This is a genomic window from Dactylosporangium sp. NPDC005572, assembly GCF_040605515.1.
Taxonomy (GTDB): domain Bacteria; phylum Actinomycetota; class Actinomycetes; order Mycobacteriales; family Micromonosporaceae; genus Dactylosporangium.
In genome coordinates this window covers 43,049-100,125 of the sequence record NZ_JBEXCY010000004.1, presented here as the reverse complement: position 1 = coordinate 100,125, position 57,077 = coordinate 43,049, and the positions used below count along the sequence as shown (strand labels likewise).

At 72.1% G+C, this 57,077-nt stretch carries 48 protein-coding genes (1 of these 48 cut by a window edge); 29 read left to right on the top strand and 19 right to left on the bottom strand.

Features of this window, described 5'->3' with window-relative positions; all coding sequences use genetic code 11:
• Window positions 1-435: the start of an ABC transporter permease subunit gene (locus ABZS66_RS03580; RefSeq protein ID WP_354754738.1), read on the bottom strand. It extends 564 nt beyond the left edge of the window; only the first 435 of its 999 coding nucleotides appear in the window; its start codon is at window positions 433-435; its stop codon lies beyond the left edge, outside the window.
• Window positions 436-514: 79 nt separating this feature from the next.
• Complete coding sequence (locus ABZS66_RS03575) at window positions 515-1,522, bottom strand: ABC transporter ATP-binding protein (protein WP_354754736.1); 1,008 nt, start codon at window positions 1,520-1,522, stop codon at window positions 515-517.
• Between the two features lie 79 nt (window positions 1,523-1,601).
• Between ABZS66_RS03575 and ABZS66_RS03570 the strand changes: the two genes are divergently transcribed.
• Window positions 1,602-2,384, top strand: coding sequence for an ABC transporter ATP-binding protein (locus ABZS66_RS03570; protein ID WP_354754734.1), 783 nt, complete (start codon window positions 1,602-1,604; stop codon window positions 2,382-2,384).
• Window positions 2,385-2,501: 117 nt separating this feature from the next.
• Here ABZS66_RS03570 and ABZS66_RS03565 read toward each other — a convergent pair whose 3' ends face one another.
• A complete protein-coding gene (locus tag ABZS66_RS03565) occupies window positions 2,502-3,287 on the bottom strand; it encodes an enoyl-CoA hydratase-related protein (RefSeq protein WP_354754732.1) in 786 nt (261 codons plus the stop codon).
• 64 nt (window positions 3,288-3,351) lie between these two features.
• On the opposite strand from ABZS66_RS03565, the gene ABZS66_RS03560 reads away from it, so the two are divergent.
• Genes ABZS66_RS03560 through ABZS66_RS03545 form a run of 4 tightly spaced genes read left to right on the top strand, consistent with a single transcriptional unit; the run spans window position 3,352 to window position 9,689 of the window.
• Entirely contained in the window at window positions 3,352-3,822 is a 471-nt protein-coding gene (locus ABZS66_RS03560; protein ID WP_354754730.1) for a DUF6232 family protein, read from the top strand.
• Between the two features lie 16 nt (window positions 3,823-3,838).
• Window positions 3,839-5,935, top strand: a complete 2,097-nt coding sequence (locus ABZS66_RS03555) for an Hsp70 family protein (RefSeq protein WP_354754728.1) — start codon at window positions 3,839-3,841, stop codon at window positions 5,933-5,935.
• 24 nt (window positions 5,936-5,959) lie between these two features.
• Entirely contained in the window at window positions 5,960-8,047 is a 2,088-nt protein-coding gene (locus ABZS66_RS03550) for an Hsp70 family protein (RefSeq protein WP_354754726.1), read from the top strand.
• Window positions 8,048-8,066: 19 nt separating this feature from the next.
• Window positions 8,067-9,689, top strand: coding sequence for an acetolactate synthase (locus ABZS66_RS03545; RefSeq protein WP_354754724.1), 1,623 nt, complete (start codon window positions 8,067-8,069; stop codon window positions 9,687-9,689).
• A gap of 3 nt (window positions 9,690-9,692) precedes the next feature.
• Here the strand turns inward: ABZS66_RS03545 and ABZS66_RS03540 are convergent, their stop codons facing one another.
• Both ABZS66_RS03540 and ABZS66_RS03535 read right to left on the bottom strand, forming a co-directional pair.
• On the bottom strand, window positions 9,693-10,373 hold the full coding sequence (locus tag ABZS66_RS03540) for a phosphonatase-like hydrolase (protein ID WP_354754722.1): 681 nt from the start codon (window positions 10,371-10,373) through the stop codon (window positions 9,693-9,695).
• A 114-nt stretch (window positions 10,374-10,487) separates the two neighbouring features.
• Window positions 10,488-11,906, bottom strand: coding sequence for a phosphatase PAP2 family protein (locus ABZS66_RS03535; RefSeq protein ID WP_354754720.1), 1,419 nt, complete (start codon window positions 11,904-11,906; stop codon window positions 10,488-10,490).
• A gap of 45 nt (window positions 11,907-11,951) precedes the next feature.
• Between ABZS66_RS03535 and ABZS66_RS03530 the strand changes: the two genes are divergently transcribed.
• Both ABZS66_RS03530 and ABZS66_RS03525 read left to right on the top strand, forming a co-directional pair.
• Window positions 11,952-12,737 carry a DUF1206 domain-containing protein gene (locus ABZS66_RS03530; protein WP_354754718.1) on the top strand — a complete coding sequence of 262 codons (786 nt, stop codon included), beginning with the start codon at window positions 11,952-11,954 and terminating at the stop codon, window positions 12,735-12,737.
• On the top strand, window positions 12,734-13,633 hold the full coding sequence (locus tag ABZS66_RS03525; protein ID WP_354754716.1) for a diacylglycerol kinase family protein: 900 nt from the start codon (window positions 12,734-12,736) through the stop codon (window positions 13,631-13,633). Before ABZS66_RS03530 ends, ABZS66_RS03525 begins: the two co-directional genes overlap by 4 nt.
• Here ABZS66_RS03525 and ABZS66_RS03520 read toward each other — a convergent pair.
• The 3 genes from ABZS66_RS03520 to ABZS66_RS03510 are packed head-to-tail and all read right to left on the bottom strand — an operon-like array spanning window position 13,608 to window position 14,665.
• A complete protein-coding gene (locus tag ABZS66_RS03520) occupies window positions 13,608-13,952 on the bottom strand; it encodes a PLDc N-terminal domain-containing protein (RefSeq protein ID WP_354754714.1) in 345 nt (114 codons plus the stop codon). The genes ABZS66_RS03525 and ABZS66_RS03520 overlap by 26 nt on opposite strands.
• A gap of 27 nt (window positions 13,953-13,979) precedes the next feature.
• Window positions 13,980-14,303 carry a DUF202 domain-containing protein gene (locus ABZS66_RS03515; protein ID WP_354754712.1) on the bottom strand — a complete coding sequence of 108 codons (324 nt, stop codon included), beginning with the start codon at window positions 14,301-14,303 and terminating at the stop codon, window positions 13,980-13,982.
• Window positions 14,300-14,665 (bottom strand): DUF202 domain-containing protein, encoded by a 366-nt coding sequence (locus ABZS66_RS03510; protein WP_354754711.1) that lies wholly within the window; start codon window positions 14,663-14,665, stop codon window positions 14,300-14,302. The genes ABZS66_RS03515 and ABZS66_RS03510 overlap by 4 nt, the downstream gene beginning before the upstream one ends.
• A 39-nt stretch (window positions 14,666-14,704) precedes the next feature.
• Between ABZS66_RS03510 and ABZS66_RS03505 the strand changes: the two genes are divergently transcribed.
• From ABZS66_RS03505 to ABZS66_RS03495, 3 genes are all read left to right on the top strand, one after another.
• A complete protein-coding gene (locus ABZS66_RS03505; protein ID WP_354754709.1) occupies window positions 14,705-17,239 on the top strand; it encodes an FtsX-like permease family protein in 2,535 nt (844 codons plus the stop codon).
• A 493-nt stretch (window positions 17,240-17,732) separates the two neighbouring features.
• The gene (locus ABZS66_RS03500; protein WP_354754708.1) at window positions 17,733-18,512 is read left to right on the top strand and encodes an electron transfer flavoprotein subunit beta/FixA family protein; all 780 of its coding nucleotides are present in this window, start codon (window positions 17,733-17,735) and stop codon (window positions 18,510-18,512) included.
• Between the two features lie 14 nt (window positions 18,513-18,526).
• Window positions 18,527-19,489: an electron transfer flavoprotein subunit alpha/FixB family protein gene (locus tag ABZS66_RS03495; protein WP_354754706.1), complete on the top strand. Its 963-nt coding sequence runs from the start codon at window positions 18,527-18,529 to the stop codon at window positions 19,487-19,489.
• A 48-nt stretch (window positions 19,490-19,537) separates the two neighbouring features.
• On the opposite strand, the gene ABZS66_RS03490 is transcribed toward ABZS66_RS03495, so the two are convergent.
• A complete protein-coding gene (locus tag ABZS66_RS03490; protein WP_354754704.1) occupies window positions 19,538-20,509 on the bottom strand; it encodes an anti-sigma factor in 972 nt (323 codons plus the stop codon).
• Complete coding sequence (locus tag ABZS66_RS03485; protein ID WP_354754702.1) at window positions 20,463-21,053, bottom strand: sigma-70 family RNA polymerase sigma factor; 591 nt, start codon at window positions 21,051-21,053, stop codon at window positions 20,463-20,465. Before ABZS66_RS03485 ends, ABZS66_RS03490 begins: the two co-directional genes overlap by 47 nt.
• Before the next feature lie 142 nt (window positions 21,054-21,195).
• On the opposite strand from ABZS66_RS03485, the gene ABZS66_RS03480 reads away from it, so the two are divergent.
• From ABZS66_RS03480 to gatA, 7 genes are all read left to right on the top strand, one after another.
• Window positions 21,196-22,362 (top strand): cysteine desulfurase family protein, encoded by a 1,167-nt coding sequence (locus tag ABZS66_RS03480; RefSeq protein WP_354754701.1) that lies wholly within the window; start codon window positions 21,196-21,198, stop codon window positions 22,360-22,362.
• Between the two features lie 24 nt (window positions 22,363-22,386).
• Window positions 22,387-23,457, top strand: a complete 1,071-nt coding sequence (gene mnmA / locus ABZS66_RS03475) for a tRNA 2-thiouridine(34) synthase MnmA (RefSeq protein WP_354754699.1) — start codon at window positions 22,387-22,389, stop codon at window positions 23,455-23,457.
• Window positions 23,458-23,498: 41 nt separating this feature from the next.
• Window positions 23,499-24,401: a methionine synthase gene (locus tag ABZS66_RS03470; RefSeq protein ID WP_354754847.1), complete on the top strand. Its 903-nt coding sequence runs from the start codon at window positions 23,499-23,501 to the stop codon at window positions 24,399-24,401.
• A gap of 34 nt (window positions 24,402-24,435) precedes the next feature.
• Window positions 24,436-26,520 (top strand): NAD-dependent DNA ligase LigA, encoded by a 2,085-nt coding sequence (gene ligA / locus ABZS66_RS03465; RefSeq protein WP_354754697.1) that lies wholly within the window; start codon window positions 24,436-24,438, stop codon window positions 26,518-26,520.
• A gap of 742 nt (window positions 26,521-27,262) precedes the next feature.
• The gene (locus tag ABZS66_RS03460) at window positions 27,263-29,329 is read left to right on the top strand and encodes a bifunctional diguanylate cyclase/phosphodiesterase (protein WP_354754695.1); all 2,067 of its coding nucleotides are present in this window, start codon (window positions 27,263-27,265) and stop codon (window positions 29,327-29,329) included.
• A gap of 79 nt (window positions 29,330-29,408) precedes the next feature.
• Window positions 29,409-29,708, top strand: coding sequence for an Asp-tRNA(Asn)/Glu-tRNA(Gln) amidotransferase subunit GatC (gene gatC / locus ABZS66_RS03455; RefSeq protein WP_354754693.1), 300 nt, complete (start codon window positions 29,409-29,411; stop codon window positions 29,706-29,708).
• Window positions 29,709-29,713: 5 nt separating this feature from the next.
• A complete protein-coding gene (gene gatA, locus ABZS66_RS03450; protein WP_354754692.1) occupies window positions 29,714-31,189 on the top strand; it encodes an Asp-tRNA(Asn)/Glu-tRNA(Gln) amidotransferase subunit GatA in 1,476 nt (491 codons plus the stop codon).
• A 41-nt stretch (window positions 31,190-31,230) separates the two neighbouring features.
• Here the strand turns inward: gatA and ABZS66_RS03445 are convergent, their stop codons facing one another.
• On the bottom strand, window positions 31,231-31,407 hold the full coding sequence (locus ABZS66_RS03445) for a DUF4236 domain-containing protein (RefSeq protein ID WP_354754690.1): 177 nt from the start codon (window positions 31,405-31,407) through the stop codon (window positions 31,231-31,233).
• Between the two features lie 78 nt (window positions 31,408-31,485).
• Between ABZS66_RS03445 and gatB the strand changes: the two genes are divergently transcribed.
• The gene (gatB, locus tag ABZS66_RS03440) at window positions 31,486-32,982 is read left to right on the top strand and encodes an Asp-tRNA(Asn)/Glu-tRNA(Gln) amidotransferase subunit GatB (RefSeq protein WP_354754688.1); all 1,497 of its coding nucleotides are present in this window, start codon (window positions 31,486-31,488) and stop codon (window positions 32,980-32,982) included.
• Between the two features lie 815 nt (window positions 32,983-33,797).
• Here gatB and ABZS66_RS03435 read toward each other — a convergent pair.
• Window positions 33,798-35,516, bottom strand: coding sequence for a metallophosphoesterase (locus ABZS66_RS03435; RefSeq protein ID WP_354754686.1), 1,719 nt, complete (start codon window positions 35,514-35,516; stop codon window positions 33,798-33,800).
• A complete protein-coding gene (locus ABZS66_RS03430) occupies window positions 35,513-36,691 on the bottom strand; it encodes a PQQ-dependent sugar dehydrogenase (protein ID WP_354754685.1) in 1,179 nt (392 codons plus the stop codon). The genes ABZS66_RS03435 and ABZS66_RS03430 overlap by 4 nt, the downstream gene beginning before the upstream one ends.
• 76 nt (window positions 36,692-36,767) lie before the next feature.
• On the opposite strand from ABZS66_RS03430, the gene ABZS66_RS03425 reads away from it, so the two are divergent.
• Window positions 36,768-37,679, top strand: coding sequence for a 2-hydroxyacid dehydrogenase (locus tag ABZS66_RS03425; RefSeq protein ID WP_354754683.1), 912 nt, complete (start codon window positions 36,768-36,770; stop codon window positions 37,677-37,679).
• Here the strand turns inward: ABZS66_RS03425 and ABZS66_RS03420 are convergent.
• A complete protein-coding gene (locus ABZS66_RS03420; protein ID WP_354754681.1) occupies window positions 37,673-38,044 on the bottom strand; it encodes a PH domain-containing protein in 372 nt (123 codons plus the stop codon). The genes ABZS66_RS03425 and ABZS66_RS03420 overlap by 7 nt on opposite strands.
• Window positions 38,045-38,107: 63 nt before the next feature.
• Between ABZS66_RS03420 and ABZS66_RS03415 the strand changes: the two genes are divergently transcribed.
• The 3 genes from ABZS66_RS03415 to ABZS66_RS03405 are packed head-to-tail and all read left to right on the top strand — an operon-like array spanning window position 38,108 to window position 43,618.
• Window positions 38,108-39,169, top strand: coding sequence for an exo-alpha-sialidase (locus ABZS66_RS03415; protein ID WP_354754679.1), 1,062 nt, complete (start codon window positions 38,108-38,110; stop codon window positions 39,167-39,169).
• A complete protein-coding gene (locus tag ABZS66_RS03410) occupies window positions 39,166-39,447 on the top strand; it encodes a ubiquitin-like small modifier protein 1 (RefSeq protein ID WP_354754677.1) in 282 nt (93 codons plus the stop codon). Before ABZS66_RS03415 ends, ABZS66_RS03410 begins: the two co-directional genes overlap by 4 nt.
• 4 nt (window positions 39,448-39,451) lie before the next feature.
• Window positions 39,452-43,618, top strand: a complete 4,167-nt coding sequence (locus ABZS66_RS03405; protein WP_354754675.1) for a hypothetical protein — start codon at window positions 39,452-39,454, stop codon at window positions 43,616-43,618.
• Window positions 43,619-43,706: 88 nt separating this feature from the next.
• On the opposite strand, the gene glyA is transcribed toward ABZS66_RS03405, so the two are convergent.
• Together glyA and ilvD are read right to left on the bottom strand one after the other, a co-directional pair.
• Window positions 43,707-44,969, bottom strand: coding sequence for a serine hydroxymethyltransferase (gene glyA, locus ABZS66_RS03400; protein WP_354754674.1), 1,263 nt, complete (start codon window positions 44,967-44,969; stop codon window positions 43,707-43,709).
• A 157-nt stretch (window positions 44,970-45,126) separates the two neighbouring features.
• Window positions 45,127-46,980 carry a dihydroxy-acid dehydratase gene (ilvD, locus tag ABZS66_RS03395; protein WP_354754672.1) on the bottom strand — a complete coding sequence of 618 codons (1,854 nt, stop codon included), beginning with the start codon at window positions 46,978-46,980 and terminating at the stop codon, window positions 45,127-45,129.
• Window positions 46,981-47,198: 218 nt separating this feature from the next.
• Here ilvD and ABZS66_RS03390 point away from each other — a divergent pair, with 218 nt between their 5' ends.
• From ABZS66_RS03390 to ABZS66_RS03375, 4 genes are all read left to right on the top strand, one after another.
• Window positions 47,199-49,073 carry an acetolactate synthase large subunit gene (locus tag ABZS66_RS03390; RefSeq protein ID WP_354754670.1) on the top strand — a complete coding sequence of 625 codons (1,875 nt, stop codon included), beginning with the start codon at window positions 47,199-47,201 and terminating at the stop codon, window positions 49,071-49,073.
• The gene (ilvN, locus tag ABZS66_RS03385) at window positions 49,073-49,591 is read left to right on the top strand and encodes an acetolactate synthase small subunit (protein WP_354754669.1); all 519 of its coding nucleotides are present in this window, start codon (window positions 49,073-49,075) and stop codon (window positions 49,589-49,591) included. Before ABZS66_RS03390 ends, ilvN begins: the two co-directional genes overlap by 1 nt.
• 31 nt (window positions 49,592-49,622) lie before the next feature.
• A complete protein-coding gene (ilvC, locus tag ABZS66_RS03380) occupies window positions 49,623-50,636 on the top strand; it encodes a ketol-acid reductoisomerase (protein ID WP_354754668.1) in 1,014 nt (337 codons plus the stop codon).
• Window positions 50,637-50,718: 82 nt separating this feature from the next.
• Window positions 50,719-51,150, top strand: a complete 432-nt coding sequence (locus ABZS66_RS03375) for a TipAS antibiotic-recognition domain-containing protein (protein WP_354754667.1) — start codon at window positions 50,719-50,721, stop codon at window positions 51,148-51,150.
• A 60-nt stretch (window positions 51,151-51,210) separates the two neighbouring features.
• Here the strand turns inward: ABZS66_RS03375 and ABZS66_RS03370 are convergent, their stop codons facing one another.
• Window positions 51,211-51,519: a hypothetical protein gene (locus tag ABZS66_RS03370; RefSeq protein ID WP_354754666.1), complete on the bottom strand. Its 309-nt coding sequence runs from the start codon at window positions 51,517-51,519 to the stop codon at window positions 51,211-51,213.
• A 287-nt stretch (window positions 51,520-51,806) separates the two neighbouring features.
• Here ABZS66_RS03370 and serA point away from each other — a divergent pair, with 287 nt between their 5' ends.
• The 3 genes from serA (at window position 51,807) to ABZS66_RS03355 (ending at window position 55,768) form a co-directional block, all read left to right on the top strand.
• Window positions 51,807-53,417 carry a phosphoglycerate dehydrogenase gene (gene serA / locus ABZS66_RS03365; RefSeq protein WP_354754664.1) on the top strand — a complete coding sequence of 537 codons (1,611 nt, stop codon included), beginning with the start codon at window positions 51,807-51,809 and terminating at the stop codon, window positions 53,415-53,417.
• 121 nt (window positions 53,418-53,538) lie between these two features.
• Window positions 53,539-54,567, top strand: coding sequence for a 3-isopropylmalate dehydrogenase (locus ABZS66_RS03360; RefSeq protein WP_354754662.1), 1,029 nt, complete (start codon window positions 53,539-53,541; stop codon window positions 54,565-54,567).
• Between the two features lie 103 nt (window positions 54,568-54,670).
• Window positions 54,671-55,768, top strand: a complete 1,098-nt coding sequence (locus ABZS66_RS03355; protein WP_354754660.1) for a branched-chain amino acid aminotransferase — start codon at window positions 54,671-54,673, stop codon at window positions 55,766-55,768.
• Window positions 55,769-55,916: 148 nt separating this feature from the next.
• On the opposite strand, the gene ABZS66_RS03350 is transcribed toward ABZS66_RS03355, so the two are convergent.
• The gene (locus ABZS66_RS03350) at window positions 55,917-56,174 is read right to left on the bottom strand and encodes a hypothetical protein (protein WP_354754658.1); all 258 of its coding nucleotides are present in this window, start codon (window positions 56,172-56,174) and stop codon (window positions 55,917-55,919) included.
• Window positions 56,175-56,339: 165 nt separating this feature from the next.
• Window positions 56,340-56,840, bottom strand: a complete 501-nt coding sequence (locus ABZS66_RS03345; protein ID WP_354754656.1) for a carboxymuconolactone decarboxylase family protein — start codon at window positions 56,838-56,840, stop codon at window positions 56,340-56,342.
• Window positions 56,841-57,077 lie beyond the last annotated feature (237 nt).

The following is a 57,077-nucleotide window of genomic DNA, read 5'->3' as shown; positions in this document are numbered from 1 at the left end:
GCTGAGCATGCCGCCCGAGCTCCACTCCACGCCCACGAACGACGCGCCGAGCACGAATCCGGCCACCGCCAGGACGATCGCGGCGGTGTAGTACAGCTCGGGCCACTGGCGGTGGAACGAGAAGCCGTAGTCGAGCATCGAGTCGCGGGTCGGCCGCGGACCGTAGTCGCAGCCGCGCGGGAAGGTCTGGCCGGACTGCGGGTTGTCGAGGCCGCTCTGCACCCGTTCGCACTGCTCGACGTTGCGGTCGTAGATCTCGGCCGCGCTCGCCGCCCGCTCATCCGCCAGGCGGATCTCATCGGGTGTGGGCGTACTGCGGGTCAGCGTGAACCCGAACGTGAGCACGGCGAGCAGCAGCCCGATGAGCACGAGCGTCACGACCGTGACCCGTCGGCTGAAGAGCCGCGTCCACTCCGCGGACAACAACGCGGTCATGCGTCCTCCGCTTCGCTCCGGCCGCATGCCTTTGACACTGCGCTCATGTGACCGGCCCCTCCGCTTCGCTCCGGACCGGTCATGATGCCTGCCCCTGTTCGATGACGTCGCCCTGCGGGACCGGCGGCGGGTCGGCCGGCCACTCGGAGTTGTCGACCGGGCGCAGCTGGCCGCGTCGCGGACCGCCGCCGGTCAGGCTCAGGAACGCGTCCTCCAGCTGCGCCACCGGCGACAGCTCGCGCACCCAGAAGTCGTTGACGCCCAGCGCGCGGGAGATCCACGCCGGATCCGCCAGGTCGTGCACGATGATGTGGTCCGCGCCGAGCGTGACCTGCGCGCCGGCCTCGCTGAGGAGGCGGGCGGCCTCGCGGTGGTTGTCGACGCGCACGCGGTACGTGCCCTGGTCGTTGGCGGCGAGCACCTGCGCGACCGGCCCGGCGCCGACCCGGCGCCCGCGGGAGATGATCGTCACCGAGTCGCAGACCTGCTGGATCTCGGCCAGGATGTGGCTGGAGATCACGATCGTCATGCCCCGGTCGGCCTGCTCGCGCAGCAGGTCGCGCATCTCGCGGATGCCGGCCGGGTCGAGGCCGTTGTTCGGCTCGTCGAGGATCAGCAGCTCGGGGTCCTTGAGCAGGGCCGAGGCGACGGCGAGCCGCTGGCGCATGCCCAGCGAGTACGTCTTGACCTCGTCCTCGGCCCGGCCGGCCAGCCCGACCTGGTCGAGGACGATGCCGATCCGGTCCTTCGGCACGCCGCCGGCCTTCGCCAGGATCGAGAGGGTTTTGTACCCCGAGAAGTTGCCGAAGAACGCCGGCGCCTCCACGATCGCGCCGACCCGGGGCGCCACTCTCGGTAACGCCCGCGGCACGGGCTCGCCGAGAATCCGCATGTGCCCGGCGTCGGGCCGCAGCAGCCCGAGCAGCGTCTTGAGCGCCGTGCTCTTGCCTGAGCCGTTCGGGCCGAGGAAGCCGTGGATCTCTCCCCGCTCGACCACCATGTCGAGTTTGTCGAGCGCCACCCGCGGCTTGCCGAACAGGCTCTGGTAGGTCTTCACGAGACCGGAGATTTCCAGTGCGGCAGTCATCAGCGGGCACTGTACGTGTTCTTCGTCGCTTGTGGTGCCCCGCCATCCATCTACGCCTGTCGCGTGGTTGGATTGGCACGTGTCAGATGACCTTGTCATCGCGGTGGAGCAAGCGACGGTCACCCGCAACCGCACCGACCTGATCCGGTCGGTGAGCTGGCAGGTGGAGCTGGACGAGCGCTGGGTGATCCTCGGCCCCAACGGCGCCGGCAAGACCACGCTGCTCAACCTGGCCGGCGCCCGCCTCTACCCGTCCCGGGGCACGGTCACCGTGCTCGGCGAGAAGCTCGGCCGCACGAACATCAACGAGCTCAAGACCCGCATGGGCTTCTCCTCGGCCGGCCTCGCCCTCCCGCCCGACGAGACCGTCCGTGACGTCGTGCTCACCGCGTCGTGGGCCGTGGTCGGCCGCTTCCGGGAGCACTACGACCGGGTCGACGTCGCCCGCGCCGAGGCGCTGCTCGGCCAGTTCGGCGTGGCCGGGCTGGCCGACCGCACATACGGCACGCTGTCCGAGGGCGAGCGCAAGCGGGTGCAGATCGCCAGGTCGCTCATGACCGACCCGGAGCTGCTGCTGCTCGACGAGCCGACCGCCGGCCTCGACCTGGGCGCCCGCGAGGACCTGGTCCGCCGCCTGGCCGACCTGGCCGCCGACCCGGACTCCCCGGCGCTCGTCCTGGTCACGCACCACGTCGAGGAGATCCCGCCGGGCTTCACCCACGCGCTGATCATGCGCGACGGCGGGGTGGTCGCACAGGGCCTGCTGCGCGAGACGGTCACGGCCGACAACCTGTCGAAGGCCTTCGGCCTGCCGCTGCGCCTGTCGAACATCGACGGCCGCTACCACGCGCAGGCCGCCTGACCGCCCACCCGCCGCCCCGCGCCCTCCAAGCGCGCGATCTCGGAGTTGTGGTCCCGGATATTTCCGACATCGGCCGACAAAGCGGGGACCACAAGTCCAAGATCGCCGCGTGACTGGCTAGCGGCCCGTGAACTTCGGCTTGCGCTTCTCCACGAAGGCGGTCATGCCCTCGGCCTTGTCCTCCGTGGCGAACAGGGCCGCGAACAGCTCGCTCTCCCAGCGCAGCGCCGAGGCCAGGTCCAGGTCCAGCCCGCCGTCCACGGCCAGCTTCGCGGCGCGCAGGGCCAGTGCGGGGCCGTCGACGTACCGGCGGACCATCTCGACCGCCGTGTCGTAGACCTCCGCGGCCGGCACCACCTTGTCGACCAGGCCGATCGCGAGCGCCTCGTCGGCCTTCACGAACCGGCCGGACATCACCAGGTCCTTGGCGCGGGCCGGGCCGATCAGGCGGGACAGGCGCTGGGTGCCACCCGCGCCGGGGATGATGCCGAGCGTGATCTCGGGCTGGCCGAGGGTCGCGTCCTCGGCGGCCACCCGCCAGTCGGCGGTGAGCGCGAGCTCGCAGCCGCCGCCCAGGGCGTACCCGTTGATCGCCGCCACCACGGGCTTGGGGATCCGGGCGACCGCGTCGAAGGCGCTGCTGAGTGACTGGGCCCGGGCGGCCATCGCGGAGTAGCCCATCAGGGCCATCTCCTTGATGTCGGCGCCGGCCGCGAACACCTTCGGGCCGCCGTAGATGACCACCGCCCGGACCGCCGGATCGTCGGAGAACTGCCGCGCGGCGTCCCGCAGCTCCTCCTGGACCTGCTTGTTCAGCGCGTTCATCGGCGGCCGGTCCAACCGGATCGTGCCGATGCCATCGGCGATCTCCAATTGGACGAGCGGCGCCTGCTTCTCGGTCATCCAGTGTCTCCTCAACGTCGTTGTCGTTGCCCGCAGCGTATTCCGGCGTACCGTCAATGGTGCGATGGCTACCACTTACTACCGCGACAACGTGGTGCACGTCAGCTCCGGCGGTGTGCAAGTTGACACTGCCTGGTATCCGCTGGACAGCCTCGACTACGTCTGGCACCGGCGGACCGGCCGCCTGCGGCACGGCCTCTACATGCTCTTCACCCGCGGCGGGGCGGTGGTCGTCGTCATCGGCCTGCTCGTCGGCGCCGGCCTGTTCGCCCGCCGGATCGACTTCACGGGCGAGGAGCGCACGATGTACATCGCCGGCGGCATCCTCGGCGTGATCGTCATCGGCGGCATCGTCGCGTTCAGCGTCGAGGGCCTGCTCGACCTGCTGGACCGCGCCCACGACCACGGCAAGGGCGTGCACGAGATCTGGGTCCGCATGGCCGGCGGCGAGTTCATGATCTACTCGACCACGGACGCCCCGAAGTTCGGACAGATCTACCGCGCCCTTCAGCGGGCGGTCGAACAAGCCGCGTAGGCCTACACTGCCGGGCATGGTGGCCTTGGGTGTCGACTTCGGCACGTCGCACACCGTGGCGGTCGCCCGCTGGCCGGACGGGCGCGTCCGGCCGCTGCTGTTCGACGGCTCGCCGCTGCTGCCCTCCGCCGTGTTCGGCCCGTCCGACGAGACGGCCCTCGTCGTCGGGCGTGACGCGGTCCACAGCGCGCGGCGGGAGCCGTCGCAGTTCGAGCCCAACCCGAAGCGCCGCATCGACGACGGCACCGTGCTGCTCGGCGAGCGGTCCGTCGCCGTGCAGGACCTGCTGGTCGCGGTCTTCGAGCGGGTCGTCGCCGAGTTCACCCGCACCGCCGGCGGGCCGCCGTCCGCGGTCACGGTGACCCACCCGGCCGGCTGGGCCGCGACCCGGCGCAAGGCGCTGGCGGACGCGGTGGTGGCGGCCGGCCTCCCCGACGCCGCGCTGGTCCCCGAGCCGGTGGCCGCCGCGACGTACTTCGTCAAGGTCCTCAAGCACATGGTGCCGGTCGGCTCCGCCGTCGTCGTCTACGACCTGGGCGCCGGGACCTTCGACGGCAGCGTCGTCGCCCGCACCGCCGAGGGCTTCGAGGTCCGCTCCGTCGGCGGCCGCGACGACCTCGGCGGTCTCGACTTCGACGAGGCCGTGCTCACCCTGATCGGGCGCTCGGTCCCGGCCGGCGACTGGCGGCGGCTGACCGCGCCCGAGACGATCGAGGAGGCCCGGGCCGCCCGGGTCCTGCGCGACGAGGCCCGCGAGGCGAAGGAGCGGCTGTCCCGGACGTCGGCGGTGACGGTGCTGGTGCCGCTCCTCGACCTCGACGTGCCGCTCACCCGCGAGGAGTTCGAGGCCGCGGCCCGCCCGCTCGTGGAGCGCTCGGTGCGGGTCCTCACCGAGACGGTCCGGCTGTCGAAGGTCACCGCGGACCAGCTGGCCGGCATCTTCCTGGTCGGCGGGGCGAGCCAGATCCCGCTCGTAGCCACCGAGCTGCACCGCGCCTTCGGCCGCGCGCCGGTGATGATCGAGCAGCCGGAGCTGGTCGTCGCCGAGGGCAGCGTGCTCGTCGGCCCCGCCGTCCAGCCCCGCCGCAAGGGCACCGGGGTGGTCCCCGCCGCCCGCCAGCCACAGCCACACCCCGGCCAATTCCTGAAGGCCCAGGCCGGTCACGGGCCGCCGACGCACTTCGGGCACGTGCCCCAGGTCCAGCCCGGTTACGCACCGCCGACCCAGTCCGGCCACATTCCCCAGGTCCAGCCGGGGCACTCGGCGCCGGGCCTTCCCGGCCAGGCGCCGCACGCCACCGGCAGCCCCGTGCCGCCCGCCGCCACCAGCCCCGCACCGCCGGTCTCCGCCAGTCCGGCGTCGCCGGCCGGCCCGGTATTGCCCGTCCCGATCAGCCCGAGCGGCCCGATCAGCCCGGTGAGCCCGCCCGCCCAGCGCTACCCCGTCTCGCCGCCGCCGATGCACGGCCGGCCGATGTCACCGGGGCAGATGCCACCGCGGCCGGTTCCGCCGATGCCGATGTACCCGCAGCCGGTCTATCCCCAGCCGATGTACCCGCCGCCGCAGGTCGTGTACGTGCAGCAGCCGGTGTACGTGCCCGTCATGCCGATGATGCCGCCGGTCCGGTGGCGGCCGCCGCCGTGGACGATCCGGTGGCCGGCCGGCTTCATGACCCTGTACGCGGTGCTGCTGTTCATCGTCCTGCCGTTCGCGACCATCCTCGCGTTCATCCCCAAGCCGAAAACCGACCCGATGACACCGGCCGAGTGGGACGCCATGCAGCAGGACTCGCTGACCACCGCCATCCTGTGCGTGATCTTCGCCTCGCTGCTGATCCACGCCGCCCGGCGGCTGCGGCGGGGCAGGAACGGACACCTGTGGTATCCGCTCGGGTTGTGCCTGCTGTTCGCCGTGGTGGCGGTGTTCAACTCGTACTCCCAGCTCGCCGTCCAGCTCATGGCGGTCGCGTTCCTGACCTCATCGCTGTTGCTGCTGCTGCCGAGCGCGCGGGCCTGGGTCCGGCCGCCGCCCAAGGCGCCGAAGCCGCCGAAGGCCCCGACGAACCCGCCCGCGCCGCCGGCGGGTGACGCGGCCGAGGGAGCGACCGGCTAGTGCCCGCGGCCTAGACTCCAGGGCATGCCTACGCCAGGGATCCGGCTCGGTGTCGACTTCGGCACCTCCAACACCGTCGCGGTGGTGCGGTGGCCGGACGGGCGCTCGCGGCCGCTGCTGTTCGACGGCTCGCCGCTGCTGCCCTCGGCCGTGTACGCCGAGCCGGACGGATCGATCATCGTCGGGCGCGACGCGGTGCACAGCGCGCGGCGGGAGCCGGCGCGGTTCGAGCCCAACCCGAAGCGGCGCATCGACGAGGGCACCGTGCTGCTCGGCGACCGCGAGCTGCCGGTCGGCGAGCTGGTCGCCGCGGTGCTGCGGCGGGTGTGCGACGAGTGGACCCGCACGGTCGGCGGCGCCCCGCCGGACGTCACCGTGACCTGCCCGGCGTCGTGGGGCGCGACCCGCCGGCTGGTGATCTCCGACGCGGCGGCCGCCGCCGGGCTCGGCAACGTGCGGATGGTGCCCGAGCCGGTCGCCGCGGCCGCGTACTTCACCCAGGTCCTCGGCCACGACGTGCCGGTCGGCTCGGTCGTGGTCGTGCACGACTTCGGCGCGGGCACGTTCGACGCCAGCGTCGTCGCCCGCACCGCGGGGGGCTTCGAGGTGCTCGCGGTCGACGGCCGCGACGACATCGGCGGCATCGACGTCGACAACGCGATCGTCGCCCACTTCGGCACCGTCTGCGCCCCCGAGGCGCCCGAGGCGTGGCAGCGCCTGATGCAGCCGGCGACCGTCGAGGACCGCCGCCACCGCCGCATGCTCTGGGACGACGCCCGCGTCGCCAAGGAGCGGCTGTCCCGCCAGCCGGCCGCCGACCTGAACATCCCGCTGCTCAACCGCGACGTTCACCTGACCCGCGAGGAGCTGGAGCGGCTCGCCCAGCCGCTCATCGTGCAGACCGTCCGGGTGACCCAGGGCGTCATCCGCTGGTCGCAGCTGGCCCGCGACCGCATCGCCGGCGTGTTCCTGGTCGGCGGCTCCAGCCGCATGCCCCTGGTGGCGACGCTGCTGCACCGCGAGCTCGGGTACGCACCGGAGGTCATCGAGCAGCCCGAGCTCGTCGTCGCCGAGGGCGGCACGCTCGCCGGCTTCACCGCCACCCCGGCGAACGCCGCGCCGCCGGTCCCGGGCCCGCTCACGGGCGTCTTCCCGCGGGTTCCGGGCTTCGAGGTCCAGGCGCCGGTGAGCCCTCCGGCGGCCCGGCCGGTGAGTCCCGTCGCCACGCCCGCCGGCCCGGTGTCGCCGTCGCCGTCGAGCGGCCCGCCGGTTGCCGAGCCGCTGTGGCCGACCGCCATCGAGGTCACGCCGGTCTCCGGAACCCCGGTGTCGAGCGGCCCCTCGCCGGCGCATCCCGTGTCGGCCCCGCCGCCGGACGGCGGCGGCTACTCGACCCCGCCGGCCGGCAACTTCGCCACCCCGCCGGTCTCGGCCCCACCCGGCGCCTACGCCCAGGGCGGCCCGGTGTCCGCCCCGCCGGTGAACTACGGCCAGCCGCCCACGAGTGCCCCGCCCGTGAACTACGGCCAGCCGCCGACCAGTGCCCCGCCCGTGAACTACGGCCAGCCGCCGACCAGTGCCCCGCCGGTCAACTACGGCCAGCCGCCCACGAGCGCCCCGCCCGTGAACTACGGCCAGCCGCCCACGAGCGCCCCGCCCGTCAACTACGGCCAGCCGCCCACGAGCGCCCCGCCCGTCAACACCGCGCAGCCGCCGCGCGGGCACACCTATCGGTCCGGGCAGCAGCACGCGCCGAAGGCCGGCCCCGTGTACCAGGCCGGCGTCGCCTCCGGCCGGCCTGTGTCGCCGGCCGTCCCGGCCGAGCCGGCCACCCGCTACGACGAGCTCGGCAACCCGCTGCGCCAGGCGCCGGAGCCGGCCCCGACCCGCGTCGCCCAGCCGGCGAAGCCCACCACCCGGCCGGCGCCGCAGGAGACGTACCAGCGTGAGCGGCGGCGCAAGCGCGGCCCCTTCGCGCGCTTCATGGTGACCCTGTTCGTCATCGTGCTGCTGGTGGTCACGCCGCTCACCGCTGGGTACGTGGCCTACTACCTCACCACCGACGAGTGGCCGCCGCCCGTCGACGGGTGGATCGACACCACCGGCCGGTAAATATGAGTAGCATTCGCGCATGACGCTGATCGACGGGCACGGCGGAGACCTGGCGCTGGCAGCGCTGCGAAGCTTCGGGGTCACCGAGATGTTCACACTCTCCGGTGGGCACGTCTTCCCGCTGTACGACGCGGCGAAGAAGGCCGGCGTGCGCATCGTCGACGTGCGGCACGAGCAGTCGGCCGTGTTCGCCGCCGAGGCCGTCGCCAAGCTGCAGCGCCGCCCCGGCCTCGCCGTCCTCACCGCCGGGCCCGGCGTCACCAACGGCGTCTCCGGGCTCACCAGCGCGATGTTCAACGGCGCACCGGTGGTCGTGCTCGGCGGCCGCGCCCCGCAGTTCCGCTGGGGCTCGGGGAGCCTCCAGGAGATGGACCACCTCCCGATCGTGCGCGCGGTGACCAAGCACGCCGAGACGGTCTTCGCCACCGACGAGGTGTACGCGCGCCTCCAGGCGGCCGCCCTCGCCGCGCTGACCCCGCACCGCGGGCCGGTCTTCGTCGACCTGCCGCTCGAGGTGGTCTTCTCCACCGCGGACGGCGTCGAGGCGACCGATGCTCCAGCGGTACCACTGAATGAGGCGAATCCCGACGAGGTCCAGAAGGCCGTGCAGCTCCTCGGGGCGGCGGAGCGGCCGGTGATCATCGCGGGATCGGACGTGTGGGCCGGTGACGCCACCGCCGCGCTGCGGGAGGCCGCGGAGGCGCTGCGCATCCCCGTGTTCGCCAACGGCATGGGCCGGGGCACGCTCCCGCCCGACCACCCGCTCGCGTTCGCCCGGGCCCGCAAGGCCGCGTTCGGCGGGGCCGACGTCATCGCGGTGATCGGCACCCCGCTCGACTTCCGGCTCAACTTCGGCGACTTCGGCAGCGCCCAGGTCGTGCACGTCACCGACGCCCCGTCGCAGCAGGCCACGCACGTCAGCCCGGCCGCCGCACCGGCGGGCGACCTGCGGCTGATCCTCTCGGCGTTCGCGTCGTACTCCGGGCTCGTCGCCGACCACGAACCGTGGATCGCCACCCTGCGCGACGCGGAGAACCTGGCGAAGGCCAAGGAGACGGCCGCGCTGGAGGCCGACTCCGACCCGATCAAGCCCAGCCGGATCTACGGCGAGCTGCGCAAGGTCCTCGCCGAGGACGCGGTGACCATCGGCGACGGCGGCGACTTCGTCTCCTACGCCGGCAAGTACCTCGAACCGGCCCGCCCCGGCACCTGGCTCGACCCGGGCCCGTACGGCTGCCTCGGCACCGGCATGGGCTACGCGATGGGGGCCCGGATCACGTACCCGTCCCGGCAGATCTGCGTGCTCATGGGCGACGGCGCCGCCGGCTTCTCGCTCATGGACGTCGAGTCGCTCGCCCGCCAGCAGCTGCCGGTCGTCATCGTCGTCGGCAACAACGGCATCTGGGGCCTGGAGAAGCACCCGATGCGCAACATGTACGGCTACGACGTGGCCGCCGACCTCCAGCCCGGCCTGCGCTACGACGACGTGGTCAAGGCCCTGGGCGGCGCCGGCGAGACGGTCGAGAAGCCGGGCGACCTGGCCGGCGCGCTGACCCGGGCGTTCGACGCGGGCGTGCCCTACCTGGTGAACGTCCTCACCGACCCGGAGGACGCCTACCCGCGCTCGTCGAACCTGGCGTGACCGCTACTCGAGCCCGAGCAGCCGGGGCAGCGAGCCGATCGAGCCGATGACCTCGTGGGCGCCCGCCGCCATCAGCGCCTGGCGGTCGCCCGCGCCGGTCAGCACACCGACCAGCAGGCCCGCGCCGGCCCGCTGGCCGGCGATCAGGTCGAGCGGGGTGTCGCCGACGACGACCATCCGGCGCACGTCCTCGACGCCCAGCTTCAGCGCCGACACGAGCATGAAGTCGGGGAACGGCCGCCCGCGGCCGGCGTCGGCCGGGGACAGCACCAGGTCGACCTGCCCCCACCAGCCGAGCGCGTCGATGATGGCCTCCTGCGTGGCCCGCGCGAACCCGGTCGTCAGCGCCACCTTGATCCCGCTGGCGCGCAGCGCCTTGATCGCCTCGATCGCGCCCGGGATCGGCAGCACCGCGCCCTCGTCGACGAGCAGCCCGTAGGCCTCCTCGAACGTCTCGTTGGCGGCCTGGGCCCGCTGCTCGTCGCCGTCGAGGAGCAGCCGGAACACCTCGATGCGGCTCTGGCCCATGGTCTTGCGGACGACAGCGAGCATCCGTTCGTGCTGCGGTGTCCCCGGCGCCACACCCTCGCCGGCAAAGGCCACCGTGAAGGCCTGTTCCACCAGGCCGTCGTCACGCACCGTCGTGCCTGCCATGTCGATGCAGGCGAGTTGCCACGCTGTCATCGCGCAATGGGAGCACGCTTAGGCGGCGAATCGGTGAACGGCACAAAACGCCTAGAAGCTACTGGTGCGTTGCATTTTCCGGGGGGCCGGCCGTCGGGGTGGGAACCCGCTCGGTCACCGTGCGTCTACCCTTTCCCGGGCATCCTCCTGCGCGGAGGCTAGGTCCTGGTTCGGGCGGATCAGCCACACCATCGCCGCCACCCACAGCCCGGCCAGCAGGCAGCTGCCGAGGATGTCGGTCGGGTGGTGCATGCCGCGGTACATCCGGGAGACCGCGACCCACAGGGGCATCACGACGGCGGCGGCGACGAACAGCCAGCGCCAGTGGGTGGTCGTGCGCGGCACCAGTAGTACCGCGGCCACCACCCAGATGCAGATGGTGGCCGCGACGTGGCCGGAGGGGAAGCTGGAGGTGGGCATCGGGCCGTCCAGGTTCTCGACGTCGGGGCGCGCCCGCCCGACGATCGCGGCGGCCGCGAGGAACAGCGTGAGCTCGCCGAACATCACCGCGAGCAGGAACACGACGGGCCGCCAGCGGCGGATCGCGGCCAGGGCGACCGCGCCGAGCGCGAGGCCGATCGCCAGGATCGCGTGCGTGTTGCCGACCTCGCTGCCGACCAGCGAGAGCTCGCCGAGCCAGCCCCGGCGGTGGCCGGCGAACCAGTGCGGGATCGTGCTGTCCCACAGGATGTTGCCGTTGCCGTCGCGGTGGCGGGCCAGCGGCAGGCCGAGCGCCACCAGGGCGCCGAACACGAACACCCAGGCGACGAGCGCGCCGGCGGCGGTGCGGACGGCGTGGCTTCCCGGGCGGTCGTGGGGCTCGACCGGGCGCAGGTCGTCGGCGGCCTCGGGCTCCAGGCCCTCGTCGAGCGGTTCGGTGACGCGTTCGCCCTCGTGGTACCGCAGGAGCTCGAACGCGGTGACGCAGAGCCCCAGCCAGGCGATGCCCAGCGACCAGGCCCCGATGACGTCGGACACGAAGTGCACGCCGAGGGCCAGGCGGCTGAACCCCACCAGCACCACGAGCGCGCCGACCGCGAGGACGACGGGCCGCCTGAACCGCGGGCGGAGCGCCGGCAGGAAGACGAGCAGCAGCGCGCCGTAGCAGATGAGCGAGTTGAGCGAGTGGCCGCTCGGGAAGCTGTTGCCGCCGCCGTACGCGATCGGCTGCTCGACGACCGGGCGGAGCCGCCCGACGGCCAGTTTGAGCGTCGGGTCGAGGACGAGGCCGCCGACCGCCGCCACGACCAGGAACCCGGCGAGCCGCCACTGCCGGCGGACGGCGAGCAGCGTGGTCCCGATCGCGATCAGCCAGCACAGCACGCCGAAGCTGCCCAGGCGGGAGATGCCGCCCATGAGCAGGACGAGCGGGTCGCTCGGTGCCACCACGGCGTTGAGCGACTCGGCGACGCCGCGGTCGACGGACTCCAGGGGTACCCACCGGACCCGGACCGCGATCACCAGCAGGCTGAACAGCAGTGCCGCGGCGCCGAGCCCGGCCATCCGGCGCAGCGCGGTCCGGTCGTTCGTCACGTTTGCACCCATGCCCAGTTTGGGGAACCAGCCAACATGACCGCCGTGAATACCACTTCCCCCGCGCTGCGGTACCTCAGCCGCGTGGGCTTCATCGGATACGGCCTGCTGCACCTGGCCCTGGCCTGGGTGGCGGCGCAGATCGCCCTGGGCCGCTCCGGCGAGGAGGGCGACCAGTCGGGTGCCTTCCGGACACTGGCCGGACAGCCGTTCGGCGAGGTGCTGCTGTGGTTCGTCATCGTCTGCCTGGTGGCGCTGGCGATCTGGCAGGCCGTGCTGGCGGTCCGGGGCCACCGGGACACGCGGGGCAAGGAGCGTGTCGCGGAGCGGGTGTTCTCGGCCGCGCGGGTCGTGATCTACCTGGTCCTGGCGTTCACCGCCGGCAGGGTGGTCACCGGCGCGCCGCAGTCCAGCGCCGAGCAGCAGCAACAGGCCACCGCGGGGCTGATGGCCAAGCCGGCGGGGGAGTGGCTGGTGGGGCTGATCGGCGTCGCGGTGCTCGCGTTCGGGATCGGGATGCTGTGGTACGGGCTGCAGCGCAAGTTCCTGCGAAAGCTGGAGTTCGGGGGCGGGCGGTCGCGCAGTGCGGCGATCCGGGCCGGTCAGGTCGGCTACGCCGCCAAGGGCGTGGCGTTCGGCATCGTGGGGTACCTGCTGATCGAGGCCGCCGTGAAGAACGACCCGGGCCGGTCGCGCGGGCTCGACGCGGCGCTGCACACGGTCGCCGGCCAGCCCTACGGCCGGTTCCTCCTGCTGGCGATCGCGCTGGGCCTGGCCGCGTTCGCGGTCTACTGCGTCTTCCAGGCCCGGTACCGCAAGGTCGGCTCGTGACGACCTCGGCGGTGATCGTCAATCCGGCGAAGATTGTCGACCTGGAAGCGCGCCGCGCGGAGATCCGCGCCGGGCTGGCCGCGGCCGGGTGGGCGGAGCCGCTCTGGCTGGAGACGACCCCCGACGACCCGGGCTGCGGGATGGCCGAGCAGGCCGTCGCGGCCGGGGCCGAGGTCGTGCTGGCCTGCGGCGGCGACGGGACGGTCATGGCGGTCGCCTCGGTGCTCGCCGGTACCGGGGTCGCCCTCGCCCTCATCCCCTCCGGCACGGGCAACCTGCTCGCCACCAACCTCGGGGTGACCCGGGACGTGACCGCGGCGCTGGCCGTGGCGACCGGCGGGGAGCGGCGCCGCATCGACGTCGGGGTCGTCGAGGGTGCGGGCCTGTTCACGGTGATGGCGGGGATGGGGTTCGACGCGGCGATGGTGGGTGAGACGCCGGACGACCGCAAGGCCCGCCTGGGCTGGGTCGCGTACCTGGTCACCGGCCTGCGCAACCTGCGCCGCCGCCGGATGTCGCTGCGGATCCGCCTCGACGGCGGCCCGTGGCTGCACCGCCGGGCCAGTACCGTGCTGGTGGCCAACGTCGGGCGGCTGCAGGGCGGCATCCCGCTCCTGCCCGAGGCCGTCGTCGACGACGGCTGGCTCGACGTGGCGGTGCTCACTCCGCGCCACGTCACCGACTGGCTACAGCTCGCGTGGGGCGTCCTGCTGCGCCGCGACCGGCCGTCGCGGTTGGAGACCTTCCGGGCCCGTCAGGTCGAGGTCCTCACCGACCGGGAGGAGCCGCGCGAACTGGACGGCGACGTCGTGGCCCCCGCACGCCGCCTCTCCGCCCGGGTCCGGCCGGGCGCGCTCCTGCTGTGCGTCCCTATTTCTCCTCGTCCCGGCGCTTGAGGTCCTCCTCCCAGCGGCGCAGGAGCTCAGCGTCATTGCGTGACTGCGTGGTGTCGATGCCACGCAGGAAATCGGGGTCGTCGTCCGGCGCGGTGGGCCGCCTGGGGGGCCGGCCGGTCGCCACTCCGGCACGCTCCAGCGCGACCGGCCGCCCGGCGAAGAACCAGGCGATCGGACCGATGATCGGCAACAGGAGGATGGCGAGGATCCACACGGGCCGGGGGAGCCCGCGGATCTCCGCGCGCTCCGAGGACAGGCAGTCGATGAGCGCGACCAGCGTCGCGACCAGCACGATCAGGAAGGGCAGTGCGCGTCCCATGCCGCCATGATGACTCAGCGAACGGGCTCATGACACCAGCAACAGGGTGCCCATCACGCTGTACAGCAGGACGAGTGCGACCATCGCCGGCAAGGTCCTCCCAATCGGGGTAGCCACCCGGGCGTTTCTCCGGTGGACCAGGGCGACCACGGCCGACCAGATGACGGCGATCGCCGCGAGGGCGGCGACCCTCCCCGTCGACATCTCGGTCGCGGCGAGGCGGCCGAGCAGCAGGGCGACGACGGTCACGCTGACCAGGGTCCGCCGCCAGGCGAGGACCGTGCGCTCGTGGGCGGCTCCCGGCTGGTTCGCTCCCGGGAGGTTCGCTGGGGTGGCTTCCGGTGGGTTCATACCAGCGTCCCTATTAGGAGGGCGGCGGCGCCGAGGGTGATCACCAGGGCGAGAACGGCGGGGAACCGCGACGGGGGGAGCGCCTCACCCAGCCGCATCGCCCGCTCGCTGCGGGACCAGTGGTCCACCGCGCGCAGCGCGACGAGCCCGCCCAGCGCGAACAACGACACCGCGATCACCAGCCGCAGCCGGTGCCCGGGCAGGAACTGGGCGACCGCGAGCCCGCCGCCGACCAGGGCCAGCGCCGTGCGCAGCCAGGCGAGGAACGTGCGCTCGTTCGCCAGCGAGAACCGGTAGTCCGGCGTGGTCCCCTCCGAGCGGACCTCGGCAGGGTCGAACCAACGTCGGATCATTGCCCACACCGACATGATTGTCAGACTCCCTCGGTACAGTCTCGCGCGATGCTGCGAACAACTTTCGCCGGACTCCGCGCGCACAAGCTGCGGCTGCTGCTGACCGCCATAGCCATCATGATCGGTGTCGGCTTCCTGGCCGGCACGCTGGTCTACGGCGACACCGCCAAGGCGGCCTTCTTCGACGACCTGGCCCGGGCCGCCAAGAACGTCGACGCCTCGGTCGGCACCTCCAACGCGGTCAGCTTCGCCGAGACCTCGCGGCGGCTCGACGACGGCATCCTCGACGACGTGCGCTCCGTGCCCGGCGTCGCGCACGCCGACGGCCGGATGGCCGAGCGGCTGCCGATGCTCGACCCCAAGGGCCGGCTCATCTCCAACCTGGGCCGCATCGGCTGGGCGCTGTCGACCCCGGGCGACGGGCACCTGTCGATGTACGACATCGGCGCCGGCCGGCTGCCCGCCCGCCCCGGCGAGGTCGCGATCGACGACACGACGGCCGAGATCTACGGCTTCACGGTCGGGCAGCGGGTCTCCGTCGTCGGGCCCGACCAGCAGCCGGTCGCCCTCGACCTGGTCGGGATCATGGACCTCGGGGCCAACAAGCGGTTCGCGGGCCTGACCGTCGCCGCGCTCACCCCGGCCGACATGCGCACGCTGACCGGCGCCGACGGCTACGCCGAGGTGGCCGTCTCCGCCGCGCCCGGCGTCACCCAGCGGGAGCTCGCCGACCGCCTCCAGGAGAAGCTCGGCAGCCGGGCCCGGGTGCTCACCGGCGAGGAGGTGCGGGCCGACTACGCGGTCGCCGCGGCGAAGTACGTCGACGGCTTCCTCGTCGTGATCTTCGGCTTCGGCCTGATCGCGCTCGCGGTCTCCGTCTTCGTCATCTACAACACGTTCGCCATCCTGGTCGCCCAGCGGGTCCGCGAGCTGGCCCTGCTGCGCTGCGTCGGCGCCTCGCGACCGCAGATCTTCGGCTCGGTCGTGCTCGAGGCGGTCGTCGTCGGCGTCGTCGCCTCCCTGGGCGGCCTGCTGGTGAGCACCGTCGTCGGCGAGGGCCTGCTCATCGGCCGCAACACCGTGGGCAGCGGCGTGCGCGTCGACCGGCTCATCGTCACCCCGACGACCATCCTGGTCGGCGTCTGCGCCGGCACGTTCTTCACGGTCGTCGCCTCGCTCCTGCCCGCCGTCACCGCCTCCCGCATCCCGCCGCTGGCCGCGCTGCGCGCCACGACCCTGGAGGCCGCCGTCCCCGGCCGCCGCCCGCTGCGCACCACCGTCGCTCTTGTTCTGGCCGCCGGGGGTGGTCTGCTCATGCTCGCGGGCACCCGGGTCCCCGGCTTCAACGGCGTGCCGATCGTGTTCACCGGCGCGATCGGGGTCTTCACCGGCATCGTCATCGCCTCGCCGCTGATCGTGTCGCGGCTGACCGCCTGGGCCGGCTGGCTGCCCGCCCGCCTGCTGGGCGCCCCGGCCCGCCTGGCCGTCACCAACGCCCTGCGCAACCCGAAGCGCGTCGCCGCCACCACCAGCGCGCTCATGATCGGCCTGGCCCTCATGAGCGTCTTCAGCGTGCTGCTGGCCACCGCCCGCGAGCAGGCCGAGCAGGAGCTGGACGAGAACTTCGCCGTCGACTACATCATCAGCGGCGTCTACACCCCCGGCGGCCAGGCCCGCCGCGTGCCGCTCGCGGTGACCGAGGTCCTGCGCTCACACAGCGAGCTGGCCGCGGTCGCCGCCGCCCGCAGCCGCGACGCCGACGTGGCCGGCCACCGGGCCGAGGTCTGGTCGATGGAGCCCGGCGCCCTGGACACCGTCCTGCGCCCGGAGATCACCGCCGGCTCCGCCGCCGCGCTCCAGCCCGGCACGGTCGCCCTCAACCGCTTCTTCGCCGACGCCATCGGCGCCCGCGTCGGCTCCTCGGTCGAGGTCCGCTCCCTCACGCTGCGCGTCGCCGCCCTCTACGACGACGCCCCCACCGACGGCCAGGCCCTGGTCGACTGGACCGACTACGCCGCCATCTTCGGCACCGGCGACCCCGACCAGGTCCTGGTGAAGGCCGCGGAGGGGGTGAGCCCGGAGGCCTCCCGGGCCGCCGTGGACGCGTCCCTGGCGGCGGCCCCGCTGACCCAGGTCTCCAGCCAGGCCGAGTGGCGCGCCCGCGTGACCGGCACGCTGGACGAGCAGCTCGGCGTGTTCTCCGCCCTGCTCGGCATGTCGATCGTGATCGGCCTGACCGGCATCGCCAACACGCTGGCCCTGTCGGTCCTGGAGCGCACCCGCGAGTCGGCGCTGCTCCGTGCGCTCGGCCTGTCCCGCGGCCAGCTCCGCGGCATGCTGGTCCTGGAGGCCATGCTGATGGCGGTGGTGGGCGCGGTGGTGGGCGTCGGCTTCGGCGTGCTCGTGGGGGTGTCGGCGTCGGTGGGCCTCATCCGCCAGTACGGCCACGGCCACCCCGTCCTCCCGTACGGCCAGCTCCTCCTCTACGTGGCCCTGGCCGCGGTGGCCGGCGCCGTGGCGGCGCTGCTCCCGGCCCGCCGAGCGGCAAAAACCGAGGTGGCCGCGGTGATGGCCGCCGACTGACCGGCTGCCTTTTCCGGATATGTCCGGCGTTTCGCACCTGACATATCCGACATTTCGGTTATGTCGCGGTGGGCGAATGCCGCACGCGCGAGGGGCTACCTCATGATCGAGGGAAGAATCTGGCTGCCATAACGACCAGGAGTTTCCCTTGATCATGGAGCGGCCGGCCGTGATCGGCGTTTGCGGCAGGCGCGCGGACCGGTGGTCGTCTGGCGCCTCCCGTCAGCGGTGTGTGACCTTTTCCGCAGCGTGTCGGGCCACCGCTGCGGACAGTGGTCGCGCCGGCTCCACTGCCTGGGATTTTTGTGACATTTCCCCCACCTCCCGCTCCGGGGCGCGCACGGTGGGTGACGCTTTTCACCGCCATTCCGAACCTACTCGTGAGTAGCATCTGGGTGGCGGCCCTGGTACTGCGCCGGGTGAGCCGTAACGTGGGGCGCAAGTCGCCCGCGAAGGCGCGAGTGACTGTCAAGCAGGAGGACCTCGGACCACGATGAAGATCGTCGTACTCGTCAAGCAGGTGCCGGACTCCGGCGCGGACCGCAACCTGCGCAGTGACGACAACACCGTCGACCGCGCGTCGGCGAACAATGTGATCAACGAGATGGACGAGTACGCCATCGAGGAGGCGCTGCGCCTCAAGGAGGCGCACGGCGGGGAGGTCGTCGTCCTGACCGTCGGCCCGGACCGCGCCACGGAGTCGATCCGCAAGGCGCTCTCGATGGGGCCCGACTCGGCCGTCCACGTCGTCGACGACGCGCTGCACGGCTCGTGCGCCGTCGCCACGTCGAAGGTGCTGGCCGCCGCCATCGCCCAGCAGAACGCCGACCTGGTCATCTGCGGTGCCGAGTCGACCGACGGCCGGGTGCAGGTGCTGCCGCACATGATCGCGGAGCGGCTCGGGATCGCGGCGCTGACCGGCGCCCGGAAGCTCACGGTGGACGGGTCCAGCCTGACCATCGAGCGGCAGACCGACGAGGGCTACGAGGTCGTCTCCGCGGCCACGCCGGCGCTGGTGAGCGTGTGGGACACGATCAACGACCCGCGGTACCCCTCGTTCAAGGGGATCATGGCGGCCAAGAAGAAGCCGCTGCAGACCCTCTCGCTCAGCGACCTGGGCGTCGCGGCGGCCGAGGTCGGCTTCGAAGGTGCGACCAGCGCCGTCGTCGAGCACAGCAAGCGCCCGCCCCGCCAGGCCGGCAACAAGGTCGACGCGGGTGACGACGGCGGCGTGAAGCTCGTCGAGTACCTCGCCTCCGAGAAGTTCGTGTAAGGGGAGTCGCAACCATGGCTGAAGTACTGGTCGTCGTCGAGGCCTCCCCGAACGGGGTCAAGAAGGTCACCCTCGAGATGCTCACGCTGGCCCGCTCGCTCGGGCTCGGCGACGTGGCCGCCGTCGTCCTCGGTGGCGAGGGCGCCGCGGCGGGCGTCGTGGACAAGCTGGGCGAGTACGGCGCCGCGAAGGTGTACGCCGCGGAGAGCGCCGACCTGACCGACTACCTGGTGGCGCCCAAGGCCACCGTGCTCGCGAACCTGATCAAGCAGGTGTCGCCGGCCGCCGTGCTCCTGCCGTCGTCGCAGGAGGGCAAGGAGATCGCCGGCCGCGTCGCCGTCAAGCTCGACAACGGCCTGCTCACCGACGTCGTCGCGGTGGAATCCGACGGTACCGCCACGCAGGTCGTCTTCGCCGGATCGACGATCGTCAAGTCGAAGGTCACCAAGGGCCTGCCCATCGTGACCGTGCGCCCCAACTCGCTGACCCCGGCCGCGTCGCCGGTCACCCCGGTCGTCGAGGCGGTCGCGGTCGCGGTCGAGAAGCGGGACCTGCTGGCCCAGGTCGTCGAGCGCAAGGTCGAGGCCAAGGGCGCCCGCCCGGAGCTGGCCGAGGCCTCGATCGTCGTCTCCGGCGGCCGCGGCGTCGGCAGCGCCGACAACTTCAAGCTGGTCGAGGAGCTGGCCGACCTGCTCGGCGGCGCCGTCGGCGCGTCCCGCGCGGCCGTCGACTCCGGCTTCTACCCGCACCAGTTCCAGGTCGGCCAGACCGGCAAGACCGTCTCCCCGCAGCTGTACGTCGCGCTGGGCATCTCCGGCGCGATCCAGCACCGGGCCGGCATGCAGACCTCGAAGACGATCGTCGCGGTCAACAAGGACGCGGAGGCCCCGATCTTCGAGCTCGCCGACTTCGGCGTGGTGGGCGACCTGTTCAAGGTGGTCCCGCAGGCCGCGGAGGAGATTCGCAAGCGCAAGTGATCATCTGGTACCGCTGGGAAGAGCGCCCCTCGGGGCGCTCTTTCTCGTTCACGGCAGCAGGCCGCGCAGCACGCTGTGGCCCGAGTGCGCGGCGTTGCCGTCGTGCGGCTCCGCCGAGATGTCCACCACGTTGTACCGCGCCAGGTCGAGCGTGTCCGGCACGGTGAGCTCCTGGTCGGCGCCGCTGCCCAGGACCCCGAGCGGCTGCACGCCGAGGCTCGCCGGGTCGAGCAGCCAGGCCTCGTAGTCCCCGTCGGCCCGCGCCGGCATGCCCTCGGCGTGGACGAGCAGCTTGCGGTCGCCGCCGGCGCCCACCAGGCACGCGTACCCGCTCAGCCCGGACGGCGCCCCCGGCAGCGCTTCGAGCTCGACCCGGGGGTCGCCGGCCCGGCAGGTGGCGGGCGCGGGCCGACCCTCGGGCCCCCGGTCGTACAGCACCCCGGCCGTCACCCCGGCCCCCGCGACGGCCGCCCCGGCCGCGATGACGACGGTGGCCACCCAGCCGGGCCCGCGCCGCCGCCCGCCGACGGGTTCGAGGAGCTCACCCGGCGTCGAGGGTGGCGAAGCAGGAGCCGCGGTCGGGGGAGACGAAGCCGCGGGTGGGTGAGCGGCGGCCGCAACGGGCGCGGGCGGAGGTGCGGGCCACTCCAGAGGCGCCCGGGAAGCGGCTGGTGAGGACCCGGCCGGCGGTGCGGCGGCGGGTGGGGAGGAGCAGGGCGGGGACGAGCGGGGCGGGGACAGGCGTCGTGGGGGAGGGTCGGAGTGCAGGCTCACGGCAGGCGGCGGGAAGGCGCGCTCCGAGGCCGCCAGCTCCGACCGGATCCGGTCCCACACGTGCGAGGGTGCGGGCGGCAGGTCGCGCAGCGGCTGCGTGCGGCGGCCCAGGCCGGCCACCCCCCGCAGCTCGGCCATGTCGGCGCGGCAGCGCTCGCACGAGTCCAGGTGGCCGGTCTCGTGCTGATCCAGCGTCCCCTCACCGAGCGCGAGAAGGACCAGCCGCTCGGGCTCCAGGTGTGACACCGTCCACCTCCCATCGGTCGCGCAGCCGCGCCATACCGCGCCGCAGGTGACTCTTCACCGTGCCGAGCGGCAGGCCGGTCACGGCGGCGATCTGCTGGTGCGTCAGGTCGTCGTAGAACGCCAGCTCCAGCACCCGCCGCTGGTCGCCCGGCAGTTGGGCCAGCTCGTCGGCCACCACCAGCCGGTCCACGACCGCCTCCGGCGGTGCCGCGGCCGGAACGAAGAAGGCGAGCCGACGGGCCGACTCGGCGATCCGGTCGTCGCGCGCCGCCGCGCGGAGGTGGTCGACGATCTTGCGCCGGGCGATCCCGAGCAGCCAGCCGAGCAGCGAGCCGCGGGCCGGGTCGAAGCCCGCCCGGCCCAGCCAGGCGGCCACGAACGTCGCCTGCGTGACGTCCTCGGCGTCGGCCGCGCTGGAGAGGGTGCGGGCCGCGAGGTGGTGCACGGCGGGTCCGAAGCGCTCGTAGGCGAGCCGGAGGGCGTGCTCGTCCCCGGCCTGGAACAACGCGGCGAACCGGTCGTCGGCCGAGGTCACAGCAGCCATCGCACGGGCACGTCCCTGACGGTAGCGGGTGTCGTCATCGGGTATTCGGCGCCCGGCACCCCCGCGGATGCACCCTCGCAGGTTTTCATACTGCGTGCACCGGTGAGGTGGTAAGGAGCGCCCGGCCGTTAGGCTGGGGCCGATGTCGTACCTCGACCATGCCGCCACCACGCCGATGCTCCCGGAGGCGCTCGACGCCTACGTCGCCACGGCGCGCGAAGTCGGCAACGCCTCGTCGCTGCACGCCCCCGGCCGCCACGCCCGCCGTCACGTGGAGGAGTCCCGGGAGCGCATCGCCGCCGCCCTCGCAGCCCGGCCGTCCGAGGTGATCTTCACCGGGGGTGGCACCGAAAGCGACAATCTGGCGGTGAAGGGCATCTACTGGGCACGCCGCGGCGCCGATGCCACCCGCACGAAGGTAGTCGCCAGCGCGGTCGAGCACCACGCCGTGCTCGACGCCGTCGCCTGGCTGGAGCAGCACGAGCACGCCGGCGTCACCTGGCTGCCGGTCGACGCGGCCGGCCGGGTGCGGCCCGAGTCGCTCGCCGAGGCGCTGGCCGGCGGTGACGTCGCGGTGGCCACCGTGATGTGGGCCAACAACGAGGTCGGCACCGTCCAGCCGGTGGCCGAGCTGGCCGCGCTCTCGCTCGCCGCGGGCGTCCCGTTCCACACCGACGCCGTCCAGGCGGTGGGGCAGGTGCCGGTCGACTTCGCGGCGAGCGGCGCGGCCGCGCTGACCGTGAGCGGCCACAAGCTGGGCGGCCCGATCGGGGTCGGCGCCCTGCTGCTCGGCCGGGAGGTCGAGTGCACGCCGCTGGCCCACGGCGGCGGCCAGGAGCGCGACGTGCGCTCCGGCACGCTGGACGTGCCGGGCATCGTCGCGTTCGCGGTTGCGGTGGAGCTCGCGGTGAAGACCCAGCGCGAGACGGCCGAGCGCATCGGGCGGCTGCGCGACACGCTCGTCGAGCGGGTACGCCAGGCCGTGCCGGACGCGATCCTCAACGGCGACGACACCGGCAACCGGCTCCCCGCCAACGCCCACTTCTCGTTCCCGGGTGCCGAGGGTGACGCCCTCCTGCTGCTGCTCGACGCCCAGGAGATCGCCTGCTCGACCGGCTCGGCCTGCTCGGCCGGGGTCGCGCAGCCATCGCACGTGCTGCTGGCGATGGGGGCCGACGACGCCCGGGCCCGCTCGTCGCTGCGGTTCACGCTCGGGCACACCTCGACGGTCGAGGACATCGATGCGCTGATCGCCGCGCTGCCCGGGGCGGTCGAGCGGGCCCGCCGCGCGACGGCCAAGTCACGCTGATCGGCGCCTGAGTAGGCTTGTGCTGTGAAAGTGCTAGCGGCGATGTCCGGCGGGGTCGACTCGGCGGTCGCGGCGGCCCGGGCGGCGGCGGCCGGGCACGACGTGACCGGCGTGCACCTGGCGCTGGCCCGCAACCCTCAGACGTACCGTACGGGCGCCCGCGGCTGCTGCACGCTGGAGGACGCCCGGGACGCGCGCCGAGCCGCGGACGTGATCGGGATCCCGTTCTACGTCTGGGACATGGCGGAGCAGTTCCACGAGGACGTCGTGGACGACTTCGTGGCCGAATACGCGGCCGGCCGCACGCCGAACCCGTGCCTGCGGTGCAACGAGAAGATCAAGTTTGCGGCCGTGCTCGATCGGGCGGTGGCGCTCGGTTTCGACGCCGTCGTGACCGGGCATCATGCCCGGCTCGGCCCCGACGGGCTGCTGCGGCGGAGCGTGGACCTGGGCAAGGACCAGTCGTACGTGCTGGCCGTGCTCTCCGCTGCGCAGCTCTCGCGGGCGGTGTTCCCGCTCGGCACGTCCACGAAGGCCGCTGTCCGCGGCGAGGCCGCTTCGCGCGGGCTGGCCGTCGCCGACAAACCGGATAGTCACGACATTTGCTTTATTTCGGACGGCGATACCCGGCGGTTCCTGTCTGACCGGCTGGGGTCCTCACCGGGTGACATCGTCGACGCCGTGAGCGGGGACGTCATCGGGCAGCACTCCGGCGCCTACGCCTACACCGTCGGGCAGCGCCGGGGGCTGGACCTGCGGGTGTCGGCGCCGGACCGCAACCCCAGGTACGTCCTGTCCATCACCCCGTTGACGAACACCGTCACGGTCGGGCCGGTCGCCATGCTCGACGTGTCCACAGTGGTGGGTGAGCGTCCGGTGTGGATGGTGCCGTCGACCACCGTGTCGTGCGAGGTGCAGATGCGGGCGCACGGCGAGACGATCCCGGCCACGGTGCGGGTGGAGGACGACCGGCTGGTCGCCACGCTGGCGCGACCGGCCCGCGGGATCGCCACCGGGCAGGCGATCGTGTGCTACGAGCCGTCGCCCGACGGCGACATCGTGCTCGGTTCGGCGACGATCGCGGAGACCTCGTGAGCTTTCCCTGGCCGGCCGGGTCCGCCACCGGCATCGGGTCCATGCCCGGCACCGACATCGCCGAGGCGCAGCGGATCGTCCTCGGGGAGCTGCCCGACCTGCCCCACCTGCCGGAGCTGCCCGAGCGCGGCCCGGGCGCGGACATGATCGGGCGCGGCGGGGCGTTCCTGGTCGAGCTGCCGATCGAGCTGTACGCGGCGCGCTGGCGCCTGGCGGCCCGGCCCGGCCACGACCTGCGGGTCGCCCTCGACTACCTCGACCGCGACCTGGACACGATGACCGAGCTCGCCGGGGAGTACACCGGCCTGTTCAAGGTGCAGGTCCCCGGCCCGTGGACGCTCGCCGCGTCGATCAGCCTGCCGATCGGGGGCGCGGTCCTGCGCGATCCCGGCGCCACCCGCGACCTCGCCGCGTCGCTGGCCGAGGGGGTGCGGCTCCACGTCGCGTCGGTGCGGGCGCGGCTGCCGCACGCTTCGGTGCTGGTGCAGGTCGACGAGCCGTCGCTGCCGTCTGTGCTGGCCGGTCGGGTGCCCACCGAGAGCGGGTTCGGGACGCTTCGCTCGGTGGACGTCTCCCTGGCCCGGTCGGTGCTGTCCGACCTTGTGTCCGCGGCCGGTGTGCCGGTGGTGGTGCATTGTTGTGCGCCTTCGGTACCGCTTCCGCTGCTCTCCTCGGCCGGCGTCGCTGGTGTGGCGCTGGACCTCTCGCTGGTCTCCGATCTGGATGAGCTGGGCGAGTTCCTGGATCTCGGGCTGGGCCTGTTCGCCGGCGTGACCGGCTCGTCGGCGGCCATGGCCTCCTCCGTGCGGGATCTCTGGCGCAAGCTGGGCTTCCCGGCCGCCTCGCTGGCCTCCCAGGTGGTGCTCACGCCGCCGTGCGGGATGGTCCGTCCCCCGGTGCTGAAGGCCCTGCGTGACGCCGGTCGCCGGCTGTCGGAGGAGTGAGTTTTTTGTCGTACCCGGGCGGTAGGTTGCTGGCATGAGCGAACTCGAGGCCGAGCCGACCCCCGAAGCGCGTCAGCGGCACGCGGAGCTGGCCCGGGAGCTGGACGAGCATCAGTATCGCTACTACATCCTCCAGTCGCCGAGCGTCGACGACTCGATCTATGACCGGCTCATGCGCGAGCTGGAGGCGATCGAGGCCGAGTTCCCGGCGCTGCTCACGCCCGACTCGCCGAGCCAGCGCGTCGGTGGCACGTTCTCGACCGACTTCGCCGCCGTCACGCACGCCGAGCGGATGCTCAGCCTGGACAACGCGCTCGACGACGACGAGCTCAACGCGTGGGTCGAGCGGGTCGAGCGCGACGCCGGCTCCCAGCCGAAGTATCTGTGCGAGCTGAAGATCGACGGCCTGGCGGTCAACCTCACCTATCGCGACGGCCGGCTGGTCCGGGCCGCGACCCGCGGCGACGGGCGCACCGGCGAGGACATCACGCTCAACGCGCGCACGATCCGCGACATCCCGGAGCGGCTCGCGGGCGACGACGTGCCCGCGCTGCTGGAGGTCCGCGGCGAGGTGTTCTTCACGCTCGCCGGCTTCGAGGAGGTCAACGCGGCCCAGGTCGCGGCGGGGGAGCGGCCGTTCGCCAACCCGCGCAACGCGGCCAGCGGCAGCCTCCGCCAGAAGGACCCGCGCATCACCGCGTCGCGGCCGATGCGCATGCTGGTGCACGGGTTCGGCGCCCGCGAGGGGTTCAACCCGGCGACCCAGTCCGAGGCCTACGAGCTGATGCACGCCTGGGGCCTGCCGACCTCGGAGCGCTGGAAGGTGTTCGACGACCTCAAGGGCGTCCGGTCCTACATCGCGGAGTATGGCGAGAAGCGCCACAAGATCGAGCACGAGATCGACGGCGTGGTCGTGAAGATCGACCAGATGTCGATCCAGCGTCGCCTCGGCTCCACCAGCAAGGCGCCCCGCTGGGCGATCGCGTTCAAGTATCCGCCCGAGGAGGCCATGACAAGGCTCCTCGACATCGAGGTCAACGTCGGCCGCACCGGCCGCGTGACCCCGTTCGCCGTCATGGAGCCGGTGTTCGTCGGCGGCGTGACCGTGGCCCAGGCGACCCTGCACAACGCGCAGGAGGTCGTGCGCAAGGGCGTCCTCATCGGCGACACGGTCGTCATCCGCCGCGCCGGCGAGGTGATCCCCGAGGTGCTCGGCCCGGTCGCCGACCGCCGCGACGGCACCGAGCGCGCGTTCGTGATGCCCACCCACTGCCCGTCCTGCAAGACGCTGCTCGCCCCGGAGAAGGAGAGCGACGTCGACATCCGCTGCCCCAACGCGCGTTACTGCCCGGGCCAGCTGCGCGAGCGCCTGTTCGGCCTGGCCCACCGCAACGCGCTCGACATCGAGGCCCTCGGCTGGAAGTCCGCCGCCGCCCTCCTCGACGGCGTGATCGTCAACGAGAGCGAGCTGTTCGACGTCACGGCCGACCGCCTGCGCCAGTCCCCGTTCTTCGTCAACCAGGACGGCTCCCTGAGCAGCAACGCCCAGCTGCTCCTACTCAACCTGGAGGAGGTCAAGCAGCGCCCGCTGGCCCGCGTCCTGATCGCCCTGTCGATCCGCCACGTCGGCCCGACCGCCGCGGTCGCGCTGGCCAACTCGCTGGGCTCCATGGAGGCCATCGCCAACGCGACCACCGAGGAGCTGGTCTCGGTCGAGGGCGTGGGCCCGACGATCGCCAAGGCCGTCCACGACTGGTTCACGGTCGACTGGCACCGCGAGTGGGTCGACCGCTGGACCGCCGCGGGCGTCCGGATGGTCGAGGAGCGCACCGAGACGGGCCCCCGCCTGCTGGACGGCATCACGGTGGTCGTGACGGGCTCCCTGGAGAAGTACTCCCGCGACGAGGCCACGGAGGCCGTGACCTCCCGCGGCGGCAAGGTGACCGGCTCCGTCTCGAAGAAGACCCACTTCGTGGTGGTGGGCGAGTCCCCGGGCTCCAAGGCCGACAAGGCCGCGACGCTCAAGGTCCCGATCCTCGACGAGGCCGCCTTCGACCTCCTCCTGCACGAGGGCCCGGAAGCGGCCCGAGCCGCCGCCCAGGTAACCCCGGACGAGTAACCCCGCGACGAACCCCGCGACGCCGTGGCAGGCGGGGCTGGTGGCCGGGACCCGTTCGCGGCCCGGGCGCCGGCCCAGCCCGCCGCCGCCCCGCGACGAGCACGGCGGATTGCGAACGGGGGCCTCCGTGGCTCGCGTCAATCCGGGCGAGCTTCTGCCACTGGTCGGGCCGATGCGTCACACGCTGCCTTGCCCGGTCCGCCGGGGGCCTGACGAGGCGGCTTGCCCCACGTGGTCCTGCCCTGTGCTGTGGTCCTCCCGGGGGCTCGTCTCCCGCGCGGCCATCTCATGCCCCGCTTGTCTCCTGCGCGGCTGCATTCATTTCCCGCTGTGGCGAATTGTTCTGATTAGTCCGGTTCGGCGTCGGGTCCGGCGCGGCTGTCGGCGGGTTTTCTTGATCGACGGAGACTTTTGGCTTCGATAGCTACCAGATGTTTCCCTCGATCATGAGCCACGGATGCCTGGCGGGTCCGGAGTGGCTTGGCGACCAGGCGTTTTCGCGATCATGGAATCGTTCCAAAGAGTGATCTGGGTCTATTCAAATCCGTGACGCTGTGTCCGGAAACGGTTACCGTACAAGGGTATTCAAGCCGATCTGTCCACTGTGGCATCGCCCGGTCGGTTGAATCATGGGCGACTTGTGCATCGATTCCGCATCCTTCCCGCGCATCGTCCGTCCGTGGGTGCAGGCTCGCAGAGCGTGCCGGAAAGCCAATCAGGGCAGATGGGGGGAACGCGACAAATGGAGCAGAGCGCGCTGCGGAACACCGCGCCTCCGCGGCACGCCCGGCGGTTCTTTGCGTACGTCGCCTTCGTCGTGGTCGGCGCGCTCGGGATTCTTGTGGTCAGCCTGTACGCCGGCGGGGTGCCGGAGCGGCTGCCCACCGCGTTCTGGTTGTTCGCCGTGCTCACGCTCGCGGCCGACACGCCCTGGTTCGCGCAGGGGTCGCGGGGGGAGGACTCCTTCCTCGCGTTCCCCTCGGTCTGCTTCACCTTCGCGATCCTGCTCCAGTTCGGGTTCACGCTCGCGGTGCTCGTCCAGCTCGGGGCCGTGGTCGTCGCCGCGGTCTGGCTGCGGCACACCGTCTGGCGGGCCGCGTTCAACGCCGCGCAGTACCTGCTGTCGTTCGCCGCCGCCACCGCCGTGCTGCACGCGACGCTCATGCCCGAGGTCGGCATGGAGGTCCACGCGCTGTTCGCCCAGCGCTCCGCGGTGCCGTGGATCGTGGTCGCGGCGGTCGCCTGGTTCCTGCTCAACAACCTGCTCGTCTCCACCGCGATCTGGCTGCGGTTCGGGGGCGACTGGCGGGCCGGGCTCCGCCGGGCGCTCGCCGCCGACGCGTTGTCCACCGGAGCGCTGCTGTTGTCGGCGCCCGGGCTGGTCGCCGCCGCGCACGTCAACATCCTGCTCGTGCCGCTCGCGCTCGTGACGCTGTTCGCCGTACGACGGATGGCTCGGCTCGCCATGCAGCGGGCGCGGGCCGCCCGGCGCGATCCCCTCACCGGGCTCGCGAACCGGGAGGCGCTCGAGCGGGCGGTCGCGGCCCGGCTGCAGGAGCACGCCGAGCGGGCCGAGGGCGGCGCGACCGACCGGCGGCTGGCCCTGCTGCTGCTCGACCTGGATGGGTTCAAGCAGGTCAACGACTCGCTCGGGCACCGGGTGGGTGACCGGCTGCTGGTGGAGGTGGCGCGGCGGCTCACCACGGCGGCCGGGGACAACCTCGTCGGGCGGCTCGGCGGCGACGAGTTCGCCATCGTGGTACCACATCTTCGGGACACCGAGGGGGCACGGGCGCGAGCGGCGGAGATCATGGCCGCCCTGGCCGAGCCGGTGCTCCTCGACGGGCTGCCGATCGACGTCGGCGGGTCGGTGGGGGTGGCCGTCTACCCGGAGCACGGCGGGAGCTTCGAGGAGCTGATGCAGCACGCCGACGTGGCGATGTACGACGCGAAGGCGCGCGGGGACAACCTCGCCGTGTACGCGCCCGAGTCGGACCACAACTCGCCGGAGCGGCTGAGCCTGCTCGCCGACCTGCGGTGGGCGCTGGAGTCGCCCGCGGACTCCGGGATCGAGCTGTACTACCAGCCGCAGGTCGAGCTGGCGACCGGCGCCGTCGTCGGGCTGGAGGCGCTGCTGCGCTGGCACCACCCGGAGCGCGGGCCGGTCGACCCCGAGGAGCTCATCAAGGTCGCCGAGCACAGCGCCGTCATGCGGCTGCTCACCCTGCGGATCGTCGACGAGGCCGTCGGGCAGCTCGCCGCCTGGGGCGCGGCGGCCGGCGACGTGCGCGTGGCGATCAACGTCAGCGTGCGCGACCTGCACACGGGTGAGATCGCCGAGCGCATCGAGGCGCGCCTGCGGGAGTTCGCCGTGGACCCCTCGCGGCTGGAGCTGGAGATCACCGAGAGTGCGCTGATGGCCGACCCGCGCCGGGTGCTGGCCACGCTGGCCCGCCTGGAGCGGCTGGGTGTGGCGATCGCGCTGGACGACTTCGGTACCGGCTACTCGTCGATGCTGCATCTGCGGAGGCTCCCGCTCGCCGAGGTCAAGATCGACCGCTCCTTCGTGCTCGGGGTGGCGACCGACCCGGACGACGCGGCGATCGTGCGGTCGATGATCGATCTTGCCCGGGCCCTCGGGCTGCGGGTCGTGGCGGAGGGCGTCGAGGACGAGCCGACCTGGCGGATGCTCGTCGAATCGGGCTGTGACCTCGCCCAGGGGTGGTACTTCGCCCGCCCGATGCCACCCGCGCAGCTGATCGACTGGCTCACACGGCGGAATCAATCCGTGGCCGTGCACAACACATAACCGCCACGAAATAGACTCGTAGGGTTGACGACCGCATGTCACGCTGCGTCAAGCCGACGACCTAAGGAGTACCGCGCCGATGGCCACGATTTCCCGCGAAGAGGTGGCGCATCTCGCGCGCCTCGCGCGGCTTGCCGTCACCGAAGACGAGCTCGACACCTTTGCCGGGCAGCTCGACGTGATCCTGCAGGCCGTCGCCCAGGTGGGCGAGATCGCGGCGGTCGACGTGCCGCCGACGTCGCACTCGGTCCCGCTGACCAACGTGTACCGCGACGACGTCGTCGAGCCGAGCCTGCTGCGCGAGGACGCGCTGGCCATGGCGCCCGACACCGCCGAGGACCGCTTCCGCGTCCCGCGGATCCTGGACGAGGAGGCCTGAGTCCGATGAGTGACGTCACCAAGCTGACCGCCGCGGAGCTGGGCCGCAAGCTCGCCGCGAAGGAGGTGTCGGCCGTCGAGGTCGCCACCGCGCACCTCGACCGGATCGCCGCCGTCGAGGGCAAGGTCCACGCGTTCCTGCACGTCGACCGCGACGGCGCGCTGGCCGCCGCGAAGGCCGTCGACGACCAGCGGGCCAAGGGCGCCGAGCTCGGGCCGCTGGCCGGCGTGCCGATCGGCGTCAAGGACGTGATCACCACCAAGGGCGTGCCGACCACGGCCGGCTCGAAGATCCTCGAGGGCTGGCGCCCGCCGTACGACGCGACGATCACCAGCCGGCTGCGCCAGGCCGGCCTGGTCATGCTCGGCAAGACCAACATGGACGAGTTCGCGATGGGCTCGTCGACCGAGTACTCCGCGTACGGGCCGACGTACAACCCGTGGGACACCACCCGCATCCCCGGCGGCTCCGGCGGTGGCTCGGCCGCGGCCGTCGCCGCCTACGAGGCGCCGCTCGCGATCGGCACCGACACCGGTGGCTCGATCCGCCAGCCCGCCGCCGTGACCGGCACCGTGGGCGCGAAGCCGACGTACGGCGGCACCTCGCGGTACGGACTGATCGCCTTCTCCTCCTCGCTCGACACCCCGGGGCCCTGCGCCCGCACCGTCGAGGACGCGGCCCTGCTGCACGCCGTCATCGGCGGCCACGACCCGCGCGACTCGACGTCGATCCCGCAGCCGGTGCCGGACGTGGTCGGCGCCGCGCGGCTGGGCGCGACCGGCGACCTCAGCGGCGTGCGGCTCGGCCTGGTGCAGGAGTTCTCCGGCGAGGGCGCCGAGCCGGGCGTCGCCGCCGCGTTCCGCGAGTCGGTCGACGCGCTGGTCAAGCTGGGCGCCGAGGTCGTCGAGGTGTCCTGCCCGAGCTTCAGGTTCGCGCTGCCGGCGTATTACCTGATCGCGCCGAGCGAGTGCTCGTCCAACCTCGCCCGCTTCGACGGCGTGCGGTACGGGCTGCGGACCGGCGACGACGGCCACCGCTCGCTGGAGGAGGTCATGTCGCTGACCCGCGACGCGGGCTTCGGCCCCGAGGTCAAGCGGCGCATCATCCTCGGCACGTACGCGCTGTCCGCGGGCTACTACGACGCCTACTACGGCCAGGCCCAGAAGGTGCGCACGCTGATCACGCGGGACTTCCAGGCGGCTTTCGAGGCGGCAGATGTACTGCTGGCGCCGACCACGCCCTTCGTGGCGTTCCCGCTGGGGTCGCGGACGTCCGATCCGTACCAGATGTACCTGGCGGACCTCTTCACGATTCCGTCGAACCTGTACGGCGGGCCGGCGATCTCCGTGCCGGCCGGGCTGTCGGAGGGGCTGCCGGTGGGCCTGCAGATCATGGCCCCGACGATGGCCGACGACCGGATGTACCGCGTCGCCGCCGCGCTGGAGTCGGCGATCCCGCCGTTGACCCCGCCCGCGCTGTAGCGGACGTGGGCGGCCGTTTCGAGGCGGCCGCCCACCGTCGCTCAGCCGCGGCTGCCCTGCCGCCAGGAGAACGGGCCGGGCAGGTCGACGCGGTTCTTCTTGCTCCGCGAGTTCCACGACCAGGGGCCCAGCTTGAAACTCCACGAGGAGAACCCGTCCTGCGTGAAGTGGAAAATGAACGGGCCGAACCTCTTGCTCTTCCGAAACTGCACAGGCATTTGTCGCTCCTCTCCAGGTTGCCAAGTGATACCCAATGCCGTGCGTGGATACACCAAGGCTGAAAGCAGGCGAAGACAATGAGCACCGTGACGCAGCTGTCGTACGAGGAGGCGGTGGCCCGGTTCGAGCCGGTCATCGGCCTGGAGACCCACGTCGAGCTGGGCACCAACACCAAGATGTTCTGCGGCTGCCCGACCGCGTTCGGCGCCGAGCCCAACACGCAGGTCTGCCCGGTCTGCCTCGGCCTGCCCGGCGCGCTGCCGGTCGCCAACCGCGCCGCGATCGAGGCGACGATCCGCATCGGCCTGGCCCTCAACTGCTCGATCGCGCCGTGGGGACGGTTCGCGCGGAAGAACTACTTCTACCCGGACATGCCGAAGAACTTCCAGATCAGCCAGTACGACGAGCCCCTGTGCATTGACGGGTACCTCGACATCGACGTGGAAGGCTCACCGGTGCGCATCGGCATCGAGCGGGTGCACCTGGAGGAGGACACCGGCAAGACGCTGCACGTCGGCGGCGCGACCGGCCGCATCCACGGCGCCACCGAGTCCCTCGTCGACTACAACCGCGCCGGGATCCCGCTCGTCGAGATCGTCACCAAGCCGGTCCCCGGCACGGGCGCGCGCGCCCCCGAGGTCGCCCGCGCCTACGTCACCGAACTGCGCGACGTCATCCGCTCCCTCGGCGTCTCCGACGTCCGCATGGAGCAGGGCTCCCTGCGCTGCGACGTGAACACCTCGCTGAACCGCCCCGGCGCCGACTGGGGCACCCGCACCGAGACCAAGAACGTCAACTCGCTCCGCAGCGTCGAGCGCGCCGTCCGCTCCGAGATCATCCGCCAGTCCGGCGTCCTGGAGTCCGGCGGCACGATCACCCAGGAGACCCGGCACTTCCACGAGGACACCGGCGAGACGACCTCGGGCCGCAGCAAGGAGACCGCGACCGACTACCGGTACTTCCCGGAGCCCGACCTGGTCCCCCTCGCCCCGTCCGCTGAGTGGGTTGAGTCGCTTCGTTCGGAGCTGCCGGAGCTGCCGCGGGTCCGGCGGGCCCGTCAGCAGGCCGAGTGGGGCTTCTCCGACCTCGACATGCAGTCGGTGGTCAACGCGGGCGCCGTCGAGCTCATCTCGGCCACGGTCACCGCCGGCGCCACGCCCGCCGCAGCCCGCAAGTGGTGGCTCGGCGAGCTGGCCCGCAAGGCCAACGAGACGGAGACCGAGCTGGAGTCGCTGGGCGTGACGCCGGCGGCCGTCGCCGAGCTCCAGGGCCTGGTCGACTCGGGAAAGATCAACGACAAGCTGGCCCGCCAGGTCCTGGAGGCCGTCATCGCCGGCGAGGGCACCCCGACGGAGATCGTCGCGGCCCGCGGCCTGGAGGTCGTGTCCGACGAGGGCGCCCTGACGGCAGCCGTCGACGAGGCGATCGCCGCGAACCCGGACATCGCCGCGAAGGTCCGCGACGGCAAGGTGGCCGCGGCCGGCGCCCTGGTGGGCGCGGTGATGAAGTCCACGGGCGGCAAGGCCGACGCGAAGACCGTGCGCGAGCTGATCATCGCCCGCCTGACGTCCTGACTCGCTGATTGCCTTGCGAGGGGGGCGGCGCCCGAACGGGGGCGCCGCCCCTTTGCGTCGGCCGACCGACCGAATCGTCCTGAGTTTCCTGCGCGGCGTTGGTCGATCGACCGACCGAATCTCCTACGCGCCGTTGGTCGGTCGACGGACCGAGCCCTTCGTGGGCTTTCTGCGCGATGTTGGTCGGTCGACCGAAGTCGCCTGCGTGCCGTTGGTCGGTCGACGGACCGAGCCCTTCGTGGGCTTCGCGCGCGGCGTTGGTCGGTCGACCGACCGAATCTCCTGCGTGCCGTTGGTCGGTCGACGGACCGAGCCCTTCGTGGGCTTCGCGCGCGGCGTTGGTCGGTCGACCGACCGAATCTCCTGCGTGCCGTTGGTCGGTCGACGGACCGAGCCCTTCGTGGGCTTCGTGCGCGGCGTTGGTCGGTCGACCGACCGAAGTCGCCTGCGTGCCGTTGGTCGGTCGACGGACCGAGCCCTTCCTGGGCTTTCTGCGCGATGTTGGTCGGTCGACTGAACGAATTTGCTTGCGCGGTTTCGGTCGGTCGGTCGACCGAACCTGCTTGCGCGGTTTTGGTCGGTCGACTGACCGAACGCTTCTGGCGGCCAGTTCGGTCGGTCGATCGACCGAACTCTCGCCGTAAGTTTGGTCGGTCGACCGACCGACGTGGTGGGCGGAGCGGAGGCGACAGGGTGAAGCGACACAAGCGGGCCGCGGTCCGTCGAGCGGCAAACCCCGCGCCGGCCATGATCAAGGGAAACTTCTGGTCGCTATGACAGCCAGATTCTTCCCTTGATCATGGGCGCCGCCCGCCTCAGGAAGGAGAAGGTGACAGTGACGGTGACGGCGAGGCTGTCAGGGACGGCGACGGTGAGTGCAGCGACGGCGACGGAGTCGCGGCCGCCTTGGTGTCCTTGGGAACGATCCTGCGCTGGAGCGCCACCTCGGTCAGGCCCGTGCCGCCGATCTGAATGTCGTCGTACGCGGTCAGCTTGCGGTCCTTGTCGAAGTACAAGATGGAAAGCGCCAACGGCAAAGGCTTCTCGCTCTCCAATCCGCGCAGGCCGGCGCCACCCGTCGAGCCCTCGACCATCAGCAGCGTGCGCTCCTGCAGCGGAGGCTGCGGCGAGACCGACACCGACGCGGACGGCGAACCGGACGGTGACTCCGACGGTGACTCCGACGGCGGCTCCGAGGGGAGGACGATCGGGGCGGCGACGGGGCCGTACGGGTCCAGGCGGGTGATCGAGCGCTGGTGCCGGTGCCCGGCCAGGACCAGCGGCACCGTGCCGGCCAGGGGCTGGGCGGCCACGGGGTCGTGGACGAGCGCCACGTCGACGGGCTTGCCGCTGGAGCGGATCTTCTCGGCCAGCAGCTCGCCCGAGGTGACGACCTGCTGGTGCTGCTCCTCGTTCGTCGCGTCGGTGGACTTGTCGGGGGTGAACCGCGGATCGCCGATGCCCGCGAAGGTCAGGCCGTCGACCGTCTTGATCGAGTCGTCGAGGACGATCGCGTTCGGCTGGCGGCCCACGGCGGCCGCGGTGATCGTCGAGTCGTGGTTGCCGCGGACGTAGATGTACGGGATCTTGAGGCGGCTGATCTCGTTCACGTAAGAGGCCTCGGGCTCGCTGCCCCAGTCGTTGATGTCGCCGGTGTCGACGATCATGTCGACGGCGAACTGGTCGGCCACCGACCGGATCACGCCCCACGCCGCCGGGTTGAGGTGCAGGTCGGAGATGTGCAGGACCTTCGTCGTGCTGGTGTTCGGCTCGTAGACCGGCAGGGCGGAGATCGTGCCGTAGAGCTTGCTGACGTTGAGCACGAGCTTCTGCAGCTGCGCGCGGTACTCCTCGTAGCGGTCGGTGATCCGCCGCGCGTCACCGATGATCGCGGGTGCGTTGACGAGCAGGCCGCGGTAGGTCGGCTCCTGGATCGCGGCCGGCTTGAACGTGTACGCGGTCGCGGCGCCGGTCGAGGCGAGCACCGCGATCACCACGAAGCCGGCCACGGCGGTCTCGCGCCGGGCCCGGAACACCAGGCCGACCAGCAGCATCGCGCCGAGGATGCCGGAGCCGGCGGTCTGCAGGGCGAGGCGGCGCACGCCGAGGTTGAGCTGGTCGACCGCGTCGTGGCTGACCTGCTCAAGGTTGCCGCCCTCGGCGACGACCGCCCGGGTGCGCGCCTCGTCGAGCGACTCCAGCCGGATGCGCAGGTGGGCCGGGCCGTCGTGGCTGTCGAGCTCCAGCGAGCCGAGCGGCGGGATCTCGACGGACGTGTCGCCGGACCACGACGGGACCAGCGACAGCTGCGCCCGGAACGGGCCGATGTCCTGGGTGGTGGTGCCGCCCAGCGTGACGCCGATGAACATGCCGATCACGGCCACGACGAGGACCAGCACGCCGTGCAGGACCCGCCGGGTCCGGGCGAACCGGGGCAGCGGTGGATGGTGCCGCCGCCCGGCGGCCATGACGATCGCCCGGCGGCGGACCCGGGTGGCCGCGACGGCGGCCCGCCGGCGGAACGGTGACGTCAACTCTTGCCGGCCTCACCGACGTTGCTGATCACGATGCGCAGGATCTTGTCGTCGTCGGCCTTCGGGGTGCCGCGACCGTCCTTGTTGGACGTCGAGACCCAGACGCTGCCGTCGGGCGAGAGGGCGGCCGCGCGCAGCCGGCCGTGCGTGCCCTTCAACAGGGCCACCGGGGCGCCGAAGAGCCCGCCCGCCTGCGTGACCTGCATGACGTACAACCGCTCACCCTTCAGACATGAGGTCACCAGAAAGCCATTGGTGAAGGCCAGGCCGGAACACGACGCCTCGGAGGTCTTCCAGACCTGGATCGGGTTGGTGTACTTCGGATCCGTGCCCTTGCCCTCGATCGCCGGCCAGCCGTAGTTCTTGCCCGGTTCGACCACGTTGAGCTCGTCCCATTCGCCGGCGCCGAACTCCACGGCGTACAGCCGCTGGTTGTCGTCCCAGGCGAAGCCTTGCACGTTGCGATGTCCGTAGCTGTACACCGCGGTTCCGAACGGGTTACCGGGCGCCGGCTTGCCGTCGGCCTGGATGCGCAGGATCTTGCCGCCGAGGCTGGTGAGGTCCTGCGCGTTCTCCGGCTTGGCCGCGTCGCCGGTGGCCACGTAGAGGAACCCGTCGGGGCCGAAGTGGATCTGACCGCCGTTGTGGATCCCGGACTTCGGGATGCCGGTCAGGATCGGCTGCGGCGGCTGGCCGAGCACGAGCTTGGCGACCCGGTTGTCGTCCTTGGCGGTGTAGTAGACGAACACCGTCTTGTCGGTCTCGTACTGCGGCGATACGGCGATGCCCATGAGCCCGCCCTCGCCGCCCGGCACGGCCTCGTCGACCTTCTGCAGCTCGGCGACCTGCAGCCCATCGGAGGTCTGCTCCTTGCCGACCTTGAGGAGCCGCTTGGTGTCACGCTCGGTGACGAGTGCGGAACCGTCTGGCAGGAACGCGATGCCCCACGGCACCGACAGCCCCTTCGCCAGGACGGTCGTGGCGACCTCGGCCTGGCCACCGCCCTCGTCACTGTTGGAGGCGGAGACGGAGGGGTACGGCGAGAGCTTGGGCGGCGAGCCCAGCTCATCGGGCGGGGGAGGGCCGAACGAGCAGGCAGCGAGGGCCAGGACCGCCGCCGCCGTGCAGGCGGCCAGCAGGCCGCGGCCAAGGTGTCGGTGGGTCCGGGCGCTCACCCGCCCAAGACTAGCTTCAGTCACAACGTGACGAGCCGCCTGGCGTACTGCGCGTTCCAGTCCTCATCATCAACTTATGAAGGTGTGGATTCCCCACGAGACCGGGCGCGATCTGCTCGGCCCGCTGCCCGAGGACTCCGTCGTCGAGGTCATGCCGGCGCCGGGCGAGCTGCCGTCGGACCCCGCCGACCTGGTCTTCTGGGTCCCGCCGTTCCTGGCCAAGCCGGACGTGGTGGCCCTGGTCGAGCGGATGCCGGCGCTTCGGGTCGTGCAGCTCATGACGGCCGGCGCCGATGCCTGGGCCGGCCGCCTGCCGCAGCGCGTGACGCTGTGCGACGCGCGGGGCGTGCACGACTCGCCGACCGCGGAGTGGGTGGTCGCCGCGATCCTGTCCTATTTACGGTGCTTCCCGGAGTTCGTCCGGGCGCAGGAGCGCGGCCACTGGGGGTACCGGCAAACCCCCGAACTCGCCGGCAAGCGCATCCTCATCGTCGGCTCCGGCTCGATCGGCCGGGCGTTGGAGGCGCGGTTGCTGCCGTTCGAGGTGTCGGTCACGCGGGTGGCGCGGCGGGCGCGGCCCGGGGTGCACGGGGTCGACGAGCTGCCGGCCCTGCTGCCTGCGGCTGACGTCGTCGTGCTGCTGGTCCCGCTCACCACCGAGACGACCGGACTCGTCGACAAGGGGTTTCTGCAGTACCTCGGCGACGGCGCGCTCCTGGTCAACGCCGCGCGCGGGCCGGTCGTGGACACCGCGGCCGTCACCGAGGAGGCGATGACCGGGCGGATCGGCTTCGCCGCCGACGTCACCGACCCCGAGCCGCTGCCGGCCGACCACGCGTTGTGGCGGCTGCCGAACGTCCTGATCACGCCACACGTCGCCGGCTCGGTGCCGGGCCTGCACCGGCGGGCCTACGGGCTGGCCGGCGAGCAGCTGCGGCGTCTCGTGAGCGGCGCTCCGCTCGACAACATCGTCACCGACGGCTACTGAGCCTTCTCCAGCTCCTTGCCGCCGGCCTCGACCACACGGGGCAGGTCGGCGGCGCGGACGGCGTCGAGCGTGACCAGGTGGCCGTTGGCCAGCCGCGCCTGGACGGTGTCGCCCTGCGCGATCAGCCCGTCGACGACGGCCCACGGGACGCGGCGGCTGGCGAGCAGCGCGCGCACGGTGAAGCCGTCCTCGTCGACGTCGGTGCCGGCCCGCCAGGCCCAGACGGTCACGGCCAGCGGCACGAACAGGATCGGGAGGAACCAGACACTCTCGGCGAGCAGCGGCACGGCGCCGATCACGGCGATGCCGGCGGCGACGGCGATGGCGGCGCTGCGCCGGAACTTGACCTTGGCCTTGGTGCTCACCCCGCCATCCTCCCACCTTTCGTGGAACAGCTTTTTGTCGGTGGGTGAGGGCATACTGGCGCCGTGAGCACACTTGTGATGATCGGCACAGCGAAGGGCCTGTTCCTGGCCCGCAGTGATGACGACCGCACGAGCTGGCAGCTGTCCGGACCGCTCCACGCCATGAATGCGGTCTATGCCGTCGCGGCCACGCGCGACCGGCTGTTCGCGAGCGTGACGAGCTCGCACTTCGGACCCAGCGTGGTCACCAGCGATGACCTCGGCGCGACCTGGCAGGAGCCGGACCACGCGCCCATCGCCTTCCCGGAGGACGCCGGCGTGGCGCTGGAGCGGGTCTGGCAGCTCGTCCCGGGCCCGCGGCTGTGGGCCGGCGTGCAGCCCTCCGCGCTCTTCGTCTCCGACGACGGCGGATCGACGTTCAGCCTGGTCCGCGGCCTGTGGGACCACCCGCACCGGCCGGAGTGGGGCGCCGGCTTCGGCGGCCAGGCGATCCACACCGTCCTGCCGCACCCGACCGATCCGCAGCGGGTCCTGGTGGCCATGTCGACGGGCGGGGTCTATCGCACCGACGACGGCGGGACCACCTGGACGCCCGCCAACCGGGGCATCAAGGCCTATTTCTTCCCCGACCCGTGGCCGGAGTTCGGGCAGTGCGTGCACAAGGTCGCCCGGCACCCCGCCCGGCCCGACCAGCTGTTCGCGCAGAACCATCACGGGGTGTATCGCTCCGACGACGGCGGCGCCCAGTGGACGTCGATCGCCGAGGGCCTGCCCGCCGACTTCGGCTTCCCGATCGTCGTGCACCCGCACCGGCCCGGCGTCGTCTACACGTTCCCGCTGACGGCCGACGGGATGCGGTTCCCGGCGGGGGAGCGCTGCCGGGTGTATCGCAGCGGCGACGCCGGAGCGACGTGGGAGCCCCTCACCGATGGGCTGCCCGCCGGTCCGTTCTATCCGGCGGTGCTGCGCGATGCCATGTGCACCGACGACGCCAACCCCGCAGGTGTGTATTTCGGCACGCGGTCCGGCGAGGTCTACGCGAGCGCCGACGAGGGCGACTCCTGGCGGCCGGTGGCGGCGCACCTCCCCGACGTGCTCAGCGTCCGTGCGGTGACCGTCCCGTGATCCAGGTGCTCGTGCCGGGCGCACTGCGCGGGGAGACCGGCGGGGCCGGGCGGCTCTCGCTCGACACGGCGGGCGGGGTTACGCTCGGTGCCGTGTTGGACGAGATCGCCACCCGCTGGCCGCGCCTGGAGCGACGGCTGCGTGACGAGCGGGGCAGCCTGCGGCGATACGTCAACATTTATGTCGACGGCGAGGACTGCCGGCGGCTGAGCGGCCTGACCACGCCGGTGCCGGACGGCGCCGAGATCCAGGTGCTGCCGTCGGTGGCGGGAGGCTAGGACTTTGACGACCAATTCCTGGGCCGCCGGAGTCAAGAGCAGCCGCCGCGTCGGGGTGCGCCCGACCGGCCTGCTGGCCGGCGCGCTGCTCGCCCTGGCGACGCTGGTGTCGCTCGCCGTCGCCGGCTGGGGCGTCAAGGAGCTCAGCATCCTCTGGGGCGGGCTCGCCGTCGTGGCGCTCGCCGGCGTCGTGGTGCTGACGCTGCGCGGCTTCCCGCTGTTCGCGATCCTGACCGTCGCCGCCGGCGCCGTCGTGTGGGGCCTCACCACCAGCGCCTGGCTGCCCGACGGTTGGTTCGACGTGGTCGGCGTGCTCCAGTTCATCGGCATCAACCTGGCCTTCGTCGTCCCGCTCGGCGGGGCGTTCGTGTCCGCGCTCATGCTCGACGCCCGCCGGCTCGCCCGCGCCGCCATCGACGAGGCCGTCAGCGGCCGCCGCTGGTGGGGCGAGCCCGACGACCACCTGCCCCGGCTCAAGGAGCTGGAGGCGCTGCCGTCCGCCCGCTTCTTCGCGCTCGGCGAGGGCGGCTGCACCCACCTCGTCGTCGCGGGCCGCCGCGTCGCGCTGTTCCTGCCCACCGTCTGGCCCAACGGCGAGTTCTCGATGGACGCCTCCGGCCAGGTCCTGCGCGGCGGCCGCCTGTTCGTGCCGGGCTCCGAGGACATCGACGGCCTGGCCGCCGAGCTGCACACCTGGCGCCGCCAGCTGGGCAAGGTCGGCGCCATGGTCCGTGGCTACCTGGTCATCGCCCCGTCGCGCGGCGAGGCGAGCGAGAAGCTGCTCATCTCGGTCGCCCCCGGCGAGCACCTCCAGCTCGTCCACGCCGGCGAGCTGGTCGAGTCCGTGGGCCACTGGCTCTCCGCCGAGCCGTATCGGGTCGACATCCCGGTCATGGAGCGCCTCCTGGTCCTGGCCGCCGGCAACCAGCTCCCCGAGCCGTCCCCGCTGGCCCGCACGTTCGGCCGCGACGGGTCCACGGGCCAGCAGCCGCTGGTCGCGGTGGCCGACGCGGCGTTCGCCGCGGCCCTGGGCAAGGAGCCCGAGGCCCCGGGCACCCTCCGCGACCGCCTCCGCGCCCGCACGGCCCGCCCGTCCTCGGCGTCCTTCGACCCCGCCGACCCGTCCTCGCCCCCGACCGCCGACTTCGAGGACGACGGATCGATCCGCGACCGCCTGGGCCCGACCACCGGCCTCCGCTCCGAGTCCCGCACGGCTGGCCAAGCCGACCCGGAGCCGGGTCCGGAGTCCTGGGAGGCCCGCTCGACCCGCGAGCTGGTGGGCAGCTGGGACTCCGACTCGGCCAGCCGGCTGGCCGCATGGGCGGCGGACGACCCGTCGGTGTCCACCCCGCCGGACGCTCCCGCGCCCCCGGCGCGCCGCTTCTCCGACGACCCGCCGCCCGCCCGCCGCTCGTGGGACGACCCGCTGCCGTCCGCGACTTCGGACTCGCCGGACGCTCCCGCTGCTCGCCGTTTCTCGGACGATCCGCTGCTGTCGGGGTCTTCGGATTCTCCGGCTGGTCGCCGTTTGTCGGACGACTCGTTGCGGTCAGGGTCGTCGGATTCGCCAGCCGGCCGCCGTTTCCCGGACGACTCGTTGCTGTCGGGGTCTTCGGATTCGCCGGCCGCCTCTGGCGGTCGCCGGTTCTCCGACGACTCGCCGTCGGGCGAGACATCGCGCATCGGCCGCCGCCGCCGCGCCCGCGAGACCCCGGACCTTCCGACGGACCCGCCGCCCGCCACGGACCCGGTCGACCGCTGGTCGTCCTTCTCCGCGGACGCGCCCGCGACGAGCTCGGCGTCCTCGGACCGCTGGGACTCCTCCCCGGGCGAGTACTCGGTGCCCGTCGTCCCCGACGAACCCTCACGCTGGTCAAGCGCGGTGGACGGCTTCCCGGTGAGCTACGAGACCGACTCCTCGTCGCCCTCCTGGGAACCCCGCCCGAGCACCACGCCACCGACCCGGGAACCCCGCACCGAAACCGCCTCGCCGCGCTGGGAGCCCAGCACCGATTCCGCTACGCCGAGTTGGGACTCCCGCACCGATTCCGCTACGCCGAGTTGGGACTCCCGCACCGACTCCGCTCCGCCGAGCCGGGACTCCCGCACCGAGCCCGCTGCGGCGAGTTGGGAGTCCCGGACCGAGCCCGCTGCGGCGAGCTGGGAGTCTCGCGCTGACGCCTCGTCGTCGGGTTCGGATGCGCTGGGTTCGTCGTCGAGCCGGGAGTCGCGGGCGGAACCGTCTGCGAGCCGTCACTCCCGTCTCGATCCGGCGTCGCTGTCGTCTTCGTCGCGGGCCGAGCCGTCGCTTCCTGACCCGTTGACCGAGGGCTCCACGTGGCGTCCCCGGTCGGAGCCGGCGTCGTCCACGGCCGGCCCGAGCTCCGCGCAGACGCCGCCGTGGCCGCTGCCGGACTCCGCCGATGGTCGCTCGGGCTGGCGATCGACCGCAGAACCCGACCCGGTGCCGGCCGCGTCCCACTCCCAGGACTCCTCGGACTGGTCATCATCGGACTGGGCGTCCTCGGATCGCGTGTCCGCTGACAGCTCGGCCGACTCGGTCGTCCCCAATGGTGGGTCGTTCCTGGACCGGTGGCGGAACCGTACGCGCGACGACCACGCACCATCCGACCCGATCGACTCGTCCTGGTCGTCCTCGTCTACCTCGTCCTCACCAGGGCCGATCCCGACGGCGCCGATCTCCTCCACGCCCGCTTCGTCCGCCCTGGCCTCGTCCGCGCCGGCCTCGGCAACGCCGGTCTCCTCTGCGCCTGTTTCGTCCGGATCCGGTTCGTCCGGATCCGGTTCGTCCGGAACCGGGTCGTCGGCGCCGGTTTCGTCCCCGCCGGTGTCTTCTGTGCCGGTTTCGCCGGGTGGGCGGCCCGGGGGGCGGCCGGCGTTCACCGGGAGCCTGTTCGACGATGCTGCGCCGGAGCTGGTCGCCAAGCCGCTCGACCTGCGGCGCTCGTGGGGCTCCGAGTCCGATGCCCGCCCGACCCGCCGGCGCGACGCCGGCCAACTGCCGGTCGACGGCGGCCAGCCGCCGGTCGACGCCGGCCGGGCCGAGCGGGGGTCGCCGCCGGGCCGCGGGTCGTACGACGATCCGCCCCGCGACCAGCCTTTCGCCAGCGAGCCGTCCAGCGATCGGCTGTCCCGTACCGAGCCGTTCCGATCTGATCTGCCCCGCCCGGCCGAGCCTTTCCATGGCGAGCCGTTCCGCACCGAGCGGTCGCGTTCGAGCGAGGCGTCCCGTGCGGTCGACCCGTTCCGTGCCGACCCGTCCCGTTCGGGCGAATCGTTCGGCGGTGAGCCGTCCCGTGCGGCCGACCGGTTCGGCGGTGAGCCGTCCCGGACGGGTGAGTCCTTCCGGGCCGAGGCGCCCCGCGCCGGTGACCCGTTCGGCGGTGAGCCGTCCCGCGCGGCCGACCCGTTCGGCGGTGAGCCGTCCCGCGTGGGCGAGGCGTTCCGCGGTGAGCCTTCCCGGACCGGTGAGTCGTTCCGATCCGAGGCGTCTCGTGCGGGTGAATCCCGCTCCGAGGTGTCTCGTGGGGGCGAGGCTCGCGGTGCGGGCCGTTCCTCAGGGCCTGCTGCCACGGACGGGGGTTTTGCTGCCGCCGACGCAACCGCCGGCACCGGGGGCAACCTAGGAGGCGGCGACGGGCCCGACTGGTGGGACAGTGCGCCGGCGCCGAAAGCCGAGGAGGCCGCTCCCGAGAAGGAGAAGCGGTCGCGTTGGGGGCGGAAGAAGGGCGGGAACGCCGACGATCGGCGGGCGGCCGCCGGGGCCGAACCTCCCGTGGCGGCTCAGGGTGCTGCCGGTGAGGACTGGGCCGGTGGGGCCACCACCGCCTGGGATCGGCGGGAAGGGCGGAACGGCGGCGACGAGTCCGGGGCTCGCGCGGGTGGGCGGCCGGCCTGGGCCACCGATCCGACGTCCAGTTACGTGAGTGATCCCAGTGGGGAGTTCACCTCGGAGCAGGCCGCGGCGGCGCGAGTGCAGCGGCGGGAGCGGGACGAGCGTGGGGAGTCGGAGCGGTCTGCCGTGCCCGAGCAGCGGCGGCGGGCGGACTTCTCGCGGCTCGACGATGACGTCAAGCCGCTCGAGTTGAATCTCGACGAAGAGCCTGGGGAGAACGAGGGCCGCTCTCGGCGGTTCCTCCGGCGCAAGTAGCGCGGCCGGGGTCAGCCAGGAGCGGCCCGGGACAGGCCTCAGCAATGGGGCCGTCCCGCAGTCGGTCACGGGACGGCCCCGGGAACAGCTACTTCCAGCCGGGCATCGGGTAGTTCTTCAGGAGGTCGCGGACCTCGCCCGCGATGGTGTCCAGGGCCGGGTCGTCGTTCTTGGTCGCGGCGTCCACGGCGCGGGAGATCCAGTCGGCCACCTGGGGCATCTCCGACTCGGTCAGGCCGCGCGTGGTCAGGGCGGGAGTGCCCAGGCGGACGCCGGACGGGTCGAAGGGCTTACGGGTGTCGTACGGGACCGTGTTGTAGTTCGTTTCGATGCCCGCCCGGTCCAGGGCGCGCGCCGCCGGCTTGCCGCCGATGTTCTTGCCCGTCAGGTCCAGCAGGATCAGGTGGTTGTCGGTGCCGCCCGAGACCAGGTCGAAGCCGCGGTCGAGCAGCGCCGCCGCCAGGGCCTTGGCGTTCGCGACGATCTGGTGGGCGTACGCCTGGAACGAAAGGGTCGACGCCTCGGCCAGGGCCACGGCGATGCCCGCGGTGGTGTGGTTGTGCGGGCCGCCCTGCAGGCCCGGGAAGACCGCCTTGTCGAGGGCCTTGGCGTGCTGCTCGTCGGACATGAGCATGGCGCCGCGCGGGCCGCGGAGGGTCTTGTGGGTGGTGGTGGAGATGACCTCGGCGTGGCCGACCGGGGACGGGTGGGCGCCGCCGGCGATCAGGCCCGCGATGTGGGCGATGTCGGCGACCAGGACCGCGCCGACCTCGCGGGCGATCTCGGCGAAGCGCGGGAAGTCGATCGTGCGCGGGATGGCGGTACCGCCGGAGAAAATGATCTTCGGCCGTTCGCGGAGGGCGATGTCGCGCACCTCATCGAAGTCGATGCGGCCGTCGGAGCGGCGGACCGTGTACTGCACGGGGCGGAACCAGGCGCCCGTCGCCGACACCGGCCAGCCGTGGGTCAGGTGGCCGCCCATCGGCAGCGCCATACCCATGACGGTGTCGCCCGGCTTGGCCAGGGCCATGTACACGGCCAGGTTGGCCGGCGAGCCCGAGTACGGCTGGACGTTGGCGTGGTCGACGCCGAACAGGGCACGGGCCCGGGCGATCGCCAGCTCCTCGATCGGGTCGATGAACCGCTGGCCCTCGTAATACCGCTTGCCGGGGTAGCCCTCGGAGTACTTGTTCGTGAGGACGGTGCCGGTCGCCTCGAGGACGGCCGGGGAGACGTAGTTCTCCGAGGCGATCATCCGCAGGGTGTCGTGCTGCCGCTCGGTCTCGCCCTGGATGAGGGCGGCCAGCTCGGGATCGGCCTGGGTGAGGGCATTGAGCGCGGGAACGTGCATGGGCCACCTCCTGGCATACGCCGATCGAGACACCCAGGCGCGCGGTGCCAGCGATGCTAGGAAGCTCCCCGGTGGTCGGTTCCACCTTGAAATGCGCCAGTCGCGGTTACCCCGCAGATGATAGTCGACGCACCGGGGAGTTCGCCCGCCCGAAAACTCACGGCACCTTTCGGTAGGCTCCGTCGCTCGCCGAGGTGGCCATCGACGCGTACGCACGCAGGGCCGCGGACACCGGGCGCTCGCGGTCGGCCGGGGTGTACGGCCGCTCGCGCTTGTCCTGGGCGACCCGGCGGGCCTGCAACTCGTCCTCGGGCACCGCCAGCTCGATCGACCGGTTCGGGATGTCGATCTCGATGATGTCGCCCTCCTCGACCAGGGCGATGAGACCGCCGCCCGCCGCCTCGGGCGAGATGTGGCCGATGGAGAGCCCGGAGGTACCGCCGGAGAAGCGCCCGTCGGTGATCAGGGCGCACTTGCGGCCCAGGCCGCGGCCCTTCAGGAACGACGTCGGGTACAGCATCTCCTGCATGCCGGGGCCGCCGCGGGGTCCCTCGTAGCGGATCACCACGACGTCGCCCTCGGCCACGACCTTGCCGAGGATGCCCTCGACGGCCGCGTCCTGCGACTCGAACACGCGGGCCGGGCCGCGGAACGTGAGGTTCTCCTCCGGCACGCCGGCGGTCTTGACCACGCAGCCGTCCGGCGCGATGTTGCCGAACAGGATCGCGAGGCCGCCGTCGGCCGAGTAGGCGTGCTCGACCGAGCGGATGCAGCCCCCGGCGCCGTCGGTGTCGAGCGAGCTCCACCGGTTCGTCGTCGAGAACGGCTCCGTCGTGCGGACCCCGCCGGGGGCGGCATGGAACAGTTCGATCGCGGCGTCCGAGGCCTTGCCGCCCCGGATGTCCCACTCCGCCAGCCACTGGTCGAGCGTCGCGGCGTGGACGCTGGACACGTCGCGGTTGAGCAGGCCGCCCCGGTCGAGCTCGCCCATGATGGCGGGGATGCCGCCCGCCCGGTGGACGTCTTCCATGTGGTACTTCTGGGTGTTCGGCGCCACCTTGGCCAGACACGGCACGCGGCGCGAGATGCCGTCGATGTCGGCGACGGAGAAGTCCACCTCGGCCTCGCGGGCGGCGGCGAGCAGGTGCAGGACGGTGTTGGTCGAGCCGCCCATCGCGACGTCGAGGGCGACCGCGTTCTCGAACGCCGCACGGGAGGCGATCGCGCGGGGGAGGACCCCGGCGTCGTCCTGCTCGTAGTACCGCTTGCAGAGGTCGACGATGAGCGTCCCGGCCCGCTCGAAGAGCGCGCGGCGCGCGGCGTGGGTGGCCAGCGCGGAGCCGTTGCCGGGCAGGGCGAGGCCGATGGCCTCGGTGAGGCAGTTCATCGAGTTGGCGGTGAACATGCCGGAGCAGGAGCCGCACGTCGGGCAGGCGGAGCGCTCGATCTGGCCGAGCTGCTCGTCCGTGACGGCTTCGTTGGCTGACGCGATCATCGCGTCGATGAGGTCGAGCTTCGCGTCCTTCTCGTGGACCACGCCCTCGATCGCGATCGTCTTGCCGGCCTCCATGGGGCCGCCGGAGACGAACACGGTGGGGATGTTGAGGCGGAGCGCGGCGAGCAGCATGCCGGGCGTGATCTTGTCGCAGTTGGAGATGCACACGAGGGCGTCGGCGCAGTGCGCCTGCACCATGTACTCGACGGCGTCGGCGATGAGCTCGCGGCTGGGCAGCGAGTAGAGCATCCCGCCGTGGCCCATGGCGATGCCGTCGTCGACGGCGATGGTGTTGAACTCCTTGGCGACCCCGCCTGCCTCGGCGACCGTGTCAGCCACGATCATCCCGAGATTGCGCAGGTGGACATGGCCCGGCACGAACTGCGTGAAACTGTTGGCGATAGCGACGATCGGCTTGCCGAAGTCGTCGTCGGTCATGCCGGTGGCGCGCCAGAGGGCGCGGGCACCGGCCATGTTGCGACCAGAAGTGGAGGTCCTAGACCGCAGCTCGGGCATACCTGTCAGCATGACACGGTCCGGATCGTGGGATCGGTTGACTCAGGCCGTGAGATGGGGCAGCATGGCGAGCATGTCGTCGAGGTCGCTCCGAGTACTTATCATCTAGCGCGCCGACGCATGCCGTCAGCGCGCTAGCCCCCCGTGCATCGCACGTGGGGTTTTTTCATGTCCGGGGCCGATAACCAAGACACCTTCGAGCGAAAGTGCGAACTGCGATGACGAGACCCACGCCTGAAGTCCTCGCCCACCGAGCACATCCGACGCCTCCGGCCTCCTCCGGCACCGCGACGCCGGCCTCGGGGGCGACCGAGAAGGCCGCCAAGCCGGTAGTCCGTCCGGCGGAGGAACTGCTCACCGGCGCCCAGATCCTGGTGCGCTCGCTCGAGCAGCTCGGCGCGGACGTCGTCTTCGGCATCCCGGGCGGCGCGATCCTTCCGGCGTACGACCCGCTGTTCGACTCGGAGGCCGTCCGCCACATCCTCGTCCGGCACGAGCAGGGCGCCGGGCACGCGGCGACCGGCTACGCGCAGGCCACGGGCAAGGTCGGCGTCTGCATGGCGACCTCCGGCCCGGGCGCGACGAACCTGGTGACCCCGATCGCCGACGCCTACATGGACTCCGTCGCCATGGTCGCGATCACCGGCCAGGTCGCCTCCGGCTCGATCGGCACGGACGCCTTCCAGGAGGCGGACATCGCCGGCATCACGCTGCCGATCACGAAGCACAACTACCTGGTCAAGTCGGGTGAGGAGCTGCCGCGCGTCCTGCTGGAGGCGTTCCACCTGGCCTCGACCGGCCGGCCGGGCCCGGTCCTCGTCGACATCCCCAAGGACGTGCTGCAGAAGAAGGCGACCTTCAAGTGGCCGCCGACGATGGAGCTGCCCGGGTACCACCCGACCATGCACCCGCACGGCAAGCAGATCCGCGAGGCCGCCCGGCTGATCGTCAACGCGAAGCGGCCGGTGCTCTACGTCGGCGGCGGCGTCATCAAGGCCGGCGCCTCGGAGGTGCTGCGGAAGCTGGCCGAGCTGACCGGCGCCCCGGTGGTCACCACGCTGATGGCCCGCGGCGCGTTCCCCGACTCGCACCCGCAGCACCTGGGCATGCCGGGCATGCACGGCTCGGTCGGCGCCGTCTACGCGCTGCAGAAGTCGGACCTGCTCATCGCCCTGGGCGCGCGGTTCGACGACCGGGTCACCGGCGAGTTGTCCACGTTCGCGCCGAACGCGCAGATCATCCACGCCGACATCGACCCGGCGGAGATCGGCAAGAACCGGACCGCCGACGTGCCGATCGTCGGTGACGCCAAGCACGTCATCGAGGAGCTGATCGCGGCCGTCACGACGGAGAACAACGCCGGGCACCAGGCGAGCCTGACCGACTGGTGGGCGACCCTCGACGACATCCGCCAGCGCTACCCGCTGGGCTACGAGGAGCCGGCCGACGGGACGCTCTCCCCGCAGTACGTCATCGAACGGATCGGCGCCATCGTCGGGCCGGAGGCCATCTACACCGCCGGCGTCGGGCAGCACCAGATGTGGGCCGCCCAGTTCGTGAAGTACGAGCACCCGGCCACCTGGCTCAACTCCGGCGGGCTCGGGACCATGGGCTACGCGGTCCCGGCCGCGATGGGCGCGAAGGTCGGCATGCCCGACAAGGTCGTGTGGGCGATCGACGGCGACGGCTGCTTCCAGATGACCAACCAGGAGCTGGCCACCTGCGCGCTGGAGGGCATCCCGATCAAGGTCGCCGTGATCAACAACGGCAACCTCGGCATGGTCCGGCAGTGGCAGACGCTGTTCTACGACGAGCGGTACTCCAACACCGAGCTCGGCACCCACAAGCACCGGATCCCCGACTTCGTGAAGCTGGCCGACGCGCTCGGCTGCGTCGGCCTGCGCTGCGAGAACAAGCAGGACGTCGACGCCACGATCGAGGCCGCGATGCGGGTGACCGACCAGCCGGTCGTCATCGACTTCGTGGTCGGCAAGGACGCCATGGTGTGGCCGATGGTCGCCGCCGGCACGAGCAACGACGAAATCATGTTCGCGCGCGGCGTCGCGCCCACGTTCGACAAGGACGACGTCTGATGACCAAGCACACCCTTTCGGTTCTGGTGGAGAACAAGCCCGGCATACTGGCCCGGGTCGCCGGGCTGTTCGCCCGGCGTGGCTTCAACATCGACTCCCTGGCCGTCGGCGAGACCGAGCACCCTGAGGTCTCCCGAATGACGATCGTGGTCAACGCGGAAGACTCACCGCTGGAGCAGGTCACCAAGCAGCTCAACAAGCTGGTGCAGGTCCTGAAGATCGTCGAGCTCGACACCAACGCGAGCGTGCAGCGCGAGCTGCTGCTGGTGAAGGTGCGCGCGGAGCGACCGGTGCGCTCGCAGGTCCTGGAGACCGTGCAGCTGTTCCGCGCCCGTGTGGTCGACGTCTCCCCGGACGCGCTCACGATCGAGGCCACGGGAACGTCGGAAAAGCTGGACGCGCTGCTTCGTGACCTGGAGCCGTTCGGTATCAAGGAAATGGTCCAGTCCGGCGTCGTGGCCATCGGCCGCGGTTCCCGCTCCATCACGACCGGCCCGGCGCTTCGCGCCGCATCCTGAAACTTTGACAGGAACTCTGAAAGGACAAGCAATGCCCGCCGAGGTGTACTACGACGACGACGCCGACCTGTCGTTGATCCAGGGCCGCAAGGTCGCCGTGCTCGGCTACGGCAGCCAGGGCCACGCCCACGCGCTGTCGCTGCGCGACTCCGGCGTCGACGTCCGCGTCGGCCTGCCCGAGGGGTCGAAGAGCCGTGCGAAGGCTGAGGAGCAGGGGCTGCGCGTGCTGACGCCGGCCGAGGCCTCCGCCGAGGCGGACGTGATCATGATCCTGGCGCCCGACACCGCCCAGCGGTCGCTCTACGCCGATTCGGTCGCCCCGCACCTGACCGCCGGCAAGGCGCTCCTCTTCGGCCACGGACTGAACATCCGGTACGGCTTCATCACCCCGCCGGCGGACGTCGACGTGGCGATGGTCGCGCCGAAGGGCCCGGGTCACCTGGTCCGCCGCCAGTTCGTCGACGGCAAGGGCGTGCCCTGCCTGGTGGCCGTCGAGCAGGACGCCAGCGGCAACGCGTTCGCCCTCGCCCTCGCCTACGCGGCGGGCATCGGCGGCACGCGCGCCGGCGCGATCCGCACGACGTTCAAGGAGGAGACGGAGACCGACCTGTTCGGCGAGCAGGCGGTGCTCTGCGGCGGCGCCTCGGCGCTGGTGCAGACCGGCTTCGAGGTGCTCACCGAGGCGGGCTACGCCCCCGAGGTCGCGTACTTCGAGTGCCTCCACGAGCTGAAGCTGATCGTCGACCTCATGTACGAGGGCGGCATCGCCCGCATGCGGTACAGCGTCTCCGACACCGCCGAGTACGGCGACTACACCCGCGGCCCGCGCGTCGTCGACGCCCGGACCAAGGAGGAGATGAAGCGCATCCTCGCCGAGATCCAGTCGGGCGAGTTCGCCCGCGAGTGGATCGCCGAGGACGACGCCGGCCGCCCCAACTTCACCAAGTACCGCGAGCAGGGTGCCAGCCACCCGATCGAGGAGACCGGCAAGAAGCTGCGCTCGATGATGAGCTGGGTCGACCGGCCCATCACCGAGACGGCCTGATCGTCCCGTAGTTGACAAGGCCCCCGCGGTTCGCCGCGGGGGCCTTGACTCTCCTGCGGCTGGAGACTCCACGCTTCTTGGCATGACGACGAACCTGACACCGGACGAGAAGCGCGAGGTCTTCGGCGACTTCGACCCCGACCAGTACGCCGAGGAGGCCGAGCAGCGCTGGGGCCAGACCGACGCCTACAAGGAGTCGGCGCGGCGCGCCGCGCGGTACACCAAGCAGGACTGGGAGCGGATCAAAGCCGAGGCCGCGGCGAACACGGAGGGCTTCATCGCGGCCTTCACCGGCGGCGTCCCGGCCGACAGCGACCGGGCCCGAGCCCTCGCCGAGGAGCACCGGCAGCACATCAGCCGGTGGTTCTACGACTGCTCCTACGAGACCCAGCGCGGGCTCGGTGACATGTACGTGGCGGACCCGCGGTTCACCGCCAACTACGACACCGACCACCCGGGTCTCGCGCAGTACATCCGGGACGCGATCCACGCGAACGCGGACCGCGCCGCCTAGCCGAACGCCAAAAGAGCACGGCCCCGTCCCGGGGCCGTGCTCTTTCCCTGACCGCTGCGATCAGGAGCGCACGTAGGGCTGCTGGGCGTCGTACTCGCCCTTGTAGTCCTCGTTCTTGTAGTCGTCGCCCTTGTAGTCGTCCGAGGCGTAGGCGTCGCCCTTGTACTCCTCGTCCTTGTACTCGCCCTTGTGCTCGTCGGCGTAGGCGTCGTCCTTGCCGTCGTACTGCTCGAAGTGCTCCTCGATGCGCTCGACGATCTCCTGCACCTTCTCCTCGACGTGGTCGTAGGCCGGCGCCTCGTAGGTCTCGTGGCCCTCGTGGCCCGCCTCGTAGCCGCCGTCGTGGCCGCCGTCGTAGTACTCGCTCATCCTCGGTTCTCCTCGCCATGTGCGGATGGGTCGTGCCGATGCCCGGGGACACGGCTGCGCGTGGGCGCCGGGTTCAGCCCCGCCCGGTCAGGTCTTTGACAGCGGTACCCGGACGAGTGCTGTGACGGCGCTCACGTCCGCACGGGGGCGAGCCGGTTGGACCGCCGGGCCTACGATCGCCGGAAGAGGCCGCCCGCCCGGCCCCGTCGCCGTCTTCTCCGCGTGGCGTGCAGTGCTGCGCTCCACGCGCCGACGCCAGCCGCACAGCAGAGAGCCGAGGACCGCACATGCCCCTCCCTCCTGACCGCCCGGTGGTGCTGATCGCCGAGGAGCTCGCCCCCGCCGCCCTGGAGGTGCTCGCCGACGACTACGAGGTCCGTCACATCGACGGCACCGACCGGCCCGCGCTCCTGGAAGGCCTGGCCGACGCCAGCGCCGTGATCGTCCGCAGCGCCACCCAGATCGACGCCGAGGCGGTCTCCGCCGCGCCGCGGCTGAAGGTCGTCGCCCGTGCCGGCGTCGGCCTGGACAACATCGACGTGCCGGCCGCCACCGCCCGCGGCGTCATGGTCGTCAATGCCCCCACGTCGAACATCGTCTCCGCCGCGGAGCAGGCCGTCGCGCTGCTGCTCGCGGTGGCGCGCAACACGGCCGCGGCGTCGTCCGCGCTCAAGGCCGGCGAGTGGAAGCGCTCGAAGTACACCGGCGTCGAACTGTCCGGCAAAACCGTCGGTGTCGTCGGGCTCGGCCGCATCGGGGTGCTGTTCGCCCAGCGCATGGCCGCGTTCGGGGTCCGGCTGGTCGCCTACGACCCGTACATCCAGCCCGCGCGGGCCGCCTCGCTCGGCGTGCGGCTGCTCGGCCTCGACGAGCTGCTGCGGGAGAGCGACTTCATCTCGATCCACCTGCCGAAGACGCCGGAGACCGTCGGGATCATCGGCGCGCGCGAGCTGACGCTGGTGAAGCCCGGCGTGCGGATCATCAACGCGGCCCGCGGCGGGCTGGTCGACGAGCAGGCGCTCGCCGACGCGCTCGCCGACGGCCGGGTGGCCGGGGCCGGCGTCGACGTCTTCGCGAAGGAGCCGTGCGTCGCCTCGCCGCTGTTCGCGTTCGACAACGTGGTCGCGACCCCGCACCTCGGGGCATCGACCGTGGAGGCGCAGGACAAGGCGGGGCTGGCCGTCGCGCGCAGCGTGAAACTGGCCCTCGACGGCGAGTTCGTCCCGGATGCCGTGAATGTCCAGGTCGGCGGCGTGGTGGCGGAGGAGGTACGTCCACTGCTCCCGCTGGCCGAGAAGCTCGGCCGGGTCTTCACCGCGGTCGCCGGCGGCATCGCCTCGTCCGTGACGGTCGAGGTGCACGGCGAGGTGGCCAACCTCGACGTCTCGGTGCTCAAGCTGGCGACGACGAAAGGCCTGTTCAGCAGTGTTGTCGCCGACCAGGTCACCTATGTGAACGCACCGCATCTGGCTGCCGACCGCGGGGTCGAGGTGGCTCTCGCGCTCTTCACCGAGTCGACCGACCACGCGAACTTGGTGACCGTGCGCGGAGCGCTCCCGGACGGCCGGGTAGCCTCGGTATCCGGCACCTACGTCGCCGGCCCGCGCGAGGCGCTGAAGCTCACCGAGATCGACGGCTTCAGCCTGGAGCTCGCGGCCGAAGGCGTGTTGTTGTTCTTCCGCTATGCGGACCGGCCCGGCGTCGTCGGGACGGTCGGGTCGATCCTCGGCAAGGCGGGTGTCAACATCGCGGCGATGCAGGTGGCCCGGCGCGAGGCCGGCGGTGAGGCGCTCATGACGCTGACCGTCGACAACGCGGTGGAGGCGGATCTGCTCAACGACGCGGCGCTGTCCATCGGCGCGACGGCGGCGAGCACGGTCGACCTTTCGGGCGAATAGTCGTTCCTCTCATGAGGGCGGGGAGCGTGGCGGCGCTCCCCGCCCTCTCATCTTTCGGGACAACCGTCCAATCCGTAGGACGAGCGCGTACCGTAGGCGGGTCTGACGAAAGGGGCGAGTGGTGGCGAAGATCGCGGTCGTGGCCGGCGACGGTATCGGAACCGAGGTGGTGGCGCAGGCGCTGAAGGTGCTGCGCGTCGTGCTCCCGGGCGTCGAGACCAACGACTACGACCTCGGCGCGGCCCGCTACAACCGCACCGGCGAGGTGCTGCCCGAGAGCGTGCTCGACGAGCTGCGCGGCCACGACGCCATCCTGCTCGGCGCGGTCGGCGACCCGAGCGTCCCGCCGGGCGTGCTCGAGCGCGGGCTGCTGCTGAAGCTGCGCTTCGACTTCGACCAGTACGTGAACCTTCGCCCCTCCCGCCTTTGGCCCGGCACGACCAGCCCGCTGGCCGGCGTGAAGGCCGGCGAGATCGACCTCGTCGTGGTGCGCGAGGGCACCGAGGGCCTCTATGTCGGCGCCGGCGGCAACCTGCACCCGGGCACCGCCGCCGAGGTCGCGACCGAGGAGAGCCTCAACACCCGGCACGGCGTCGAGCGGGTCATCCGCGACGCCTTCGCCCGCGCGCAGAAGCGCGAGCGGCGCAAGGTCACGCTGGTGCACAAGACCAACGTCCTGACCCACGCCGGCGGCCTGTGGGCCCGCACGTTCAACGCGGTCAAGGGCGAGTTCCCGGAGATCGAGACCGAGTATCAGCACGTCGACGCGGCCGCCATGTTCCTGGTGACCAACCCGCAGCGCTACGACGTGGTCGTCACGGACAACCTCTTCGGTGACATCCTCACCGACATCGCCGCCGCGGTCACCGGCGGCATCGGGCTCGCCGCCAGCGGTTCGATCAACCCGGAGCGCGCGTTCCCGTCGATGTTCGAGCCGGTGCACGGCTCGGCGCCGGACATCGCCGGCAAGGGCGTCGCCGACCCGGCGGCCGCGGTGCTCTCCACGGCGCTGCTGCTCGACCACCTCGGCCACCCCGAGGCCGCCGCGCGAGTATCCGAGGCGGTCGGCGCCGAGGTCGCCGCGCGGACGCCCGGCTCCGCGCTGTCGACCGAGGCGATCGGTGACCGCCTGGCCGCCGCGGTGGCGTAACACGCTCGCCGTTCCGCGCCGGCTGCCGATTGAACGTCCGTTCGGGTAAGTTGCAGGCACGGCGCGTGGGCTCTCGCGTGCCGACATCGTGTTGGAGGTACGCATGAGCGGTGGTGAAACTCTCGACTTCGAGATCCGACCGAATCCGGCGCCGGTAGCCGCCGCGGAGCGATCCGCGCTGCTGGCCAACCCGGGCTTCGGGCGGATCTTCACCGACCACATGGTCACCATCCGCTATGCGGACGGGAAGGGCTGGTATGACGCCCGCGTCGAGGCCCGCGCCCCGATCCCGATGGACCCGGCCACCGCGGTCCTGCACTACGCGCAGGAGATCTTCGAGGGGCTGAAGGCCTACCGGTCGGCCGACGGCGGCGTGACGATGTTCCGCCCCGACGCCAACGCCGCCCGGTTCCGCGCGTCCGCGAAGCGGATGGCCATGGCGCCGGTGCCGGAGCGGCTGTTCCTCGACGGGCTCGACGCGCTCATCCGCACCGACCGCGACTGGGTCCCCGACGACCCGGAGGGCAGCCTCTACCTGCGCCCGTTCCAGTACGCGAGCGAGGTCTTCCTCGGCGTGAAGCCGTCGTCGGAGTACCTCTTCGTGATCATCGCGTCGCCGGTCGGCAGCTACTTCAAGGGCGGCGTCCAGCCGGTCAGCGTCTGGGTCTCCCGCGACTACAGCCGCGCCGCCACCGGCGGCACCGGCGCCGCGAAGTGCGGCGGCAACTACGCCGCCAGCCTGGTCGCCCAGGCGGAGGCGATCGAGCACGGCTGCGACCAGGTGGTGTTCCTCGACGCCGCCGAGCAGCGCTACGTCGAAGAGCTCGGCGGCATGAACGTCTTCTACGTGTTCGAGGACGGTTCGATCACCACCCCGCCGCTGACCGGCACGATCCTGCCGGGCATCACGCGCGAGTCGGTGATCCGCCTGGCCCGCGACCGCGGCCTGACCGTGCGGGAGGAGCTCTACTCGTACGAGCAGTGGCGCGCCGACGCCCGCAGCGGCAAGCTGCGGGAGGCGTTCGCCTGCGGCACCGCGGCCGTGATCACGCCGATCGGCACGATCCGCGACCGCGACGGCGAGTTCGTCGTGGCCGACGGCAAGGCCGGCGAGGTGACCATGTCGCTGCGCGACACGCTGGTGGGCATCCAGCGCGGGCTGACCGCCGACACGCACGGCTGGGTCCACCGGGTGCTGTAAGTTTCGCGATTTCGAGGGGGCGCGCTCCGCCAGGGGCGCGCCCCCTCGCCTGCGCACGCCCACACCCGTCGCACGGGCTGCGGGGACGCGGCGGCGGGGTGGGTCTTGTGGGGGCGCGCGGTGGACGGCGGCAGGGGCGTGGAAGGGGTCAGGCGGACCAGCGGCCCAGGTTTGACGTGCGGCCCAGGCCCGGGCGGCTCGTGCGCGGCGACGGGCGGCCGTAGGCCAGCTGCAGCGCCTCCTCGGCGAGCTGCGCGTCCGGGCACGGCCAGAAGGAGCGGCACTCGCAGAAGTTGTCGGTGCGCGGCCGGTGCGCCTCGTACAGCGACCGGGCGACCCGCCACAGCAGCGGGTCGGCGCAGCCGAGCGGTGGGTCGAGCGGCGGCTCGTCCTGCGTTTCGTCCATCATCGTGCTCCCATGGGTCCCGGCTGCCACCGCTCTGAGCGACAACCGTAACCGCCCGCCGGGCACCGACGCAGACACTCTGTGCGCAAGTTGCATGGAAGGGCCGGGAAATGCGTACGGGTGCCGGAGCCGCCACTCCGACACCCGTACAAAGAGGAAAGCTCCTTAGTCGAGAGCCGCCTCTGTTTCGAGGGTCACCGCCACGGAGTGGATCACTCCGGCGACGCGCAACACCTCGTCGATCACTTCGCGGGACACCCCTGCACCACGAAGTGATCTTTCGTGCGATTCCAGGCACACCCCGCACCCGGTGATCGCGGATACTGCAACGGACCACAGCTCGGTGTCCACCATGGGGACGCCCGGCGTGGAGGTCACCTGGCGGCGCAGCCGCGCCGGCAGGTGCTGGTACGCCTCGTCACCGATGAGGTGCTTGGCGCGGAAGTAGACATTGTGGATCGCCATCCGCGACGCGACGGCCTGCGCGGCTGCGGCGACCTCGGGCTTCACGTTCGAGAAGGCCCAGCGGATCGTCGGCGCGCTGCGGGTCGTCATCGCGCAGGCGAGCGCGGCGCCCCACAGCTGCTGCTCGGTCAGCAGATCGCCGTCGAGCAGGGAGCGGAGGTTCAGCTCGACGTCCCGCGCATACGGCGGCAGGGCCGGCATCGACATCGAACGAACACCTCCTCACGAACCGTGATCAGAACTCCCGCGAGCGGGACTGACAACAACCTTGCCCGGCGCTCGTTACAGGTACGTGACGAACAGGGTGAATCGTGAAGCAGATCACCTCCGATCTCAAAATTCGGAATCACCTGTCCCGGGTGGCTCGTGCGTGGCAAGCTACCCAACGTGACTCGGCTCATTATTGGCCCTTAGCGCGCCCAGCATCCACCCCGCTGG

Coding starts and splice junctions, on each gene's coding strand:
- ABZS66_RS03500 (WP_354754708.1), top strand. CDS start 17,733: ATGAAGATCGTCGTACTCGTCAAGCAGGTGCCGGACTCCGGCGCGGAC.
- ABZS66_RS03545 (WP_354754724.1), top strand. CDS start 8,067: ATGACGCTGATCGACGGGCACGGCGGAGACCTGGCGCTGGCAGCGCTG.
- gatC (WP_354754693.1), top strand. CDS start 29,409: ATGGCCACGATTTCCCGCGAAGAGGTGGCGCATCTCGCGCGCCTCGCG.
- ABZS66_RS03515 (WP_354754712.1), bottom strand. CDS start 14,303: ATGAACCCACCGGAAGCCACCCCAGCGAACCTCCCGGGAGCGAACCAG.
- ABZS66_RS03550 (WP_354754726.1), top strand. CDS start 5,960: ATGCCTACGCCAGGGATCCGGCTCGGTGTCGACTTCGGCACCTCCAAC.
- ligA (WP_354754697.1), top strand. CDS start 24,436: ATGAGCGAACTCGAGGCCGAGCCGACCCCCGAAGCGCGTCAGCGGCAC.
- ABZS66_RS03470 (WP_354754847.1), top strand. CDS start 23,499: ATGCCCGGCACCGACATCGCCGAGGCGCAGCGGATCGTCCTCGGGGAG.
- ABZS66_RS03370 (WP_354754666.1), bottom strand. CDS start 51,519: ATGAGCGAGTACTACGACGGCGGCCACGACGGCGGCTACGAGGCGGGC.
- ABZS66_RS03485 (WP_354754702.1), bottom strand. CDS start 21,053: ATGGCTGCTGTGACCTCGGCCGACGACCGGTTCGCCGCGTTGTTCCAG.
- ilvD (WP_354754672.1), bottom strand. CDS start 46,980: ATGCCCGAGCTGCGGTCTAGGACCTCCACTTCTGGTCGCAACATGGCC.
- gatB (WP_354754688.1), top strand. CDS start 31,486: ATGAGCACCGTGACGCAGCTGTCGTACGAGGAGGCGGTGGCCCGGTTC.
- ABZS66_RS03355 (WP_354754660.1), top strand. CDS start 54,671: ATGAGCGGTGGTGAAACTCTCGACTTCGAGATCCGACCGAATCCGGCG.
- ABZS66_RS03555 (WP_354754728.1), top strand. CDS start 3,839: ATGGTGGCCTTGGGTGTCGACTTCGGCACGTCGCACACCGTGGCGGTC.
- ABZS66_RS03390 (WP_354754670.1), top strand. CDS start 47,199: ATGACGAGACCCACGCCTGAAGTCCTCGCCCACCGAGCACATCCGACG.
- ilvN (WP_354754669.1), top strand. CDS start 49,073: ATGACCAAGCACACCCTTTCGGTTCTGGTGGAGAACAAGCCCGGCATA.
- ABZS66_RS03540 (WP_354754722.1), bottom strand. CDS start 10,373: ATGACAGCGTGGCAACTCGCCTGCATCGACATGGCAGGCACGACGGTG.
- ABZS66_RS03560 (WP_354754730.1), top strand. CDS start 3,352: ATGGCTACCACTTACTACCGCGACAACGTGGTGCACGTCAGCTCCGGC.
- ABZS66_RS03480 (WP_354754701.1), top strand. CDS start 21,196: ATGTCGTACCTCGACCATGCCGCCACCACGCCGATGCTCCCGGAGGCG.
- ABZS66_RS03495 (WP_354754706.1), top strand. CDS start 18,527: ATGGCTGAAGTACTGGTCGTCGTCGAGGCCTCCCCGAACGGGGTCAAG.
- ABZS66_RS03345 (WP_354754656.1), bottom strand. CDS start 56,840: ATGCCGGCCCTGCCGCCGTATGCGCGGGACGTCGAGCTGAACCTCCGC.
- ABZS66_RS03565 (WP_354754732.1), bottom strand. CDS start 3,287: ATGACCGAGAAGCAGGCGCCGCTCGTCCAATTGGAGATCGCCGATGGC.
- serA (WP_354754664.1), top strand. CDS start 51,807: ATGCCCCTCCCTCCTGACCGCCCGGTGGTGCTGATCGCCGAGGAGCTC.
- ABZS66_RS03350 (WP_354754658.1), bottom strand. CDS start 56,174: ATGGACGAAACGCAGGACGAGCCGCCGCTCGACCCACCGCTCGGCTGC.
- glyA (WP_354754674.1), bottom strand. CDS start 44,969: ATGCACGTTCCCGCGCTCAATGCCCTCACCCAGGCCGATCCCGAGCTG.
- ABZS66_RS03505 (WP_354754709.1), top strand. CDS start 14,705: ATGCTGCGAACAACTTTCGCCGGACTCCGCGCGCACAAGCTGCGGCTG.
- ABZS66_RS03375 (WP_354754667.1), top strand. CDS start 50,719: ATGACGACGAACCTGACACCGGACGAGAAGCGCGAGGTCTTCGGCGAC.
- gatA (WP_354754692.1), top strand. CDS start 29,714: ATGAGTGACGTCACCAAGCTGACCGCCGCGGAGCTGGGCCGCAAGCTC.
- ABZS66_RS03520 (WP_354754714.1), bottom strand. CDS start 13,952: ATGGGACGCGCACTGCCCTTCCTGATCGTGCTGGTCGCGACGCTGGTC.
- ilvC (WP_354754668.1), top strand. CDS start 49,623: ATGCCCGCCGAGGTGTACTACGACGACGACGCCGACCTGTCGTTGATC.
- ABZS66_RS03460 (WP_354754695.1), top strand. CDS start 27,263: ATGGAGCAGAGCGCGCTGCGGAACACCGCGCCTCCGCGGCACGCCCGG.
- ABZS66_RS03575 (WP_354754736.1), bottom strand. CDS start 1,522: ATGACTGCCGCACTGGAAATCTCCGGTCTCGTGAAGACCTACCAGAGC.
- ABZS66_RS03425 (WP_354754683.1), top strand. CDS start 36,768: ATGAAGGTGTGGATTCCCCACGAGACCGGGCGCGATCTGCTCGGCCCG.
- ABZS66_RS03445 (WP_354754690.1), bottom strand. CDS start 31,407: ATGCCTGTGCAGTTTCGGAAGAGCAAGAGGTTCGGCCCGTTCATTTTC.